Origin of the sequence: Tidjanibacter massiliensis, assembly GCF_900104605.1 — a bacterium.
Classification (GTDB): Bacteria; Bacteroidota; Bacteroidia; order Bacteroidales; family Rikenellaceae; genus Tidjanibacter; species Tidjanibacter inops.
Genome location: NZ_LT629960.1, coordinates 288358 through 346028, shown reverse-complemented (window position 1 = coordinate 346028; position 57671 = coordinate 288358). Strand labels below are relative to the sequence as shown.

The window sequence follows — 57671 nt, the reverse complement described above, 5'->3', positions numbered from 1 at the left end:
GGAAGGCGATGCACGCCGGAACGTGTCCCTTGAAGATGAACCATCCGTCGGCCTGCTGGGCCACGATTTCGGAGAGCTGCATGGTGCCGGAAAAGACCACGATGACCATCAGCGACAACCCGGCCGATATTTCGTAACTGATAAGCTGTGCCCCGCTGCGCATGGCGCCTATCATCGAATACTTGCTGTTGCTCGACCATCCGGCCAGCAGGATGCCTACCACGCCGAGCGACGAGACAGCGAGCAGGTAGAATACGCCCACGTTGAAGTCGATGGCCTGCAACCCTTTGGCGAAAGGCAGCGCCCCGAACGTGCATATCGAACCGATAATCACGAAGAACGATGCCATCCGGAAAAGCACCTTGTCGGACTTGTCGATGTGCACCAGCTCCTTGAGCAGTATCTTTATCATGTCCGCCACGGACTGGAAGATGCCCCACTTGCCCACGCGGTTGGGGCCGAGGCGGCACTGGAAGAATCCGCATATCTTCCGTTCGGCATAAATCAGGAAGAGCGCTATCAGAGCGTAGGCGACGAGTACCGCCACTCCTATCAGCACGAACTCCACCAGCAGCGCCCAACCGTCGCTCATGCAGCCGTGCAGCGAAGTGTCAATCCATTGCGTCAGTTTTTCAAAACTCCACATAATCCATTCCTCATTCATTAATATCCACTTACCGGTCGATGCACGGTATCACGTAATCGAACGAACCGCCGAGCATGATGAGGTCGGCCACCTTGCCTCCCGGCGCCACATCCTTCAGCGCTCCCACCAGCACCATCGACGGCGAACGGAACTTGACGCGATAGGGCGTCTTATCGCCGCGGCTGGTGATGTGCACGCCGAACTGCCCGCGGGCATTCTCCACCCGCTGGAAGTAATCCCCCTGCGGAAGTTTGATGACGCCCTTCACCTTCTCGGCATACGGCCCCTCCGGAATGTTGTCTATGAGCTGTTCAATGATGCGCAGCGACTGTTCTATCTCGTGCAGACGGATGATGTAGCGGTCGAAGGTCATGCCGCCCGTGCGAAGCAGCTCTTCGAATTCCACTTTTCCGTAAGCGGCATAAGGTTCCGCCCGGCGCAGGTCGTTGGCCCAGCCCGACGCCCGGCCCGACGGTCCCGTGACCCCCAGCGCGATAGCCCGCTCGCGCGAAAGATAGCCGGTACCGGCCATACGCCCCGTGGCTATCGGATTGCCGGTATAGAGCATGTGATGCTCCCGCAGCATCTTGCGCATGTAGGGAATGAACTCCTTCACCCGCTTCCGGAAGTTGGGATGCAGGTCGCACGCCACGCCACCGATGACGTTGTAGTTCGCCATGAGCCTTCCCCCGGCCGTCTCCTCGAAGATGTCCATAATCTTCTCGCGATCGCGCAAACCGTACATGAAAGCCGTCACCGCTCCCATATCCATGCACATGGACCCCCAACCCAGCAGGTGGGAGGCGATGCGCGTCAGTTCGTCGAAAATGGTGCGGATGACCACCGCCCGCTCCGGAACGTCCATTTGCAGCGCCTTTTCGCAGCAGAGGCAGAAGGCATGCCGGTTCATCGTACCGGACAGGTAATCGAGCCGGTCGGTCAGGTGCAGTATCTGCGGATAGGTATACCCCTCGCACAGTTTCTCCACCCCGCGGTGGATGTATCCGAAATGGGGGTCCACCGACCGGACGATTTCGCCGTCGAGCGCCACGCGCAGGTGCAGCACACCGTGCATGGCAGGGTGCTGCGGTCCGAAGTTGATGACGTAATCGTCCTCGCCGTACAACGGCCGGAGCACCGTGCGCTCGTTGCCGTCGGGCCCGACCTCCACCGAAGGTACGGTATCCATGTCGGCCAGGGATTCGTTCTCCAGCGGTACGGGATTGGCTTCGGGCGAAGCGTCGTAATCCTTGCGCAGCGGATAGCCGTTCCAGCTCTCGCGCAGGAAGAGACGGCGCATGTCGCCGTTGCCCGCGAAGCGGATACCGAAATAGTCATGCACTTCGCGTTCGTACATCAGGGCGACTTCCCATACGTCCCCCACCGAAGGAATCACCGGCCGTTCCCGGTCCGCCACGACAGTTTTGAGTACCACCACATCGGCCGTATCCTCGCTGCGAGCCACATAGTCGATTATGCCGAGCGCGTCGCCGTAATCCATGCCGACCATATCCACGAGGAAATCGTAACCGCACTCCTTCAGGAAAGCAGCCGCTTCCGGCAGCCGTTCGGACGGAACGTTGAACGCTTCGCGTCCGTCGGCCTCGGTCACCGCCTCTTCGGCGAGCCAACCGAATCTATTTCTCATTTTTTCCCTTATCATACACGGCTTCGTTCTCTTCGGGTGTGACATGTTCCTTCACCGCAGGCTGCTGCGGCAGTTTGAAAAAGTTCTGTACCTTGATTTTGCGTTCGAGCTGCATCATCCCGTACAGGATGGCGTCCGGTCGCGGAGGACATCCCGGCACGTAGACATCGACCGGTATCACCTCGTCCACCCCCTTGACCACATGATAGGAGTTGCGGAACGGTCCGCCGCAAATGGCGCAGCTTCCCACGGCAACGACGTATTTCGGTTCAGCCATCTGGTCGTACAGACGTTTCAGCACGGGGGCCATCTTGTGCACGATGGTACCGAACACGAAGATGACATCGGCCTGACGGGGGCTGTTGCGGTACACCTCCCAGCCGAAGCGGGCAAAATCGGTATGGGCGCCGCCCACACACATGAACTCAATGCCGCAGCAGCTCGTGGCGAAGGTCAGCGGCCATACCGAATGCGACCGACCCCAGTTAATCATGTCGCTCAGCCGGGTCACGACCACCGGAGCGCCGCCCTTGCGGAGCTCCTCGACATACTGTTCGAGGTACTCGTTATCCTTGAAATCTTCGTAGCGCATATTCTTGATATGCGTCCTTTTGCTCATTTCCATTTCAACGCTCCTTTCTTCCACGCATAGGCCAGACCGAGGGCGAGGATAATGAAGAAGAACAGCACGCTCTCCAGCCCTTCGGGGCCGAGGTCCCTCATCACCGTAGCCCACGGAAACAACAACACCGTTTCGACATCGAACACGAGGTAAAGTATCGCAAACAGGTAATACCCCACACGGAACTGCATCCACGACGTACCGCGGGTAGGAATACCGCACTCATACACCTCTCCCTTCAGCGGGTTCGTCGAACGGGGCGCGAGCCACAGGGCTATCAACAGGGCCGCTCCCACCAACACGACGGCGGTTATCAGGACAACAAGGAATAATGCTGAATTGCTCATTTCATGAATGATTTTATGTATTTTCGACAACTGCGGCACGACCCGCCCGGAAACGAAGCCGAGGGAATGCCGCACCCCTCTCCACCGACCGTGGAAAGCTGCAGAGCTCGGCGTCCGCCACGACAGACGGACTATACAGACGTCAAAGGTTGAGCCGCCTGAGTTCGCTGAGAGAACCGCCCGAACGGACACTGCCGTTAAACACGGACTCATAAAAACGCAGTTCGCCGACAACGGCACTCTCCGCGGCCGGCTGGAAACTGATGAATTTATGGAAATCCTTGATGTTCAGCACAGAATAAGCACACGAGAAACCGTTGGACAGACCGAAACTCCCCTGTTCGCACGCAGTGTCTCCCCCGTCGCAGTCGACCGTCAGCACGAGACCGGGATGCTCCGCCGTCTCACTGCCGAACGCAATCGGACTCCGCGACGCGAAACAGTACGCGAACGCATTGAAGAGTATCGCCGTCAACAATACGATGAATTGCTTCCATTTCATTTCCCGAGCGATTTCGGGGGCAAAAATAGTACAAAAACCAATACGCAGTTCACCCCGGAAAAATAAATAACCGGTGCCATAGCCCTCTGCAACGGCACTTTCCGTCACGGAAAGGTCAGCCGAGCAGGTATTTCTCGACCAGTGCAGCACAGGTACGCACATATTCCGTACAGGGTTTTTTCCTGAATCCTTCGGGCAGGCCGGGTTCGAGTCCCAACAACTGACCGCACCGGATGGAACCGTGTTCTGCCCTGAACGCTTCCGCCATCATCTTCACGGTATCGTAATTGGCATTCCGGGCCTCCTTGCCTTCCGATACCGCACCGTTATGAAGACCGGCCAGCATGGACATGCCGCTCACCGTACCGCAAACATGGCGCATGCCCGCCAGCCCTCCGCCGAACGGCGACGACAGTTTCATGGCCATCCCCTCGTCGAGCCCGAAACGATCGGCATAAGTAACGAACACCGCCTGCGCACAGTTACACCCCTTTTTGAAACGTTCCACCGCTTGCTCCACCCTGCTTTCCATATCTTAATTCACTCTATGATTAAATCCGCCGGCACCGCCTCCGCGAAAGCCATGAGGTCTGCCGGGGCGATGACAATCTGTACCCCCCGGACACCGGCACTGATATATATCCGCTCCCGCCGCCCGGCACCCGCATCGATGAATGTGGGGTAACGTCTCTTCATCCCTATGGGTGAACACCCGCCGCGGACATACCCCGTCAGCGGCAGCAGCTCCTTTACCGGAACGAGGTCGGCCTTCTTGTTGCCCGATGCCCTGGCCGCCTTCTTCAGGTCTACCTCGGCATCGCCGGGTACGACGCATACGAAAATACCCGTCCGGTCGCCGCGCAGCACGAGCGTCTTGTACAGCGCCCCCGCATCCACACCGAGCGATTCGGCTACGTGTATCGCGGAGAGGTCGTTCTCATCCACCGGATAGGTATTCAGTTCATACGCTATCCCCGCCCTGTCGAGCAGCCTGGCCGCATTGGTCTTGTTCTCTCTCTTCATCCGGGACGACCGTTTGACGCCGCAAAGTTATGAAAACGCCCCTTCACATACAAGGTACCGGGGCCGTTACTCCCGCTTCTTCCCACAGGCGAAAGCGGAAAGTCCCCGCAGCATGCGGCTCCGTGGCACATGTTTTGCACCCTTTCCGCAGACCGGAAAATTCCCGGCAACGGAATAACAACTTAAAAGAAAGGATGATTATGGCACTATTACACAAAATCGGCCAAAGCGATTCGGAAAGCGTGTACGACGCTTATGCACAGAAGCCCTCGGAAGGCACCATCGCCAAATACAAAATGCCCGACGATTCCCACGACCCGGAGGTCATTACCGACCTTATTCTGGACGAACTGCTGCTTGACGGCAATGCCAAACAGAACCTCTCCACATTCTGCCAGACCTATGCAGACCCCTATATCCGCAAGATAATGGACGCCTGCATCGACAAGAACATGATAGACAAGGACGAATATCCCCAGACGGCGGAAATCGAGCGGCGCTGCGTACAGATACTCGCCGACCTCTGGAACTCGCCCGAGAGCAAGACGACCATCGGATGTTCGACCATCGGTTCGAGCGAAGCCGCCATGCTCGGCGGCCTGGCCATGAAATGGAGATGGCGCGAAAAACGGCAGAAAGAGGGAAAACCAACCGACAAACCGAACCTCATCACGGGTCCCGTACAGGTATGCTGGGAGAAGTTCGCCCGCTACTTCGATGTAGAACTGCGCGAGATACCGATGGAACACGACCGCCTGCTCATGACCCCGGAAGAGGTGATAAAGCGTATCGACGAAAATACCATCGGTGTCGTGCCGACTTTCGGCGTGACCTTCACCCTACAGTACGAGCCGGTCAAGGAGATAAGCGACGCGCTGGACGACTACCAGAAGCGGACGGGGCTCGATATCCCCATCCATGTGGACGGTGCCAGCGGCGGTTTCATCGCCCCCTTCATCCAGCAGGATATCGTATGGGATTTCCGCCTGCCGCGCGTAAAATCCATCAATGCTTCGGGCCACAAGTTCGGTCTCTCGCCGCTGGGTGTGGGCTGGGTGGTATGGCGCGAAGAAAGCGACCTACCGAAAGACTTGATTTTCAACGTCAACTACCTCGGCGGAGAGATGCCTACCTTCGCCCTCAACTTCTCGCGGCCCGGCGGACAAATCATCGCACAGTACTACAACTTCCTGCGCAACGGCCGCAAGGGATACGAACGCATCCACAAGGCCTGTCAGGAACACGGCATGTTCATTGCCGGAGAGATTGAAAAAATGGGTATCTTCGACATCCTTTACGACGGTTCGACCGGTATTCCGGGCGCCGCATGGATGCTCAAGAAAGGAACCGACCTCGGCTTCAATATCTTCGACCTTTCGGACAGGATGCGTGTGCGCGGATGGCAGATAGCCTCCTATACGCTCCCGGTAAACTGCCAGGACATGGCCATACAGCGTGTGCTCATCCGCCACGGCTTCAGCCACGACATGGCCCAACTGCTGATAGACGACCTGCAGCGCAGTATCGAATACCTCCGCAAGAATCCCATGACGCACAGCCTCGACGAAAAGACGGCCGGCGGATACCACCATTAAAATAATCGGATATGGCCAAGACAAATACCAAGAAGCCCACGGCCGGCAGCAGTACCGGCCTGGGCAAACCGGGTAGCATGAGTACATGGCAACTCGCGCTGATGACGGCCGCGGCCGTCATCAGCCTGCGGGGACTGCCTATGATGGCACAGGAAGAACTGACCATGTTTTTCTATATTCTCTTCGCCACCGTACTGTTCCTCATCCCCGCCTCGCTGGTCAGTGCCGAGCTGGGAGGGGCATTCGCGGCCAAGGGCGGCGGCGTCTATACATGGGTCAAGGAGGCCTACAACAAAAAGGCGGGCTTTCTCGCCATCTTCCTGCAATGGATACAGAACGTGGCGTGGTACCCGATTGTACTCGGATTCGCCGCAGCGGCTATCGCCTACACGATAGGAAAGCCGGAACTCGCCGATAACGGCAAGTTCGTCGGTATCTTCTCGATAGCGGTCTACTGGCTGGCTACCCTGCTGACCTTCAAGGGAAGCTCCATCGTATCGAAAATAACCAGCCGGGGGTTCCTCATCGGCACCGTCCTGCCGGGCATCGTGATAATCGTGATGGCACTGGTATGGATAATCGGCGGCAACCCCATCGCATTCAAGGAGCTTCCCGCATCCGTGCCGGAAATCGCCTCCGTGACCGCAGGGCATCCCCACCCGCGTTTCTTCCCCCATATGACCGGCCTCAGCGACCTGGCCTTCCTCGCAGGCATCGTGCTTCTGTTCGCCGGCGTCGAGGTACATGCCGTACACGCCAACGAACTCCGCAACCCGCAGAAGCAGTACCCGAAGGCCATGTTCATCGCCGCAATCATGTCGTTCCTGATATTCACGCTCGGAGCGCTCGCCATGGCGGTGATAACTCCCTACAAGGACATCAGCCTGCAGTCGGGACTCATGGAGAGTTTCCGTTACGTATTCGACCACTACCACATCGGCTGGATGACCAACGTCGTCTCGCTGCTCGTCGCATTCGGAGCGCTCGCCGGCGTCCTCTCTTGGATAGCGGGGCCGAGCCGCGGACTGCTCTGGACGGCACGTGACGGAGAACTCCCCCAATCGCTCACGAAGACCAACAAGAACGGTGTCCAGAAAAACATCCTCCTTATACAGGGTGGTATAGTGACCCTGCTGTCGCTGTTCTACATCTTCATCAAGAACGTGAATGTCGCATGGTTCCTGCTCAGCGCACTGACCGTAGGGCTCTACCTCATCATGTACATGCTGATGTACGCCTCCGCAATCAAACTGCGCAGGACGCAGCCCGACCTTCCGCGGGCCTACAAGGTTCCGGGCGGCAACGCCGGGATGTGGCTGATAGCCGGCATCGGATTCCTCGCGGTGCTGTTCTCGTTCGTACTCACCTTCTTCCCGCCGTCGCAGCTTCCGGTCGGCAGTCCGGCCACTTACACGGCGCTCGTGGCGGGCGGAACGATACTGTTCGTAGCCATCCCGCTCATCGTCAGCAGCGTCATGGCGAAAAAAAGAACCGCTGCGAGTGCAGGGACGAAAGGCTCCGGAACGGGCAAGTAATCCCTCTCCAATTCGACAAGAAGGCACGGACTTTTCACAGCTCCGTGCCTTTTTTCTCTTACAATCAAACCGTCCGCCGCCTTTCGGAGAAGGCGGCGGACGGTCGTTTCCGGACACACCGAAACGGACGGCCGAACGCGACCGTACCGACAGACAATCGTTAAAGATAACGACAAAAATCCACAATTACAACACATCCAAAACTTGTTTGTTCAATTTATATTCCATAATTTTATTTACACAATGAACGTGTATGCTCGGAGCCGAAACACGACTGCTGCACATTCCGTAACATGCGGCAGAAAACCTGCCCATCCGGAGATTCAGAACTGTATCGGCCTATCGTTCCATTCCGGATGCAGCGGCTGTTCCGGCGGATACATATCCGCCGGACAGTATTTTAAGGCAGTACGGCAAAGCCCTGAATACGGAAACGGGACCGTTCACCATCCGTCTACCGTTACAGGAGAAGCCCGGAGAAAGACATTCATACGGAAAGGTAGGAGCGGCATGCGGGAATGACGCCAAAAAAAACTAATTTTGCATGCAACGGAATTCCTCCGGAATGCATCATGCATATATCCGGATGAAGACGACTTTCCCGGCTTTACGATAATTTTACCAAAGCGAACCGCTAACGATGGACAGATTTCTCCGCATCCTCTTCACAACCTGCATGCTACTACTGCCGGCAGCCGGAGTGTCCATGCCGGCGGATGGAATACGCGGCGGGAATGCCGAGACAGGAAAAGCATGTGCATTGCAGTCCGTTACACCGTCAGACGAGCCCTCCTCCGGCGAAGAACAGGAGCGCCGGAAAGTAGGCCTCGTACTCAGCGGAGGAGGGGCCAAAGGCGTCGCGCACATCGGCGTCATCAAAGTGCTGGAAGAGGCGGGAATCCCCATCGACTACATCGCGGGGACAAGCATGGGTGCCATCATCGGCGGCCTCTATTCGATAGGCTGGTCCACGCAGGAGCTCGATTCGCTGGTCAGGAACCAGGATTGGATGGCACTGTTGAGCGACAAGATACCCCGACGCGACAAACTGCTCTCGGAGAAGGAGATAACCGACATGTACATCCTCTCCGTCCCGCTCTCGCTGGACAAGAAGTTCTCCATACCCTCCGGCGTGCTGGCCGGACAGAGCGTCCTCAACCTGCTCAACGAGATGACGCTCGGCTATCACGACGACGACCTCGATTTCGATTCGCTGCCCATCCCCTTCGCATGCGTGGCCTACGACATGGTGAAAGGCGAGGAGCAGGTCTACCGCCACGGCAACCTGCCGCTGGCCATCCGGGCGAGCATGTCCATTCCGGGGGCGTTCGCACCGGTCATACGCGACAGTATGGTGCTGGTGGACGGCGGTATATACAATAATTTTCCGGTAGACGTCGCCCGCGACATGGGAGCCGACATCATCATAGGCGTAGACCTCGCTGCAGGCCCTCACGACATGGAGGGACTCACCTCCATGATGGGACTCATCGACCAGATAACCACCTTCCTCGGCCGGGACGAATACACGAAGAACCTGCAGGACGTAGATCTTTACCTCAAACCCGACATCAAACCGTACAATTCGGGCAGTTTCAACCCCGAAGCAGTAGACAGTCTGCTGGTACGCGGCGAGCGGTGCGCACGGCAGAACTGGGATAAAATCGTGGCCCTGCAGGACAGCATCTACACCGGCAACACCTACATGATACGCAAGGAGCGCATCCTCGCCAGCGACACCGATTCCGTCCGGATAGGCAACATCGAATTCGTGGGGCTGACACGCAACGAGGAGACGTTCCTCCGCCCCTCTTTCGGCATTGACGAACAGACGGTGATAACGAAGGGGCATCTCAACGACGCCATCACGAAACTCAGAGGGTCGGGAGCCTTCTCCTATGTCACCTATACGCTCGAAAGCAGACCCCCCTATACGCTCACCGTCTCCGTGGACGAGAAACAGGAGGCGATGATAAACGTAGGCTTCCGGTTCGACACGGAGGAGATGGCGAGCATCCTTCTCAACACCACCCTTACCCTGCGCGGACTGCAGGGGCCACGGCTCGGTCTGACTGTCAGACTCAACGAAAATCCCTACATCAAGCTCGATTTCCGCTCCAGCAATATCCTGATGGGCCGGCTCAGCCTGTCGTACATGTACAAAAGCAACAACTACCGGCTCTACCGCAACGGCAGGGGCATCAACAACATCACCTTCGGCCAAAACCGCGTCGAACTCTTCTTCTCACCCGCCAACCCCATCGTCTTCAATCCCAAGGTAGGAGTCAGCTACGAACATTTCAACTACAACTCGTTCCTTTTCGCCTCGGACGACGACCGCATCGCCGTGAAACCCGAAGGGTTCGTCAATTATTACCTGACGGGCAACCTCGAAACGCTGAACGACCACTACTTTCCCACGCGGGGCGTATCGGTCTACGCAAAAGCGGCTCTCCATACCGACAACGGCTACGGTTACAACAAAGGAACGCCGTTCGCATCCGTATCGTACAGTTTCCGCTGGGCGCTGTCGGCCACCGACCGTCTGACGTTCATCCCCTCGCTGTACGGGCGCACGCTCATCGGCAACGAAGTGGCCTACTCCTACTACAACTACATAGGCGGAGAGGTGGCCGGCCGCTACATGGAACAGCAGATTCCCTTCGTCGGCATCAACCACATGGAAACGGCCAACCGGTCGGTACTCACGGTGAACCTCGAAGCCCGCATGCGGCTCTTCGCACGCCATTATATATCCCTGAAAGGGGCATACGGCATACAGAACGAGAACTTTTTCAAGATGTTCACCGAAAGCCGCAACCTGTTCGGAATAGGGCTGAAATACGCCTATAACTCACCCATCGGCCCCATCTCGATTCTCTTCGACGTCTCCAACATCGACAAATCGCTCGGCGTCTATTTCAGTCTGGGGAAAACCTTCTGACGGCAGCCGTCTGCGGCCGCTAACCCGGATAAAAGACCTTCATTTGCGGGTACAAGATATATGTCGTACCTTTGGGCTCCGTGGGTAAAGAGAGGATAAAATACATAGCGGCGCTGCTGCTGTCGCTGACGGTGTGGTATCAATGCTGTACCACCCTCTTCAGCCATACCCATACGATAGGCAGTTACCGCATCACCCACTCGCATCCCTACACGGGCACTTCCGACAATCCGTGCCATTCGCACACGGCGGCCCAATTTCTGACCATCGCCCTGCTGTCGGCTTTCACGGCACTCGCCGCCATGCTGGCCGGAGCGGCGGCCGCCGCTCCGGAAACGGGCAGGCTACTACGCCACCTCCTTCCCTGCGGCACCACGGCCCCGCATACTCGGGCGGTATCGCTCCGAGGCCCTCCGGTATCGGCCTGACTTCCGAACCTTTCCTCATCAAGATTCTCCGTTCCGCATGGCCCCATGCAGAGCGGACTACCGATACCATATATAAACGAAACACATAATTCATGAAAAAGATATTTCCCGGACTGCTTCTCTCCCTCCTCTTTCCGGCCATGCTCGCCGCGGAAAACACCGAAGAAAGTCCCCGCAAACCGCTCAGCGACGCCAATATTACAGGACACGTACAGGACGCCGCCACCGGCGAACACCTTCCCTATATCACCGTCGTCGTCAAAGGCACCACCATCGGGACGGCAACCGACGGAACGGGACACTATTTCCTGAAGAATCTGCCCGCAGGCGAATTTGTCCTCGAAGCATCGATGCTCGGCTACGGGACGGTAGAGAAGAGGGTTACGACCACGAGCGGCAAGACCATCGAGGTCAACTTCGTACTAACGGAGGACTCCGAACGCATGGATGAAATCGTGGTCACGGCCAACCGGAACGAAACCAACAAAAAAGAGAGCTCCACCATCGTGAACATCACATCGGGCAAGCTCTTCTCGGCCGTCGGTTCCTCGACACTCTCCGAATCCATGAACTTCACGCCGGGCCTCCGCATAGAGAACAACTGCGGCAACTGCGCCGTCACGCAGCTCCGCATCAACGGACTCGAAGGCCACTATTCACAGATACTGCTCGACAGCCGCCCGATATTCAGTTCGCTGGCCACGGTCTACGGCCTCGACCAGCTTCCCGTCTCCATGATAGAGCGGGTGGAGGTGGTACGCGGGGGCGGCTCGGCCCTCTACGGAGCCAACGCCATCGGCGGCGTCGTAAACATCATCACCAAGGAGCCCCTCTACAACACCCTGAACGTCTCCAACATCACGAATGTCTTCGGCAACGGCAAACTCGACATCAACACTTCCATCGGAGGCGCATTCGTCTCCGACGACCACAAAGCCGGCATGTATATCTTCGGCATGGTGAAGGAACGCTCGCCTTACGACCATAACGGCGACAACTTTTCGGACGTTCCCGGCATCAAGTCGGAAACGGTAGGCTTCCGGGGTTATTACCGCACCGGCCTCCGCTCCAAACTCACAGCCGAATACCACCACATCCACGAGTTCAGACGAGGAGGCGAAATGGTCGGAGAGGACGGCCAGGAGATGTTCGACCGGCCTCCGCACGAGGCGGTCATCGCCGAACAGCTCAACAATACGATAGACGGCGGAGGCCTGCGATTCGACATCTTCTCGCCCGACACGCGCCACAAAGGGGCCCTCTATACCTCCGCCCAGAATATCGCCCGCCAGACCTATTTCGGAACAGAGAGGCAGCTCGACTCCTACGGAGCCACCCACGACCGGACGTTCGTCGCGGGCGGACAGTACACCTACGACATGGACCGCCTGCTCTTCATGCCCGCCCAACTGACCGCAGGTGTGGAGTACAACTACAACCACCTCACCGACCGGTACCTCGGTCTGGGCAGGGAGATGGACCAGGTGACGCACATCGTCGGAGGCTTCCTCCAGAACGAGTGGCGCACGGAGAAGTTCAGCCTGCTCATCGGCGGACGGCTCGACAAACACAACCTGATGGACAAGGCGGTATTCAGTCCGCGGGCCAACATCCGGTACAGTCCTACCGAATCGGTAGGGCTGCGTGCCAGCTATTCGAGCGGCTTCCGCGCACCGCAGGCCTACGACGAAGACCTGCACGTGGATGCCGTGGGAGGCGCCCTCAAACTGATTGTCCTCGCACCGGGCCTGAAACCGGAGTATTCCAACAGTTTCAGCCTGTCGGCCGACCTCTACCACAACTTCGGACGGGTACAGACCAACCTGCTCATCGAGGGATTCTATACCAAACTCGACGACGTCTTCACCCTCGTCCAGATAGGCGAGGATGCGGACGGCAACTTCATCATGGAGCGCCGCAACGCTTCGGGAGCTACCGTCAAGGGATTCAATTTCGAGGGCAAGATAGGGATACCCAATCTGTTCGAACTCCAATTGGGATACACCCTGCAGAGCAGCCTGTACGACCGGCCCTTCGAGTGGGCCGAAAACTCCGACCTGCCCGCACAGCGCAAAATGTTCCGTACCCCGGACAGCTACGGTTACTTCACCTCCACCTGGAACATCGCCCCCCGGTTCCGCGCTTCGCTGTTCGGAACCTATACGGGCACCATGCTCGTCCAACACACGTTCTACAACGCCCAAACCGACAGCATGCAGGATGCGGAGACGCTGACGCCCGATTTTTTCGACATGGGCCTCAAACTCGCCTACACTTTCCGGCTCTCGACGAGCGTGAACCTCGAACTGAGTGCGGGCGTCAAAAACATCTTCAACAGCTACCAGAAAGACCTCGACTTTGGGCCGCTGAAAGATGCAGGCTACGTCTACGGCCCCGCGCTGCCTCGCATGTTCTTCGCAGGACTCAAACTGACCATGTAAAAAAGATAAGGAAAGACTGTACGAATGAAACGGACATCCGGCATCATCCTCTCCCTTCTGCTCTTCCTCTCCCTGTCCCTGCCGGCACAGGAGAGGGACCGGACCGAATTGGAACAGGCACTCCGCACCCTCGTCGAAAGGAAGCGGGCGGAGACGGGCATCGCCGTCATCCTGAACGGAACGGATACCGTCACGGTAAACGACGCCGGGCGGTATCCCATGATGAGCGTCTTCAAATTCCACCAGGCACTCGCAGTGGCAGACTTCCTCGACCGGAACGGCCTGCCGCTCTCCACGCCCCTGCCGATTCGGGAAAGCGACCTGCTGCCCGACACCTATAGTCCGCTACGGGATGCATACCCGCAGGGCGGCATCGAGATGAGTATCGGGGAGCTGCTCGTCTACACGCTGCAACTGAGCGACAACAACGCCTGCGACCTCCTTTTCAGATACATCGGCGGTCCGACTGCCGCCGACCGGTATATTCGTACACTGGGAATCGAGGGATTCGCCGTTGAAGCGACGGAAGAGGAGATGCACCGCGACCTGACAGCCTGTTACCGAAACTGGAGCCATCCGCTCGATGCGGCACGGCTGCTGGAGATGCTGATTACCCGCCCCCTGTTCCGGGACGCCTCCCTGCAGGAGTTCATCATCCGAACCATGACGGGATGCAATACGGGACCGGAACGGCTGCCGAAACCGCTGGCCGCCACGGGAGCGGTTATCGGCCACAAGACCGGCAGCGGCGACCGGAACAGCACCGGAGCCCTCATCGGAACGAATGACATCGGATTCGTACAGTTGCCCGACGGCCGGCACTACACGATTGCGGTATTCGTCAAGGATTCGCAGGAGAGTCTGCAGGAGACCGAACGGATAATCGCAGAGGCATCCGACATCGTCTATCGATACATGGAACGGCAGGAATAATCTCACGTCCGCACTGCCGCTCTTTTCACGCACGGGAGGCAACGGTCTCCGGACAGCATAAGTATCACGCCGACCGGTACCGCTTCAACAACCGCTGCCGGAGTCCCTCCGGCAGCCATCGGAAACCAGTCTATTCCCGGATGCCCGTACCACAACGAACCGGGGCGGCGCACATGCGCCGCCCCGGTCATTCGGCCGATACCGGAGCTTACATGACTATCGCACCGAGCAGACTGCGGAGCAGGAAGACGGCTGCCACCGTAAGGATGGAGTAGAGTTCGGGGAAAGCGGCGAGGATAAGCGTATTACCCATCACGTTGTGCCCGTTACCGATGGCCGCTATACCGTTGGCGCATATCTGTCCCTGACGTACGGAGCTCAGCAGACAGACCAGGCCGACCAGCAGCCCCATACCCAGGATGGCGGCGGCCTGCAACACGGTGATACCCGGTGTCAGGTAGTTTTTCACGAGGAAGAAGCAAACGAAACCGTACAGACCCTGCGTACCGGGAAGCGCGGTAAGTATCATGTAACTGCCGAACGCCCCCTTGTTCTTCTTCATCGCCCCGATGGCGGCGTTCGCCGGATAGGAAACGCCGAAAGAACTTCCGATACCCGACAAGGCCACCATGAGCGCTATGCCGATGTAAGCAACATAAATTGGTTCCATAATGTTTTTGTTTTTAGTTTGATAATTATTTCGTTACAATTATTTTTCTGCTTTTCTGAGCGGAGAGAACTCCCGCTGCGTACTTTCAAAACCGGCGTTCTTGTAGAACTCCACGAAGGTCAGACGCATCGGATGTACGAAAGCACCGAGCGCTGACATGAAGAGATTGATGCTGTGACCGAAGAGCAGGATGATGATGGCCACTATCTGGCTCACGACCACGGGCATGTCGGCCGTAAGACCGAATGCGAGGTCATTGAAGACCAGTGCGAGCGTACCGCCCGACAGGCAGAGTGCGAAGAGCCGGATATAACTCAGCACATCGCCCAGCAAGCCCGTGACGTTGTTGTAGGTATTCCAGAGTCCGCTGCCGAAATTGACCAGCGGGTTCTTCTCCGGATTGTGGAGAAACAGCATCAGCACCGCACCGACGCCCATCACGATATAATAGACCGGGGAAGGCAATACGATTCCCACTCCCGGCAGAAACATCATGCCGAGCCCGCCGACGAGTATCATGAGCCATCCGAGCGTTCCGAGCGAATATTTGAATCCGAAGCGGCGCGACACATTGACGATGTTGAGCACCAGCGCGAAAATTATCTGCACGAGACCGAGCCCCAGCGACAGCGTAAAGAGCATGTCCGTATCGAAAAACTTCTCGCGTATGCCGGCGAACATCTTCACACCGGCAAGCTGTACCCCGAAAAACGAACCGGCCAGAAACCCGAAAAGCACCGAAGCGAGACCGCAAAGCAGCGTCAGGTTGGCTATCTGTTTCATGGCAGTCGTCTTTTTCCTGCGCAGGAAGAACGAAGCCAGCACGAGAATCAGTCCGTAACCGGCATCGCCGAGGCAGAACCCGAAAAATATCATATAGAAAGGTCCGAAAAAAGCGGTCAGGTCCATCGTTCCGTATTTCGGAAGCGCATAGAACTGTCCGATGACCTCGAACGGATTGACGAACCGGTTGTTTTTCAGAACGACGGGAGTATCGTCCTGCGGCGTAGGCTTCTCCTTGAAATAGACGACATCCGGATATCCCTCCAGCAGCTCGTCCACCCGCGCCGAAGTCTCCTGCGTGGCCCAGCCCTCCATGATAACGAGCCGGTTCTCCACTTCGCGGCGGCCGCTGCCCGCCGCACGACTGAAATCGAGCCGTTCACGGAGCCGTTCGCCATGTGCCTCGATGGCATCGCGCGAAGCATACGCACGGGCCATTACCGCCCGCAGCTCATCCATCTGCGCCTCCATGGCCGCTATCTCCCGGCGTTTTCCGGCAGCGGTCGTTTCCGGTGCCTTCTGTTCCTGTGCATCGAACGGAATCTCTCCGCCGTCGGGTGCGACGACCACGAAATAAGTGCGTCCCTCCCGTTCGGCTACCGGTTCCACGATAATCGCATCGCCGGCCGCCCGCCGCACAGCCGCAAATTCGCTGTCATAAACAGAGAAAAAGCGCAGCACCACTCCATCCTCCGCAAGTTTTTTCACCGCTTCCGGCGAAAAGTCGCCCCAAACGGCCAACTCGTCCGCCTCCCTGCGTGCCTTCTCCAGCCGCCCCTTCAACTCCTCGATGGCAGCCGAAGCCTGCAGGTATTGCCTGAAAGCCTCCTCCCCGTCGCTGAAAGGCTCGCCCGGCTCAAATCCCTCCTCTTTGGCGAGTTCGGCGAAACAGCTCTTCGCCGCACGGTGCTGTTCGAGTTCGGCCAGCATTGCCCGCTCCTCGCCGTTCGCTTCCCAGCCCGTGGTCGTTATATCGACCAGACCGAGCTCCTGCAGCGCCGCGAGAAACTCCTTTTGCCTCTCATGATAGAGCACAAAAGTATATTTGCTCATCTTCACTATCATACGGCTTCCGGTTCCTGTTGTTCGTGTTTGCTCTTCACTATCTTCTGTGCGCTCTTGGAGAGGTTCTCCTCATCCTCCAGAAAGCGCCTTATCTTGAGAATGGCGGCTTCATAACCCGGTATCTGCACCTTTTCGTACAGGTTTACCTTCTGGGTGGTCTTCTTGCGGGCATGGTCGAGCACCTCCATACGGCGCATATAGACCTCGGACTCGATACCCGCCTGCGCAACCTCCTTGAGCAGGGCGATGCCGTCGGCATACCACACCGGACTGCTGAACAGGTCGTAATCCTTCTCCTCGAAATCGACCGCGCCGAGAACCGGCACATTCACGCCGGCTATCTTCGACATGCGCAGATCCACCCCCTTCACCGTCAGCAGACCGGGGTCGAATTCGCCCCAGAGCGCCGACATGTATTCATACCGGCCGAGCAGCGCCTCCATGCGCTCCTGCGCACCGGCAGCCGCATCGCGCGCCTTCTTCACCTCCAGCCGCAGCGCCGACTCCTTGCTTTTAATGGTCGGAAGGGCACGCTGGCGCATCTGGAGCTTCTTGCGCATCTCGCCGAGCGACGTCTTGTTATATTGAAATTTAATTGCCATAGTTCTTCTCTTTTTCCCATTGCGTACGGCGCCAGCGTTCCACGGCGCCCAGCAGCAACGTACTTCCGCCCAGCAGACATACCGCAGCGGCACACCACATCCACACCGAAGCGTCCCAAAGCGTACCATTCACCCCTTTGACAAGAACGACCACCGCCAGCAGCTTGATACCCTGCCACAAACCGTATCTCCACGGCGGCATCGCCGTCTCCGCCGGCCGTACCGCATACCGACGCTCCCTGAGGTCGATACCGCCGACAAGCAGGGTACCGCCCCCTGCAACGAACACCCCTATCAGCAGGAGCAGCACGAGGTCGTGTCTATCGTATTCGGACAGCAACATGACCGTCACGACAATGAGTACCCAATATGCCGTACTCACCATCAAACCGTACAACCAACTGTCTCCGCTTCTTTTCATATATCCGATTCCGTAACCGGTTCCTAACGGCCGTCTCGCGCCTGTTTCTCTTCTCCACCCTGTCGGTTACGCTCCTTCCGCCTTTCGAGGATGCCGAAAATCAGCGTTCCCGCCGCAAGCGTCACCACCCAAACCGCTATCGCAGGCATCCATTGCCCCTTTTCGGGAAATCCTCCTGCGACCAGCATCGGCACATGCACAAGCACCAGCATGACGACACTCGTCAACAAACCGTACAACCAGCAATTCATGCGCCCCGCCATATTCCGTTCAGGCTGTCCGGGGCCAATACTTCTCGGTCAGCGCCTCCTTGATGGCGACCTCGCTCTTGGTAAAATATTTCGCGAAGAGCCGCCATGCCGTATCGAGCATCTCGGTAATTTCGATATTGACGTCGATGGCCAGCAGCTTTTCGGAATACTCCTTGGCGAACTTCAGCGTCCGTTCGTCGTAATCGGAGAGGTCGAAGCCGTTCTCCAGCTTGGTCTTGGCGTTGGCCGCATCGGAATAGAGCCGCACCGCGGCATTCATCACCTGCGGATGGTCCTCGCGGGTCTTCTTCCCTATCACAAGCTGTTTCAGACGTGAAAGGCTTCGGAAAGGGTCTACGATAACCTTGCCCGTATCGCTGTCCTTACGCAGGAAGAGCTGTCCCTCGGTGATATACCCCGTATTGTCGGGCACGGCATTGGTAATGTCGCCGCCCGAAAGGGTGGTCACGGCAATGATGGTTATCGAACCGCCGTTGGGAAGCTGCACGGCCTTCTCGTATATCTTCGCCAGGTCGGAATAGAGCGACCCCGGCATGGAGTCCTTCGAGGGTATCTGGTCCATACGGTTCGACACGATGGCCAGCGCATCGGCATACAGCGTCATGTCCGTCAACAGCACGAGTACCTTTTCGCCCTTGTCCACGGCGAAATATTCGGCCGCAGTGAGCGCCATATCGGGCACCAGAAGCCGTTCCACAGGCGGGTTCTCGGTCGTGTTCACGAAACATACGATGCGGTCGAGCACCCCGGCATTCTCGAACAGATTCTTGAAATAGAGATAGTCGTCGTTGGTCATGCCCATACCGCCGAGGATGATTTTATCGGCCTGCGCACGCAGCGCCACATCGGCCATCACCTGGTTGTAGGGCTGGTCGGGGTCGGCGAAAAAAGGTATCTTCTGCCCGGAAACTATCGTATTGTTCAGGTCGATACCGGCGATACCGGTGGCGATGAGTTCCGAGGGCTGGATACGTTTGAAGGGGTTCACCGTCGGGCCGCCTATCTCCCGTGCCTCGCCCTCCACCGGCATGCCGCCGTCGAGCGGATTTCCGTAGGCATCGAAGAATCGGCCCGCCAGTTCGTCGCTCACCTTCAGCACCGGCGGCTCGCCGTGGAAAACCACCTCCGCATCGGTGGCGATACCCTCCGTTCCCTGAAATACCTGCAGCGTGATGTCGTCGCCCGAAATGCGCACCACCTGAGCCAGCTTACCGCCGACGGTGGCCAGCTCGTCATTGCCGACGCCCTGCGCCCTGACCGTCACGGTGGCTTTGGTAATGTTGTCTATCTTGGTGTATATTTTCTGAAATGCTTTCGTTGTCATGACAGTGACGGATTTATTTGTTTGACTCCTTCGCGGCGACCATCTCGTCGATTCGCGCACGGTATTCGGCGAACTTGTCGCTCTCCCATTCGGAATAGTTGAGCTGTTTGAAAAGGTTGATGAGCGATTTGTAGAACTCGACGCAGCTCTGGAAATCGTCGAAACCGAATTTGCGGTCGCAGATGTCGAGTACGAGATTGTACATGTACCGCTGTCTGTCGAGCGGCGTATTGGCATCCACCGCATCGAAAGCATCCTGCTGCAATATCACGAAATCTATCAGCTCGCTCTTCCAGAAGCGGTCGTGGTACTCCACCGGCACACCGTCGTCGCCGAGAATGTCAATCTGCTCGGAGGCCTCCTTGCCGCGCTGGACGATGGTCTTGCCTCTGTTCACGAGGTCCACCCATCCCGGTTCCACCCGTTCATCGAGGTATTCGATTATCTCCGGATATTCGAGGTATTTGGAGTAGCTGTCCAGCGGGTCGATGGCCGGATAGCGCTTGCTGTCGGCACGCTGCTGCGAAAGGGCGTAAAAACAGCGGGCCGCCTTTTGGGTGGCCTCCGTCACCGGCTCCTTCAGGTTACCGCCCGCCGGCGACACCGTACCGAGGAAAGTCACCGAACCCGTCGCACCGTTGCGCAGGTGCACCAGTCCGGCACGGGCGTAAAAATTGGATATGACGGCCGAGAGGTCCATCGGAAAGGCGTCCTGTCCCGGAAGCTCTTCCAGACGGTTGCTCATCTCGCGCAGCGCCTGCGCCCAGCGCGAGGTGGAGTCGGCGAGAATCAGCACCTTCAGCCCCATGGCCCGGTAATACTCCCCGATGGTCATTCCCGTATAGACGGACGCCTCGCGCGAGGCGACGGGCATGTTGGAGGTGTTGCAGATGATAGTCGTCCGCTCCATCAGCTTGTGTCCCGTATGGGGGTCGTCCAGATGGGGGAACTCCGCGAAGATTTCCACCACCTCGTTGGCGCGCTCCCCGCAGGCAATCATGATGATGATGTCGGCCTCGGCCTGCTTGGCGATAGCGTGCTGCAACACCGTCTTGCCCGCACCGAAAGGCCCGGGAATGAATCCCGTACCGCCGTCGGCTATCGGATTGAAAGTATCTATCGGCCGGACACCGGTTTCGAGTATGCGCGAAGGACGCGGCTTGGACACATACGCCTTGATGGGACGCTTCACCGGCCACTTCTGCACCATCGTCACCGGATGTTCCCCGCCCTGCGCATCTTCGAGCACGGCCACAGTATGGTTGATATTATACTCTCCTGCTCCGGCCACGCTACGGACGGTATAGCTACCCTCGAACGCGAAAGGCACCATTATCTTGTGCATTATCCACTGCTCCTTCACCTCGCCGAGCCAGTCGCCTGCCTCTACCCGGTCGCCCGGTTTGGCCAGCGGACGGAACTCCCAGAGTGTCTCCTCGTTCAGCGGCGAGGTACGCTGCCCGCGCCGGATGAACAGACCGTCCATATCGGCCAGGTCGTTCTGCAGACCGTCGTAATTCTTCGAGAGGATGCCCGGTCCGAGCGTGGCTTCGAGCATGTGCCCCTCGAACTCCACCTCGGCCCCCATCCGCAGGCCGCGGGTACTGTCGAACACCTGTATATAGGCATCGTCGCCGACGACCTTGATGACTTCGGCCATCATTCTCACCTCGCCGAGCTTCACGGTGGCTATCTCGTTCTGTGCCACCGGTCCCTCCGTCTTCACGATAACGATGTTGGAAATGATGCCGGTTACTTTACCTTTCGTTTTCATATCTGTCTCTTTGTTTTTGTCGGTTTACATGTCGGGCAGCGTTCCGGACGCCGTCAGACCCTCCACGAGTCTGCCGAGCATCTCCCGTCCGCGCTGCGGGTCGAGCGCCGCCCACCGGTGGATGATATTCACCTTGACCAGATAGCCGAGGATGAAATCCAAATCGAAATAGTTCGTCAGGGTGAGTTCGTCGGCCATTTCCCAACGGATGGCATCCATCCGGTTCTCCTTCTCCACCAGATTGCTGTCGTCGGCCACGGCAAGCATCACGCGGTCCACATAAGCGACTTCTCCCTTGATTCCGAAATCGGCTGCGGAGCTGCGTGCGAGCGCACTCTCTATATCGCCCGTACCCACGATGACCTCCGCCACGGGAATCCCGCGACGCCGTGCGGCGAATGCGGCCGCTATGTTACGCAGTGTCCGGTCGAACTCCGCCCACCTCCTCATGAACTTCGACGACGACCGGGCGCACGCGGCATAATAGGCAGCGAACAGATTCCGTTCGAGAGACTTCTCCATATCCACCTCCTCGCTGACGTCCGTACCTTCCCCCTCCTTGTCGGCCGCATTGAAAGCGGTTATCACCCGGCCGAGGAAGAGGGGAAGCCGCGACGGGGAGACGAGCTCCTCCTGCAGCTCCTCGCGCGAAAGATTGCCCAACGCCGAGAAGTGCTCCCTACCGGCCCGGAGGCTGACGATATTCTCTATATCGTAATACGTATAGAACAGCTCCACCGTCCTGCGGTCACGCGCAGAGAGCTCCTCCTTTATCTCCGCGATGATGGCCGGGGCATCGAAACCCTTCTTCTCTGCATCGAGCGAATACTCCCTGAGCCCTGCGATGAGACAATAGTAATCTTTCCGAAACATATCGACCTATTTTTCGGCGTACAGCATTTTCGCCACCCGCTCCTTCAGAAATTCAGACAGCAGCGCCTCGAAATCGGCTTCGGAAAAGCTGATATAATATCCGCCGTTTTTTTCGCCTATCCGGAATCCGCTGCGGACACTGTCGGAATAACCGACCTCCACCCCCTGCGCCAGCAGGCTCTTGGCCGCGGCTTCGAACTCCTTGCCGAACCGCTCCTGCCACTCGGCCGGAAGCAGCGCCGAGAGCGTCACCTTTCCCGCCGAATCGGCGCGCCAGCCCGCCGCGACGGCGAGCAGCATCTCCCGCACGAATGCGGGGTCCACTGCCGCCTCATGCACCGGTCCGGAGAGGGTTTTGGCGATTATCATCTCCGAAATGTGCTCCTTGAGCGCACCGACGGCCTGACGCCCGGCCAAGGTCACTTCCGTCATGGTATTTCTGCGAAGCTCCTCCGCCTTACGGCGGGCCTCCTCCACGACGGCGGCTGCCTTCTCCTCGGCCTCCCTTACGATAGCGTCGGCCTTCGCCTGCGCATCCGCTACGAGTCTCTCCGCATCGCTGCGCCCTTTGGCAAGCCCCTCCTCATAGAGCTTGTTGGTCAGTTCCTGAAGTTTGTTTTCCATGCTGTATATGTTTTATTATTCCTTGCACTGCACTCCTCATCCGCTACCGCGGATACCGGGGTAACGCCCGTCCTGCAAAAATAGTATCCGCCGGCGCACCCTTTCTGTCCTGTTCGGCCACGTTTTTGTCCGAAACATCACTCCTGATGGCCGGGACGAAGCAGGTCGGTCACCACTTTTACCGGGGTAAAGGTCGTCGCGGGAACCTCTACGAACAAGGTGTTCCAATCCGACATGGCACCGTTCCACAATCCAGGCAGCTCCATCGCCTTCAGCGGCTTTCCGTCCTTGGACTTTTCGGAGATGAATCCGGTCGAACGGTCCACATAGCGTGTCAGGTCGTATTTGCGCCCCCTTGGGCCGCGCACGCCGCACACGATATCCACCGGATTGAAATGGGTGGCGCCGCCCATGACCGCTTCCCTCCGTTCAGGCGCTATCTGCGACGACTCGGCTATCTGCAGCGATACGAGCCCGTCGGCACTGCGTGCAAAGAACGGGCCTCCGCCCGGTTCCCCCTCGTTGCGCACCATGCCGCACACCCGTACCGGCCGGTCGAGCACCCGGCACAGAAACGCGACCCGGTCGGCCGCCGCACGCGCCCCGAATCCTTCGGGCAGTTCCACATGCAGGATATCGCGCACGAAAGCCTCCGCCGCATCGACGCCTTCGGCGGCAGGCGTCTCCTCTTCCAGCATTCTCAGGTAGCCGTGAATCTTCTCCTGCACTTCGAGGAGCAGCCCGGCCAGCGCCTTCTTGTAAACCACCGTATCGCCCCGACGGGAATCGGTGGTCACATTGTCTATATTCTTGATGAAAACGAGGTCGGCATCCATCTCGTTCAGGTTCTCAATCAACGCTCCGTGACCGGCCGGACGGAACAGAAGCGAACCGTCGCCGTTCCGGAAAGGCGTATTGTCCGGATTCACGGCTATCGTATCGGTCGAGCTTTTCTGTACCGACACGGTGACATCGTACTCCACACCGAACCGCTCGCCGTACTTCGGAAGCGCGGCATCGAACACTCTGCCGAAATCGCCGGCATGTTCGGGCGATACGGTAAAATGCACCGCTACCCGGCCCCCGCACGCCGCATACTGCGCCCCCTCGGTCAGGTGTTCTTCCAAAGCCGTGCGCACTTCGGCGGGATAGCGGTGGAAAAGTATCAGCGCCTTGGGCATATTTCCGTACCCGAGTCCGCCGGGCCCTACGATACCGCGGACGACATCCTCCGGCGAAGCGCCGGGGGGCAGAAGCCGCCGCAAACGGTCGTAAAACGCGAATCGCTCCAGCGCACCGAGTACCTCGGCAGTCACCCGGTTCTCCTCCCCGGAGGAGAGATACCCGAACAGCTCCCGGAACATCCTCGTCGCCGCACCCGAGGCAGGCACGAACTTCACCACGCGGCATACGCCGCAGGCCCTGTCGTAACGACGCCCCAAAGCGGCCAGCCGGCTGTCATCGAGACGGAGAATACCGTCGCCCACGGAAGCGGGACGCACCACATCGAGGTACGGAAATCCCTCTCTAAAACCGACAAGCTGCGCTTCCACCGCTTCCGGATCGATACCGTGGGCCTTCACGCACTCCCAATCGCGTCTATCCAGCATATTCCATCTTGTTAAATCCAACAATCTTCAAAGATAACAATTATTTTGATTATCGTATAACGCAAGGGATTTAAAAATATGCGAAAAAACGAACAACCTTGTTCTCCGCCTCTTTCGGCAGTGCCTCCGGAGAGCCTCCTCGGAGCCGCCCAAATTACCGGAGACAGGGGACAAATCCGGAAATTTTGGGTAAATTTGCGCCGTTATGACAAGGGAAATCCTGCATGCCGACCTGTTGGGACGGAACAGTTTCGGCGTCGCCGCCACCGCCGACCGCATCGTGGAGTTCAGCGATGCAGCCTCGTTGCGCGACTACCTCGCTGCACACGAAGACATCCGGCAGGGAAAGCTCGGTGTTTTGGGCGGAGGCAACAACATCCTCTTTACGGAGGATTTTCACGGAACGCTGCTGCACCCCGCAGGCGAAGGTTTCTCGGTCACGGGCTCCTCGGGCAACAGCGTCTCGGTACGGGCAGAAGCGGGACTCGACTGGGAGAAGTTCGTGGAACGGTGCATCGGCCTCGGTCTGTGGGGGACGGAAAACCTGACGGCGATACCGGGAACGGTCGGCGCCGCTCCGGTACAGAACATCGGAGCCTACGGAGCCGAAGCGAAGGATATCGTCGAATCCGTCGAGACCCTCGACCTGGCCACGCTTAAGGAGGTCTCCATCGCAGGATGCCACTGCGGTTTCGGTTACCGCGACAGCATTTTCAAGGGGGTACTGAAAGGCCGGGCGGTCATTACGGCCGTCACTTTCCGGCTCTCGCGCACCCCGCGCCCCAACCTCGGCTACGACGCACTCGCACGCGAAGTGGAGGATGCTGGCGGGGCGACACTGGAGAACATACGGACGGCTGTCCGGCGGATACGCGGCGAGAAACTGCCCGACCCGGCCGTCACGGGCAACGCGGGCAGCTTCTTCAAGAACCCGGTAGTGGACGGCGAACTGGCCGAAAGAATAAAACGGGAATATCCCGACATGCCCTCCTATCCGGTGCCGGAGGGGGTGAAGATACCGGCCGGCTGGCTGATAGAAAAGACCGGCTGGAAAGGAGCCTCGCTGGGCCGGGCAGGCGTTTACGGCAAACAGGCGCTCATCCTCGTGAATCTGGGCGGAGCAACGGGCAACGAGGTCACGGCGCTGGCCCGACGGATAACCGACGACGTGGAGACCCGGTTCGGTATCCGAATAGCGACCGAAGTGAACATATGGTGACGGAAGCGGACGGAACGGAAACACAGCGTCCCCGCAACGACAGAAACGAAGCCGGCGGACGGAAGAGACGCCGCAATCATACGGAACTATGCTCGAAGAGAAATTTCAAAGGTATATCAGAGAACACGCGCTGGTGGAACCGGACGACAGGATACTGCTCACCGTCAGCGGAGGCGTGGATTCGATGGTCATGATGGACCTTTTCGTGTCGTCCGGCTACAAGGTCGGTGTTGCGCACTGCAACTTCCAGTTGCGCGGAGAGGAGTCGGACGAGGACGAAACGCTCGTACAGATGCGTGCCGCAGGGTACGGTCTCCCCTTTTTCAACCGCCGGTTCGACACGCAGGGCGAAATGGAAGCCACCGGAGAATCGGTACAGATAGCCGCCCGGAGGCTGCGCTATGAATGGTTCCGCGAACTGAGCGCCGAGCACGGCTACGACGCCATCGCCATCGCCCACCATGCCGACGACTCCATCGAAACGTTCTTCATCAACCTGATGCGGGGCACGGGGCTCAAGGGGCTCACCGGCATCCACAGGGTAAACGGGAAAATCATCCGCCCGCTGCTCTTCGCCTCCCGCCGGGAGATACTCGACTACGCCACGGCCCACGGCATCCCCTTCCGGGAGGACTCCTCGAACCGCTCGACGAAGTACATGCGCAACAAGATACGGCTCGGCATCGTCCCGATACTGCGCACCATCAATCCGAACTTCACCGAACTCATGGGGGCCAACATCAGCAGGCTGACCGATGCCCAGCTCTTCATTGACCGCTGCATCGAAACAATCATGCAGCAGGCGGTGACGCCTGCGGACGGAATCGTCACCATCGACCCCGCAGCGATAGACCCGCGGATGCCGCTCAACTACGTGATATATGAAATCATGAGTTCCGGATACGGTTTCAAGGGCGACGTCGTGGACGGACTGATGGAGGCGCTCCAGCGCGGAGCCACCGGCCGGCGGTTCTATTCGAAGGATTACGCCGCCTACATCGACCGGGGACGGATAATCGTCGTCCCGGTCGCCGGAGAAGACCCCTGCGAAACGGAGCTCACCGCCACGGCACACAAGGTCTACTGCGGCAACAGCGTGATACTCGCCCGCCACACCGACATCGACAATATCGAGAGCCTCCGCCAGCCCGAAAACGTCGCACTGCTGGATGCCGACCTGCTCCAGTGGCCGCTGAAGCTGCGCAGATGGCACGAAGGCGACGCGTTCGTCCCCTTCGGAATGAACGGCCGCAAGAAAGTCAGTGATTTTCTGATAAACGAGAAGGTATCGCTGCCGGAGAAGAACCGGCAGTTCGTACTCGTGAGCGGAGACGACATCGTCTGGGTTGTCGGCCGGCGTATCGACGACCGCTACCGGGTATCGGACAGGACCGAGAACATCCTTCTGCTGAGAAGGGAAATCATATAGGCCGACACAGCGGCGGAAAGGGAAACCATGGCGAAAGGGAGCGGAAAGACGACATTCAAAGATACCGTAACGGCCTACGAAAGGCTCCGGCGGGAGATTGCCGCCGGCAGGTACGCTCCGGTCTATCTGCTCATGGGCGAGGAGGGATACTTCATCGACCGCATCGCCGACCAACTGGCCGGCACGGTACTCACCGAGGCCGAACGGGACTTCAACCAAATCGTGGTCTACGGGAAAGATACCGACGAGGGAACCATCATCAACTACGCACGGCAAATGCCCATGATGGGCCACTACGAAGTGGTCATCGTCAAGGAGGCGCAGTCGCTCCGCAAACCCGAACAGCTCTCGCTCTACACGGCTGCCCCCTCGCCCTCCACCATCCTCGTCGTCTGCTACAAGGGCAAGAGCCTCGACAAGCGCACGCAGCTCTACAAGCACATCGTGCAAAAGGGCGAAGTACTCGAATCGGTACGTCCGCGCGACTACGAAATCACGGCCTGGCTGGGCGACTTCGTCCAATCGAAGGGGTGCACGATAGAGCCCAAGGCGCTGGGAATGCTTACCGACCATCTCGGCACGGACATCTCCCGCATCTCCAACGAACTTGCCAAGCTGCTTACCTTCCTGCCCGAAGGAACGAAACGAATCACCGCGCAGCACATCGAGGACAACATAGGTATCAGCAAGGATTTCAACAACTTCGAATTGACGAAAGCTATTTCGGAGAAGAACATGGCCCGCGCCATGCTCATTGCCGACCACTTCCGGCGCAACCCGAAGGACAATCCGCTGACGGTGACACTGAGCGCCCTGTTCACCCATTTCCAGCGCATCTTCATCGTCAATTACAAACGGTGGGAGATTCGTCACAAAAACGTTCCGGCCCCTTCGGACGCCGAACTGAGCGCCCTGCTGAAACTGCCCAACCCCTTCTTCCTCAATGAATACAAACAGGCGGCCAACCTCTACCCCAACCGTAAGGTATTCAATATCCTCGGCCTGCTACGCGAATACGACATGCGAAGCAAAGGCATCGGAGGCGGCCCGCAGGACGACGGCGAACTGCTGCGGGAACTGCTGCTCAAAATCTTCATGACATGACCCCGCCGCAGCACATCTACCTCAACGGTGTCCTGCTCGACGGAAGACAGGAAACGCTCTCCGCACAGAGACTCTTACAAGACAACTACGTCCATGCCGCGGTGAACACTTCCGCCCACAGTCCGCTCTATCTGGAGAAGCACCTCGCATACGCCGCCGAATCCTACCGTAAACTCTACGGCACCGTGCCGCAGTTCGATACAATGCAACTGCGCAAAGGAATAGCGGCCCTGCTGGATGCCGACCGCATGCCCCGGCTGGGCAACATCGTCCGCATCTACCTGCTGCCTTCGCAGCGGAGCGGCGATGCCGTGCCCGACCTGCTGGCAATGGCCGACCACTCCACCATATACCGCGGTTACGAGCTCATCAGCATCCGCCCCAAAGCGATACTAACCAACTACGAGATTCCCTTCTGCGGCCATCGTACCGCCGTATCGCTTACGACCTCACGCTACATGCAGGCGTTCGCGGAGCGTACCGGCTGCCATGTAGCCCTGCACTGCAACCGGGCCGAACGCCTCATATCATGCGGCGAATACCCGGTTTTCCTTGCCCGCGACGGCGCCCTCTTCACCCCGCCGGCAGAGACGTTTCCCGCCTGCACCGAACGCGACCTGATGTTCCGGGCCTGCTCCCTGGCGGGCATCCCCATCACGGAACGCAACATCGCCGCCTCGGAAATCCCCGGCGCCGACGAACTGATGGTCTTCAACCATACGGGGCTCCAAAGCCTCCTCTCGCTGGGAAATTACTACTTCTACAACCTGCTCGCCCTGCGCATCGAAAAGGTGCTCCGTACCGTTACGGAAGAGGGGCTGCAAGCCTGACGCCCGCTCCCGCCCCGACGCGTAGTTCCGGTCCCCGTCCGGATACCGGAATATCGCACACCGAAAAGAACGGCGCCCGGAAAAGACGGACCGGGGCACCGTCTCCGGTGCGGAACAAGAGACGCCGCCTCGACAGGCTTCTGCCGGAAACCGCATATATCCGGACGGGCACTCCGTCCGCACCAGAAACAGGGCCCGATACGTATCCGTACCGGGCCCGATATCTCCGTCCGCATTGCCTATCTGTAATAGCTGCCCCTGTAAACAGCGGTATTGCCGGCACCGTCCGTAACCCGGAGCTCCACCTCGTGCCGCCTGCCCGTACCGCACACCTCGTCATCGAAATAGTGGTAAAGCATCCCGTGCACCGTATCGTGTTCGAGCATCACCCACTCTCCGTCCACCGTCGCGGAATAGGAGGCGACGCCGGAAAAATCGTCGCTTATACGGAAACCGATGCGCCGCTCGCCGGACATATCGGTTCCCGACCTGAACGATGGCGTGACGGTCGGGTTTACCGTATCAGCCGCGGCACACCATATCCCGAAGAGGGAAGCACGCCCCGTCACGGCACCGTCGGCATATTTCGCCGGTGCGGCGGCAAGCCGCCCCTTATCGGTAAGACGTGCAATGACCACCCGTTCGCGCAGCTCTTCCGGCACGTCGGCCCGGAAAGAGAGTGTCACGGGAGCCTGCAAGGGTACCGACGCATCATGGACGGCATAGAAATCCGACAGGATATGCGTCCCTTTTCCCACCGTCACGGCAGGCCGGCCGGAGAGTTTCTCCTGCTCGTAGAACAGCGATTCGTAAAGTGCGCCGGCAGGAATGGTGACCTTGAGCCCGTCCGTCGTCCGGGAGTAGTGACGCCGGAAATCCACCGCCTCGGCATCGGTCGGGATACTGACCGTCGCAGCGGCGGCCGAGGGGTCATACGTCACGGGGAAAGTCAGTACGGCCGTATTGCCGCTGTCGTCCTCCACCTCGATACGGACCTCGTCGATGCCCGATGCGGGGTCTATCAGGCCGCGCCCCACGGCCCGAGGGTAGAAAGGCATCGCCCCCTCGTTCAGTACGGCCAGGCGGAATACGTCGTTGGAGGTGGTACCGTTCAGCACGTAATCCGACAGCACCTTGGCAAAATGGTTCTCCCCGAAAGTGAAGCCGTCCATCAGATATTCCAAACGCGTTTGGCCATCAACCGAAAGTACGATGCGGTAGGTAGCCATCGAGCCGCTTACATCGTTCTTCCTGTCCATCGTCTCCACGCAGAAATACCCCCGGCCGGGCAGTACCATGGGAGCCTCCAGCGTATAACGGGCACCGCTTCCTCCGATTGCGGCAGCCCTTCCCGCAAGCGTGTGCACCGGGACGCCCATGAGCGTATCCACCAGATAGTAGCTGACACCAAATATCCGGGGCGGCAGGTCATCTTTCACTCGGTAATATCCCCTTGCAATAGGGTTCACCGTCCGCTGCGAGGCCCCTTCGCGTATCTCGAAGTGGAGATGCGGGCCGAACGAGTTGCCCGAATTGCCCGACAGGCCGATGACTTCGCCCCGCTTTACGGGGAAACGACCCGCCTCGGGAAAAAGGTCGATGTCGTTGCGTTGCTGCCGGTAACGCTCACTGCGCACGTACGCCTCCACCTCCGGAGTAAATTTACTGAGATGGCCGTAGACCGAGATATTGCCGTCCGGATGCGCCACATAGACCACATTGCCGTAACCGTAAGGCTTCACGCCAATACGGTAAATCTGTCCGTCCTCGACGGCAAGCACCCGCTTCCCCTCGACGCCCCCGGTACGGAAATCAACGCCCGAATGGAAACGGGTGGAACGAAGCTTCCCGAAATTGGAAGAGCTTTGCAGTACCGGCATATCGAGCGGCTTTCCATAATCCTGTGCATGCGCCGTACCGCCCTGCAACGCCGCACAAACCAAACACACGCCCACCGACAGCCGCAGTCTCCGGCATCCGGTCCGAACCATCTCTTTCATACGCTCCCTCGTTTCGGCCGCCCCATTACGAAGCGCTCCCTGCTTATATCGTTTCAACATACGGTTTCCTTTATTCCGGAGTGCGCCTTTATCACCCGCAACACTCCCGACAGCCTGCCGGACAGACCGCGAACAGCTTCCGTCCCGACAACCGGCGGCACCTTCTGCCAGAAAGCAGCCACATCCGCCCCATTCGGAACAATATCTGTCACTCCTCCTCTTCCTCCGCTCCCGTCCGTGCGACGGCCCGCGAAGCCGCCTCTACCACAATATCGTAATCGTAACCGCGCGAGAGGCCGAAACGGACGAGTTTCCCCTTCACTTCATATGCCGTGCCCGACACGCTCCGAAGTTTCCGGTCGAGCAGCTCCTGCAGTCGGTCGGCCACGGCGCCGGTTTCGTACTCCCGCACAACGGCCTCTTCGACAAGGTCGGACGGTATTCCCTTGGCACGGAGTCCCGCCCGTATCTTGTGCACGCCCCATCCCGCCAGCGAGGACTTTTCGCGCACATAGGCAGCGGCGAAGCGACGGTCGTCGATGAATCCCGACTCGCACAGCCGATGCAGTATCCGTTCCCTATCGGCTTCGGGCACGTTCCACCGACGCATCAGCCGCAGCGCATCGCCGCTGGAACGCTCCGCCCGGGCAGCATAGCGCATCAACCCTGCCAGCGCCTCCTCCGCACTTTTGGCCCGCTTTCCGTGGGGCCCTGCCTCCTCTTCCTTCTCCTTCATCGTTCACTCCTTCACACACCGTACCATCCTCGGCTTGCCGTTCATATCGTACCGGCACTCCACCCCGACGAACCCCTGCCCCGACAACAGCTTGCAAACGCCGCAGGCATAATCTTCGTGCACCTCGAAAAAGAGCCGGCCTCCGGCATCCAGCAGCCGGGCGGCCTTATGTCCGATTTCCCGATAGAAAAGCAATGGGTCGGCGTCCTCCACGAACAGTGCCCCGGCGGGCTCGTACAACCGCACATTGTCACGCATGGAGGCATACTCCGAGCGGGGAATATAGGGCGGATTGGATACGACGACATCGTAACGGTGCCGCGGCAGCAGTCCGGCGAACGTATCGTACGGCGCCGTCGCATCGGCCTGTACGAAATGCACCGTTGCGCCGTTCACGGCCGCATTTTCCGCCGCAAAAACCAGCGCATCGGGCGAGATGTCCGCCGCATCGACCGTCGGGGCGACAAGCAAACGGGAAAGCGCGACAGCAATGGCCCCGCTGCCCGTCCCGATATCCAGCAGACACACTCCCGCAATACCGGCACAGTCGGCCGCAATCCACTGCACGAGCTCCTCAGTCTCCGGGCGAGGTATCAGCACCCCCTCCCCGACACGGAACGGCAGACCGTAAAATTCCGTCCGTCCGGTCACATACTGCAACGGGACATGCGCTGCAATCCGCCGACACGCCTCCTCCAGCACTCCTTCGTCAGCCACGGCCTCTGCGCCGGGGTCGGCCACGGCCTCCGCCCGCGAGAAGCCGCAGAAACATTCGGCCACCTCGAACGCAATGGCACGCGCCTCTCCTGCCGTATAGGCATCGGGCACGGCACGCCGTACTCTTTCCAACACTTCCCTGCGTTTCATTTCCCGTCAAAATTACGCAAACGGCACCTAAAATCCAACCGTCCGTCCCTGGCCGGAACCACGTTCCGCATCGAACCGTTTCCCGTCCGACAGATGCCGCTTGCCCATCCGCTTTTTATCACTACTTTTGCAGAAACACGAACGGCCATGCCCAGGCAACTCACACCGGAAGAGCAGCAAATCATCCGCCAGACCGAAAAGGAGGGGGCGGAACTCGCCGAACGGGAACACGACGGCAAGGGGGCGAACAGCGTCATGCGGCGCATCGCCGGCATCCTGGTTTTCGCCGCCGTCTTTCTCCTCTTCGCCTGCATCGCCTACTTCGTAGTCAGCAGCACTACCCACTGAAACGACAGCTCCCCTCAATCATCACATCACAGCGAAAACGGCACGCAAAGATTGCGTGCCGTTCCGTGCTTTCATCCGACGCCTCCGGTCACTCATACTGTCCGGAACGCAATGCCTGCACCTCCCGCGGCGTCAGGAAACGCCACTCGCCGCGCTTGAGACGCTGTTTCGTCAGTCCGGCGAAATAGACACGGTCGAGCTTCGTCACCTTATAGCCCAGATGCTCGAACATGCGCCGCACGATACGGTTGCGCCCGGAGTGTATCTCGATACCTATTTCCGTCTTCTTCGTCCCCACGTAGCTGACCGCATCGGCATGTATCTCTCCGTCGTCGAGCTCGAATCCCTGCACCAACGCATCCATGTCGGCATGCGTCAGCGGTTTATCCAACGAGACCTGATATACCTTTTTCTTCTCGAAAGAAGGGTGCATCAGTTTCTTGGCCATATCGCCGTCGTTGGTGATGAGCAGTACGCCGAGACTGTTCTTGTCCAGACGTCCCACCGGATATACCCTCTCCCGGCAGCCCTCTTTCAGCAGCTCCATCACCGTCTTGTCCGCATGGGGGTCCTCCACCGAAGTCACATATCCCTTGGGTTTGTTCATCACGATATATACCTTGCGTTCGTTGCGGATGACGTTCCCGTTGAAACGCACCTCATCCTGCTGCGACACCTTGGCTCCGAGTTCGGTCACGACCAGTCCGTTGACCGAAACCACACCCGACTGGATGAATTCGTCCGCTTCACGGCGCGAGCAGATACCCGACATGGCGATATAACGGTTGAGCCGTATCTTATCCTCGATAACCGGCGCCGGAAAAGTCGGATAGTTCTCCGAATTGTACTTGGGCACCCTGGGGCCCCGCTGACCGGCCGGACGACGCCTGTCGTTCGGCCGGCCGCCGGAAGCACCGCCGCCCTGAGTTCCGTAAGGTTTGCTGCCGTACCCTTTCCTGTCCCCCGTACCGCGTTCGCCGTAAGGACGCTTGCCGTCGCCATAACGCCGTTCGCCGCGTTCACCTTCGCCGTGACCGTACCGCGGGGCATAACGCTCCGGACGCCCCTCCTGCGAACGGTCGTTCCCGTAACGGCTGCCTCCCTCGAAACCGCCTTCCGGTCTGCGGTATCCGCCGCTCCGGCGCTCGCCCCCCTCCGTATCGCGGGAGGAGTCGTAACGGTTCCGGCCAACCGGCCGGTTGTACTCATCGAAATTGGGATTGTAGGATTTGCGCCTCGCTGCCCCTTCGCCGGACGGTCCCTGCGGACGGCCGTCGGACGGATAAGTCCGAGTGTCGTAACTGTTCCGGCGGTAACCGGAACGGTCAGAGCTACCACCTTCGCCTCGCTGCTCGTATGGCGCCCGCTCGCGCGGACGGTAGCCGCCCTCCGTTCTGTTGCGGTTGCGGTCATCACCGCTTTCCCCCCCGTAACGCCCCGAACCGGCATAACCACTGCCGCTCCGGTACTCCTGCGGACGCCGGTGCTCTCCGTCGTAACGGGCCCCCTCGGCGGGTTCGTGTCCCTCACGCCGGTAATCCACCTTTTCAACCGGCCTCGAAGTCGTTATCCGCGTCCGCTTGTCTTTTGCAAATGCCTTATAAGCAGGCTGTCCCTCCTGCGAGCCATCCGTATCTTCCCGATGAGGACGGCCGTCACTGTTTCCGAAATCTTTCATTATTTAAGTATTAATGCCATACGGACAACAAATGTAACGCATTTTTCATACATTTACACCTGTCATAAAATTTGTTCATCATAAAACGTCCATGAGATATAATTTCGACGACATCATCGACCGCCGGGGCAGCGGATGCGTCAAATACGACGACCTTTCGGCCTTCGGCAATGCAAATGTCATACCGCTGTGGATAGCCGATATGGATTTCGAAGCTCCGGAGTTCATCTGCCAGGCGATAGCGCGCCGCGCCGCACACCGGGTATTCGGCTACGGCATGCGTACCGATGCCTATTACGCTGCAATCACGAACTGGGTGGAACGCCGCAACGGTTGGCACATCGACCGCGAATGGATAGATTTCACGCCGGGTGTGGTTGCGGGGTTCGTCTTCGCCCTACGGGCCTTGTCGGCCGAGGGCGACGGTATCGTCATCATGCCTCCCGTCTATCCTCCGTTCGCCGCCCAGATAAAAGCCAACGGCCGGCGGGTAGTGGAAAACCCGCTCATTCCCGAAAAGGGATGCTACCGGATAGACTACGACGACCTAGACCGCAAACTGGCAGAGGCCACGGTACTGCTCTTCTGCAATCCACACAACCCCACCGGCCGCGTATTCACTGCGGAGGAGCTGCGCAGAGTAGCCGACCTGTGCCGGAAACACGATGTCGCGATAGTGAGCGACGAGATACACTCCGACCTGATATTCGCTCCCTGCCGCCACACCCACATCGCTTCGCTGTGCGCCGAAGGACAGCGGTGCATCACGCTCATCGCCCCTACAAAAACCTTCAATATCGCCGGGCTTTCGACCTCCGCGGCCATCACGCCCGACCCCGCCGCCCGGGAAGCGCTGCGGACGGAACTGGGCAGGTACCATGTCGACCAGGGCAACATCTTCGGCACGGCGGCGCTCATCGCCGCCTACAACGAAGGCGAAGAGTGGCTCGGCCAGATGCTCGACTACGTACACGGCAACATGGAATTCACCGTCCGGTTCCTCGCAGAACACCTTCCCGAAATCAGGACCGCCATTCCCGAAGGCACCTACCTCATGTGGCTCGACCTGCGGGGCCTGGGGCTGGGACACGAGGAACTGCTCCGTTTCATGGCCCGGGAAGCCGGTGTAGGACTCAATGACGGAGCAGCGTTCGGGGTACAGGGCCGCGGTTTCATGCGCATGAACATGGCGACCTCCCGTGCCCTTATCGAAACGGCACTCCTCCAGATAGAGGCAGCATGGCGGAGCAGGGAAAACCGGCACTGACGCGTGCGTCCTTCAACACACTGTGCGTGCTTAAAAGCATCCCGCCCCACACGAAGATACGGCGCGCCGCCTACGGTACACCGCATGAAACACCGGCTGCAGCAGACCGCCGGGACTCAAAATACGGCACACAAAAAAATTACAGGAATATTGCCTTCCCTCTTTGCAAATTCGGAAATACTCCTTATCTTTGTGGCGCTTTTAGGAAACTCCGGTTCCTGTAGGCAAATACGATGCTTCTTTAGCTCAGTTGGTAGAGCACGACACTCTTAATGTTGGGGTCCTGGGTTCGAGCCCCAGAGGGAGCACAAGCCACTTCCGTTGGAAGTGGCTTTTTCTATGGCATTCGCTCCTGTTCTTGTTCCTGTTTCCCTACCGGCTTCGGATGGAAAATCAGAATACCATCGACTGCATTCCAACCGACGCTTTCGCAAAGATTCAGTTCCACCGGAATCTTCGCATCCGAGATGCGCTCCCTACCCGATGCACAGTTTGCTAATACATACTGCTCCCCCCACACCTATTACAAGATATGAAAATGATTCCGTATCTTGTCAGCCCAAACCCGGAGATATCTTTACCCGGCCTGCAAACACGAACAGAAAACGCGGTTTCTCTACCCGGCCGAGCCGGTCGGTACGGATTACCCGCCAAACGCATGGCCAACTGTTTGAAGAAATAGATACCGTAAAAAACGGTCAGCATAACCGGGGATACGATACGAAAGGAGTTCATACCGAATGTCCGTCAAAAACGAATTACCCGAAACGAGGCGCTTGCGTCCGGATGTTACAAGGCCGAAAAACGGCTGCTATTCCACATCCGGCATACGGAAGACGGAGAAATGTACGCTGCCGTAGGTACGTACCTGCAGCAGGGCGGGATGCCCCTCGAACGACCGCTCCTTGGAGTGTTCGAATATCAGCAATCCTCCGGGGCACAGCAGCTTCCGTTCGAACACAAGTTCCACAACCTGTTCCGACCCTTCGAGGTCATACGGCGCATCGGAGAATATCACATCAAACCGTTTCGATGCGCTCTTCAGGTAAAGAAAAGCATTGGCTCTGACGGCATAGAGGTTCTCCATACCGAAAGCCGCAGCCGTCCGGCGGATAAAATTGTGATGCACCGCATTGACCTCCACCGAGGTGACACCCGCCGCACCGCGCGAGATGAATTCATAACTGATAGAACCCGTCCCCGAAAAGAGGTCGAGCACTTCGGTCCCCTCCAGGTCGATGAGATTGCCGAGTACATTGAACAGGTTCTCCTTCGCAAAATCCGTGGTAGGACGAGCCCTCAAATTACGCGGAGGCTTTATCACCCTGCCGCCGAATCTACCGCCTACGATTCTCATAGTACCGCATGAAAATGTGTTACACAAATGGCCGCCGCATGGGCACGTCGGATACCACTGCGCCGCCCGAAACCAAAAGGCGGAAACTTCAGATAGCCGCCACCCGGCCGAAATACCTTTTCAACGTATCCGTATAACGCACGGGCCGGTCGCCGTAAATATACAGGGAGATATTACGCTCCCCGGCGGCAAGTTCCGACAGATAATAGACCATATCGGCCGCACCGTGCAACGGATAGACCTCCGCAAGCGACAATTCGCCTGCCGTGCCGTACCGGGAGATGTAGACATTCTCCTGTGTCGGATAGACCACGAAACAGTCGCCCGAAGCCTCCGTCCGGCGGAAAGCCGCCATGCTCTCGTGAAGCGGGGAGTACCACGCCGCCCGATGACCGAGCCTGTCCGCCAACCACGATGCGACACCCGTATCGACCGGAAATAGGGCACAGACGCCCCCATACGCCTCCGTCCGGACAGCCTTCATGTCCGGTGAAAGATGCACCCCCATCCGGGCGAGCCACTCCGCCGGCACGGCATCACCGACCACCGCATCCGGCACGAAAACGGTATCGGCCGTATCGGCAAAAAGCCGCACCCTATCATATGTATCGATACCGCTCTTCTCCGCAAATGCGTCGAACGCCGCTGTCATCTGTTCGCGCCGGCTCCCCCCGGGGGCGAAATACGCCTCCATCGAGACCGTCCCCGCACCGTCGCCGTCCGAAGCATAAAAAGAAAGTCCACCCTGCCGGAGCCGAATGGACAATATCTTTTGCACCGGACGGGTACTATTCCCAGTTACCCGCATCGTTGGTCGCACTGGTCATCGAACCCACCTTGATACCCGGATAGTCGTTGAAGGTATTCTCCCTTTCGTCTATCAGGTTGATGAGCTCCTGTCGGTTGAGGTCGGCAAGGAATGCCTTGTAAGGAGCGCGGCACTCGAACACCTGTACCGTCACGCCCGATTCGGTCTTCAACTGACCGGCTTCGAGGATGAACTCCATGCCGTCGGTATAGGGAATGTACCGAATCATCTCCACCTTTTCGGGCGTCATCTGCTTCGAGCCGAAAATGGTATCTATGACAGCCACCTTGAAAGTCTCCCTGCTGACAAGCCCGCGGGCTACGGCCACCGAGTCGTCCGCCGAACCGAAAGCCTTCTCATAAACCATGGAGTCGTTCAGCACGAAATTGATGAGGCTGTCGAAATTGCCGGTATAGACCTGATTCACCTGTTTATAGGCCCTTTCGGCGGTACGGATATCCTTGATGCGGTCGATTACGGCCGCAGACCTCGTTTCCACCTCCTTCTGGAACTTGAGCGGAATCGTCAGCTGGCGATATACCACGAAAGCGAGGAACACTATCACAACAGCGAGCACAATCTGGATAACTTTTTTCATCTCTATATTTTTAATTTTTAAGTTTGTAACGCGTAAGGCAGTAAAAACAGGATTACAAGCTAATATTTCGCAATGTTAAACGAACATATCGCGTCTCAAATTTACGCGAATTTTGCATTTGCGCCAACACTTGGACAAAAAAAAATCATCGAGGCGCTGGCCTCATGGCTTTCCGATGCCGATACCGAACGCATCTTCATCCTCAACGGATATGCTGGAACGGGCAAGACGTCCATCATTGCGGCGTTCGTGGCGACACTTAAAAAGTTGAGGATAAAACCCGTAATGCTCGCCCCTACCGGACGGGCGGCGAAAGTCATGGCGCGCCATACGGGACTCGGCGCCTCCACGATACACAAGAAAATCTACCGGCAAAAAAGTTCAACAGACCCCGAACCGGGGTTCTCGCTCGACTTCAACCGCGAAAAGGACGCCTGTTTCATCGTCGACGAAGCCTCCATGCTCTCCGCCTCCGCCGATGCGGGCTCTCCCTTCGGAAGCGGCTCGCTGCTCGACGACCTCTTCCGATATGTCCGGCAGGGTACACGCTGCCGCATCCTCTTCGTGGGCGACGATGCCCAGCTGCCGCCGGTAGGACACGACCGCAGTCCGGCGCTCGACCCCGATTTCATGGCAGCATACGGTGCGGTGGAGTACGGCACGCTGGACGAAGTGATGCGCCAGAGCGACGATTCGGGCATCCTGTTCAACGCCACCATGGTGCGGTGCATGCTGGAGGCGGGCATCACGGAGCCTCCCCTCTTCGAGATGTCCTATCCCGACTTCCGGGCGATAGACGGCGGGGAGTTCCTCGAAAAGGTGGAGGAGTGCTATTCCCGCTACGGACGCGAAGAGACCATCGTCATCACCCGTTCCAACCGGCGGGCCAACCGTTTTAACGAAGGCATCCGGCGCCATGTGCTCTTCGCCGAGGAGGAGATAGAGTCGGGCGACATGCTGATGGTGGTGAAGAACAACTACTACTTTACGGAGCGGGAGGAGGAGCCGCATATGGATTTCATGGCCAACGGCGACACGGCCCGACTGGTCAAACTGCGGCGTTTCGAAGATTTCTACGGCTTCCGCTTTGCCGAGGCCCGGCTCAGCTTTCCCGACTACGACGACTACGAAATCGAGTGCAAAATCCTGCTCGACACCCTCGCCTCCGAAGCCCCCGCGCTGACGCACGAACAGGGCAATGCGCTCTTTTACGCCGTCAGCGAAGACTACGAACACATCAGGAGCAAAGCCAAACGCTACAAGGAAGTGCGCGAGAACCCACACTTCAATGCCGTACAGGTGAAGTTTGCCTATGCCGTCACGGCCCACAAGGCACAGGGCGGAGAGTGGAAGGCCGTCTTCATCGACCGGATGCTCTTCGGCGACGAACCCATGAGCCGCGACCTCATGCGCTGGCTCTACACCGCCCTTACCCGTGCGAGCGAGCAGGTCTACCTCGTGAATTTCGACGAGCGATTTTTCGGAAACGGATGACCGACGCTCCGCTGCCGTCGTACGGCAGTCCCGCCGGAACGACTCGCATCGTCCGAACGCAGCAGTCAACCTCTTCCGTTTCCGTCCGGCACACCGCAAACCGGGCCGCAGGCACTCGCAATATGTACCTGCGGCCCGGAAAGCCTGTCATGTTTCCCAGCCGGTATCAGGGCTGTGCGTGCAGGTCGAAAACTCCTTCGTACGAACCTGCAACCTTATAGCCGGCATCGCTGACGAAATCGAATACAATCGTATAGGATTCACCGCTGCGGGTTACGGTAGCCGTACCCGTACGGATACAAGCCTTGTCGGTATAGTCACTGTCCTCCAACCGTACATACCAGCTGCCGAACGGGAAATGGAACGCTCCCGATTCCTGGCCGTACTCGATATCGCCGGCCCTCGATTCCGATGTCTCTTCGGAATAGAGGGCAACCGTATAGATACCGTCCGGAATATAATATTCGTTGTCGTCATTGGCTGTTATCGGCTCGGTGTAGAGATAGAGATTCAGCCGGTCGCCCGTACCCTTGTACGGTTTTGCCGCATTCTGATATTCGATGCCGTCGCTCCAGAATCGAAGGTCCCAACGAGTTACCGGTTCGTTACGGTTTTCGTTGTTGGGATATACGACAGCATACCCGTTGGTTAACGTTCCGAAATCGACATCCTCTTCGAGCGTGCTGAGGAATTCGGGCTTGCCCTCCTGCGTCACGGGAATCTCGAACGGGCCGATACCCTCTGCATTCGTGGTGACCACCACTCGGGCGGTACGCGGGTCGGGCGACTCGTTCCGGTTCTCGTCGATGCGCATTTTAATAAGGTTCACATTATCGCTTTTATAGGTATCCGCCGTCAACCAGCCGGAAACGGTGCCTTCATCATAGACGGTCTTCACATTCCATTCGATGTTTACGGCCGTAACGTCTATCGAATAGCTGTCGCGTCCTGCGTAGTCAAATACGAACCCCTCTTCGGGCAGTTCTCCCCCTTCATAGGACATCGAGAAGGAGGGGGGCAGCACCTTAGCCTCCTGCGTCACGCGGATGGCCTTCGGACCTGCCGACTCCGCACTCGGCGTCAGGGTGACGTTCGCCGAACGTTCCGCCGTGTCGGGATTGTCCTGCACCGTGACGGTCAGCGTCGTCTCCCCTTCGGTACCTTCCGTCGCAGAGAGGGTTATCCACTCTTTGGCGGCGTCCTCCACCGCGGCGCTCCAGGTCATCCCCTCGCCCGAAGCGGTCACCTTCACGCTCTGGCCTGCGGCGCCCTCGGCCTCGAAAGTCAGCGCCGCCGGGTCCACCGTCAGCGAATAGACCTCCGGAGTCTCAGAACCGGCCTGCGTGACGGTTACGCTCTTGGCCTTCACGTCGTCGTTGTTCACGGGCTTGACGGCGATGGATGCGGTACGCTTCTCGGCCGTCGGATTCTTGGCTACCGAAACCAGCAGTTTTCCGGCCGTTCCATCGTCCACGGTAATCCAGTCGGCCGACGAGGGAACGGTATATTCCCACTCCACGCCGGTAGCGGTCACGGTAATCTCCTGCGGAGTCGTATCCTCCGCACCGAAGGCGAGCGACGAGGGGGATACTTCGAGCGATGCGGTGGTTGACTCACCGTCGGTCGGCGAGCAGGCTGCGGCAAGCAGGCAGGCCGCTGCAATGAACAATATTTTTTTCATGTCGTTTTTGTTTTTACATATTTACTAAGGCTACGGCCGTTCCGGTAAGGATGCCGTTGCCCTCGTCGTCATACATTATATTATTTCGCGAGGGGCGGTGCGATGTACCAACTGACATAGGTAGTGCCTCCTGCCGATGCTATGGGCATGGAACCGATGAGGTATTTGCCGTCGGGCGTTACATAATCGATGAAACCGGTATCGGAGATGATGATGCCATAGGTGTCATAGACCCAGTCGGCCATGCTGCCGAGGTCGGTACCCGTATTCAAGTCATATACATGACAGGAGGTGATACCCAGGCTGCCGATGCCGATGAAGGCGATGCCATCGTCGGTCACGTGCAGACCGGTAGACTCGCCGTAGTCACTGACGATAGTGGTCGTCTCGGTCTCGGTGTTGTAGAAAGCCGCTGTCTGGGAGGTAACGAAACTTATCCGGTCTTCGGACGGCTCTTCAGTACGGTACGAAGTGGCAATCCACTTGCCGTTGGGGCTGATTTTGGTATTATTGGCAGTGCAGATGCAGCCGTAGACCTTATGGGTTGTGTACTCGGTGCCGTCGCCCATCTGCATGGTGATTTCGGTGACTTCCCTGACGTCTTCGCCGACCCACTTCGGCTGTGCGGTATTTTCGCCATCATTTACCCAATAGAGCATGCCGAAATCGGAGTTCTCCCACGAGGTACCGTAGATGATTTCGCCGTTTGCGGAGATGCCGCGGGCCATACCGCCGTACCACGGCTCCTCATTGCGATAGTTCAGTTCGGGCCAGGGAAGTTCGTGCGGTACACCGTCTATCCACAGCAATGCTTTGCCGGGGGTAGGGTCCTCAAACACTTTACCGTTTATCGCATATCCCACCCAGTATTTACCGTCGGCCGAAATATTACTGATTGTCGGTTTGCCGGTAAAGCCTGCCGGGGACTCGGGATGGGTGATGTTGCCCTCCGTATCGATGACAATCATGCCGCCGTTGGAACCGTCATGGATGAAGAGCTGGCCCTGGTCGGAGATGCACATGTTGTCTGTCATGTAATAGACTGCTTCGGGGAAAGGGCCGAACTCATAGACTTCCCCCGTTTCGAGATCGGTGATGACGGGCGAATACTGCCAAGAGTCGTCCGGCGCGATAGAAGGAACGAATCCGCCCACGTATTTGCCGTTGGGCGACATGGCACCTCCCGACTGATAATTTAACATCTGGCGGTAACGGGCGAACGCGCTGTCCTTCGGAAGCTGGTTCACTGTTATCGTCTGCAAAGCCTGCCCCGCGGCGATAGTAACGGCGGTACTGCGTTCGGCACCGGTGTCGTTGTCATCGACGGTCAGGGTAAGAATCTTGCCGTCTTCACTCTTCTCCACTTTGACCCATGTGGCATCGGGAGTGGCTTCGTATGCAGCGGGCGAAGTCCTGACAGTGATTTCGAGCGGCTGGTTGCCCTCGCCGAGGAACGAGCAGGCCACCTGACTCAGATTGACGTAATGGAACGTCTCTTCCGTTTTGGCACATCCTTCTAATAAGGAGAGTGTCAGTATCGCCGCGGCGATACCCATAGTGAAAAGTTTTTTCATGGTGTCGGTAGTTTTTTGATTTCGTAAAGGGAAAAGCCTTTTGAAACTTCCATCCTTCATGGACAAATATAGAAATAAAAATATATAATAACTTATGCGTGTTAATAATATTGCATAAAAATTTTTAACACACACTCATATAACTAATTTAATATTTTATTAGATATATGCGTTAATTACCACAACAAATCACACGGTATTTTACATTTCATATGTAGGTAAAAAGCAAGCCGGCCTCTGCATGAGGCCGGCCGAAGCGGCTGCCGACCTATCGTTTACGGGAAAACGGTACCTGCGGAACGTTCTCCGATTCCCATGCTGGCAGCCTTCCTAAGCGCCCTTCGGACGGCCCGGCGACACTGGACCTCGGCGAAGGAATCGAACGCCACGTCGCCGTATGTTTCGCCGCTGCGTATGACCGTCATCACCCTCTGCCAATACAGGCCACGCCCTTGCCAGAAAAAATTCCGGCCCATGCAACAAAACGAAACTTCCGTGCATCTATAATTGAAAATAACCGAAACCGACACGACCTATGGGCAAAACGACTTTCATCACCCTGCTTGCAGGGCTGTTCCTGCTGCACGCACCCACGACGCAGGCGCAGGACCCGAAAAGTACCGCGGCACAAACTTCACGATAGAGACGGGAGGATTCGTCGGCGCCGACAAATTCCGGGTAAGAGGATTTCATCCGTTCTCCTTTACGGGCGGCTACACCTTCGACAGGCACTGGTTTCTCGGTCTCGGCATCCAAGCCTCCGTTTATTTAGATTTTCAACGATTTGACTTAGTCAATTGAGAAATAAACTTTTAGCGAATTATTTGAGAGATGGAGGTAACGATTTGGCAACCGTGCGAATTTCAGTGTTTTGCGTTGCTATGCTGTCAAATAACTCTCTTATCGTACACAAGCACAACTATATTTTGTATTCTCAAAAAAAGGAGACTCAAAATCTGATTCTAGTCTCCTTTTTAGATACTGTTTTAGCCTTAATCTTCTTATTTCATTACAGTTGTACTCAAATCAAGATTGAATTTTTGATATTCATTCTCTGATATTTGTCGCTTTGTGGTAAGTATAATTAAAGAATGTGGATGAAACTCTTTACGATAAACTGGATGTTTATGTGAATATGGATTTTCATAGAACCCACATCTTTTATAAAATCTTAAACGAGCTTCAGAAATCCTATCTGTAATAGGATCTATTTCTAAAAGGACGATTTTATCTGTTGATTTGATAAAATCGTTTAGTACAATACTGCCATATCCTTTCCCTCTAATCTTTGTATCAATAGCAAAGTGTTCGATATAAAGATAAGAGGGAAATTTCCAATAGGAAATGAATCCAATAAATTTGCCATTGTCTTCATATCCTATTAGATGATAGTTTGTATTATCAAAAGCTGTCTCTTGTTGCTTTTTTGTCCTTTGTTCAAAAATAGGGAAACTGGAAGAATAAAGGTCTTCAAATGTTTTGTAAAGCGGATGATTTAAATTGTCAATGTTGATACTTTTCATATTTTATATATTTTTATTATGAAGTAATTTCTTCTCCCGGCAATTTCCTTTGTATTTACCGTCTTCACATATTCCGGACAAAATACTCCTTTCTACCGACACGTATCACCCCTTATTGCCAACTCGACCTCGGTTTGAACTTTCCCATCGACATGGTCGATTATTGCCGTATGGAACCCTATACTGACCCGAAGCCTTTCACCTACGGAAACCCCACCTGGCTCTACTACCATCCGGAAGCAGGCGTGTCGTTCCGCCTGCGAAAACGCCGGGCCCTTCATCTCGGCCTCGGCGTCATGATAAACTACGGAGAATTCTCCAGGGACTATGGAATCAACGGCCGGCCCGTGCACGAATCCTCCGAGCTGACCGCCTCGCTCTCCTTCACCGCGGGCTTCACCTTCTAACCGCAACGGAGAAGCGCTCCGAGCACCTGCCCCGGCCGCCTCTCCCTGTCGGTGAGGCGGCGGCAGCCGGAAAATCCTCCGGACAGGACGACCGCCACCCGCCGGAACGGAAACCACAGCCCGAAAACAGGCCGTGCAGGAAGAGGTACGGCAACCGCTCCCGTCACTGTTCCTTCTCCTCTTCGCCGAGCGCTTCGGCCACCTCCTTTTCCGCCTTGCGGAGCCGCCCGCGGCAGAAGCGGATGAGTTCGCCTGCCCGGCGTACCTGCCCGGCCAGCGCATCGATATCGGGGTTGGCCTCGTTCATCTTCGCCAGAATCGCCTCGATTTCAGCCATTGCTTCGGCGTATGTCATTTCACTCTTTCCCATAATTATCGGTCACTTTTGCAGTCACTCTACCCTTGTATAACGTAATATCGAGATTCTCTCCCGGAACCGCATCGGCGGCGTCGGTCAGAGCCCGGCCGGCGGTACGCACCACCGCGAAGCCGCGGGCCAGGATGTTGCGCGGGTCGGCAGCCGAAACGAGCTGCCGTGCCTGAAGCAAACGGGCCTCCCCGCTCGCTACGGCCCGACAGGCACCCTCTTCCAGGCGTTCCCGGAGTTCATCGAGCCGAAGACCCTTCATCTGCAGCACTCTGCGTGCACCGGCAGCAAGGCCGTCGGTAAGGGTCCGCAAACGCCACTCCATCCGCAGACGGGCCCCCGATACCCGCTCGCGCAGCAGGGCGCCGCACATCTGCACATCCTTCCCCTCTCGGTCAAGGATTCGGCAGGCACAACTGCGTATCTCGTCACCGAGTCCCTCCAGACGGGCATCGAACCCTGCCGCACGGTCGGCCAGAAAGGCCGCCACCGCCGTCGGCGTCTTCAGCGAAAGGGCGGCGACCATATCCACGACGCTCTGGTCCTTGTCGTGTCCCAATCCGGCGATAACGGGCAGCGGGAACTGCGCAATATGGAAACTGAGCAGATAGGAGTTCAAAAAGCTCAAATCGCTCTGCGAACCACCTCCTCTGATTATTACCGCCGCATCGAACTCTTCCGCCCGGTCGGCCACCGCATCCAACGCCCCGATTATCGACGTCTCGGCCCCGTGTCCCTGCATGACGGCACCGAAAAGCGTCACATCGAAACGGTAAGGCGACGCACCGAGCTCCTTCATGAAGTCCTGATAACCGGCAGCCTGCGGGGAGGAGATGACCGCAATGCGCTGGGGTACTTCCGGAATACCGAGCTCACGATTCAGGTCGAACACACCATCCTCCCGGAGCTGGGCGATGGTCTGCATGCGCTGCCGGGCCAGGTCACCGAGCGTATAGAGCGGGTCGATATCCACTATTCGCAGCGACAGACCGTACAATTCGTGGTAGGTCACCGTCACATGGAGCAGCACCTTCATCCCGACAGCCAGCTCCTCCCCCGTCGCCCCGCGGAAATAAGAGGAGAGCATACCGTACTGTCCGGCCCAGATGACGGCCTGCACCTGCGCCTGCGGCACGCCGTTGCGGCCGCCCTTCTCCACCAACTGCAGGTAACAGTGCCCGGAACGGGCATTCACCTTCAGTTCGCCTATTTCGGCGGTTATCCACACCGGCGCGGCGAATCCGCGGCAAAGCGTCTCCCGGATACGCTCCTGCAACTGCGACAACGTCATATACGAATCGACCGCCATATCAACTATCCTTTCTTTTGATGTAATACCCATATCGCAGGCAGACGACACCCGACAACCTTCCAAACGGGCTCCGGTGCCGGTACCCTGCCCCGCACCCTCCTACCGGAGCAGGGGCAGGCTATGCAGCAGGTTCCGCAGCCGGATGGCCGTACGGGGCATCGGTTCGGCTACGGTCAGTCCGACCAGCTCCTTCTCTTTCGCGACAGCATCGACAACCCGGACGACCTGTTCCATCGACATGCCGCCGGGGTCGGTTCCCACCGCTGCGACGATTTCGGCCGGGTCGAGGACATCCAGGTCCAAATGCACGACCACTTTCGAGCAGCCACACAAATCCAGCCAACGGCGCACTGCATCGCTGTTGTCAGTTATCTCCTCTTTCGATACCTGGGCGATGCCGTACATCCGCTGACGCACCTTAATCTCATCCCGCTCCCAGTTCCGCAACCCCACATAGAGGATTTGCGAAGGGGAGAACCGGGCGGGCAGCAGGGAAGCAATCCGTTGCTCGCCGTCCCCCATGCAGGCCGCGACGGCCATCGCATGATAGCCCTGATAGACATCGCCGGGCCATGTGAGGTCGGGATGGGCATCAATCCACACCATCGCCACGTCGCCCCCGTACCGTGCCGCCAGATAGGTGAACGGTACCACGCTGACGGAACACTCCCCTCCCAGCGTAACAATCCGGTCGGGAGCCGCGGCCCGCAACATCGCCAGCGCCGCCTGCGTCTGGCGGAAGATGATATCGCGGTCGATAACGCCGTCCTGTACCGTGCGGGCTGTCATGGCGGTATCCACCGGAACGGTCAGCGTCTCCCCCTCGGCTGCCGGAGCGAGAAAATCCAGCAGCCGGGCCCCCAGATAGTATCCCCGCGCAGCATCGGCCGGGTCTTTCACTTCCGGCACCAGCCGGACAATATCGGCTCCCTGCCACTGCGGATAGATGAGCCGAACGGTTTTCATCTCTTTCCCCATACGTTTGCTCCACTTCTCTACGACCTGCCGAACCGAAAGAGTTCCGTCCGACACGGCCCGGTCTTTCTCTCTTTTCCCGGCAATTACCGCACCCACAGGGCATAATCGGCCTTGCGGGGCTGCGCCTCAGGTAAGGCTCCCGGCAGGGGATAACCGAGAATACAGTGTCCGATACCTTCATAATCACCTTCAATGCCCCACGCCTTCAACAGTGCCTTTCCCTCCGGCGAATCGAACACCTCCCTGGCCCGATGAATCCAACAGCTTCCCAATCCCACGGCATGAGCCGCATTCAACAGGTTGCCCATCACCAACGAACCGTCGTACAGGTAGGTGGGCCGGCTACGGTCCGCCAATACCACGAGCACTACCGGAGCACCGTAGAAGGGGTCGGAAGCACTCCCCATCACGGCCGCATTGAGCGCCGAAAGACGGTCGCGCACGGTCCTGTCCGTCACGACCACGATACGGGGCGACTGCATCCCCCTGCCCGTCGGGGCATAGGTACCTGCCTCGATTATCTGCCCGATTAACTCCTCCGCCGGCATCCGGTCGGGGTCGTATCCCCGGATGCTGCGGCGTGTTTTCAAACTGTCCAACACCACATTCATAACCGATTCCGTTTTTACTGTTTCCCATACCATTTCCGGCCGGCCGTTCCGACTGCGGCCCATCCTTTCAAAGATACGGATAAGCCGAGAGCAAAGGCAAACCGGAGTTTGCCTTTTGCCGAGGCGGAGTATCTAAGACGTAGTCAAAGGTACGAAATAATCGGGCCAAGCCCTCCGCCGGCCGCTCCGAAACCGCACATCTCCGAACGGCCGCGAGGGAACCCCGGTCGGGAGCTCCCTCGCTTACCGTGCGGTCCCGGCGCTAACCGAGGAATCCGAGCAGGATACCCGCAGCCACCGCACTGCCAATCACGCCGGCCACATTCGGCCCCATGGCGTGCATGAGCAGGTGATTGTTCTTGTCGTACTTCAACCCTATCTCCTGCGAAACGCGAGCCGCATCGGGCACTGCCGAAACGCCGGCATTGCCGATGAGCGGGTTGATTTTGTTTCCCTCCTTAAGGAACAGGTTGAGGAACTTGACGAACAGGACTCCGCCGAAAGTGGCGATGATGAACGAAGCCGCACCGATTGCGAAAACGAGCAGCGACTTCTCCGTCAGGAAAGTCGTGGCCTGTGTCGAAGCACCCACGGTCAATCCGATGAGTATCGTCACGATATCGATGAGCGGTCCCCCGGCCGTCGTGGCAAGGCGTTTGGTAACGCCGCTCTCCTTCAACAGGTTTCCCAGAAAGAGCATGCCGAGCAGGGGCAGACCGGAGGGAACGAGGAAACAGGTGAGCAGAAGACCGATTATCGGGAACATGATTTTCTCGCTCTTGGAGATGGGCCTGGGCGGCCGCATCCGGATAAGACGCTCCTTTTTGGTTGTGCACAACTTCATTATCCATGGCTGGAGTACCGGCACGAGGGCCATGTAAGAATAGGCCGCTATGGCGATGGAACCCATCATGTCCGGAGCGAGCCGGCTCGAAAGGAAGATGGCTGTGGGGCCGTCGGCACCGCCGATGATGCCTATCGCACCGGCCTCGGCCGCCGTAAATCCGAAAGCGAGCGACACGACGTATGCACCGAAGATACCGAGCTGCGCCGCTGCACCTATCGTCATCAGCTTCGGATTCGATATGAGGGCCGAAAAGTCGGTCATCGCTCCGATACCGAGAAAAATCAGCGGCGGATAGATGCCGTTCTTCACCCCGAAGTAGAGGTAATTGAGCACCGACCCTTCTTCGTAGACGCCAATCTGCATTCCGTCGTGGAACGGAATATTGCCGATAAGAATACCGAAACCGATGGGGACGAGCAGCATCGGCTCCATCTTGTGCTTGATACCGAGATAGAGGAAAAACAGGCCCACCGCAATCATGACGATATGCCCCAACGTTGCGTTGGCGAAACCCGTTATACTCCAGAACTCGCGCAGGTTCTGCCCGATGAAAGCCCCGAACCCGCTTTCCAGAAACATGGTCATAAGGCTATCCGATGGTTATTAATACATCCCCTTCCATCACGGAATCGCCTGCCCGCTTCACGATGCTCTTCACCACACCGCTCTTGTTGGCGTCGATGTTGTTCTCCATCTTCATGGCCTCGAGTATCATCACTGTCTGCCCTTCCTTTACGGTATCGCCCTCCTTTACCCGGAGTTCGAGCACCGTACCGGGCAGCGGGCTCCGTAACTGCGTTTCGCTGCCGCCGGCAGGCGGTGCGCTGGCAATCTTCACGGGAGCGGCCTGGGGCGTCGCCTGGTAGGTCGCCGGAGCCACCTGCACCGGTTTAACCGGCTTCGGACCGCCGAGGTCGTTCTCTATCTCCACTTTATAGGGGGTACCGTTCACCGACACGGCCGCAATACCGTCCTGGACGCTCTCCACGGCAACCTTGTACGCATTGCCGTTTATCTTGAATTTATACTCTTTCATATAGGTATGCTATCTGTTTTTTCTCTGGGGTAATTCGGTTATGCCGTGTATCTTGGAATTCCACGGCGAATACATCCTGTTCACATGGTTGATGGTGATGACCGTCGATTCGTGTACATGCAGGTCTTCCTGATAGAGCTTGAGCGCAAGTCCGATAGCCGCCATCTCCTCTCCGGTATAGCCGCCGTCCCGGGCCTGCTTTCCCACTACGGGTTCGCCGCCCTCCTTGACCGACTTCCGGTTGGCCCTCCTGACCATCACCATGCCGATTACCTTGAAAACCAGGAAAATGGCCACCAAGGCGAGAAACACCACGCTCATGGCCGTCAGCGACATGACCGCGCCCGTTTCGTCCCGCTGGCGGAAGACTTCGTGCCGCGGCACCTCCTCGTTCACTTCGTTGGTCGCCAACGGAGTGGTCTTCAGCATCGCCTGCGGCTGGTATTTCAACCGTGCGGCGACAGCATCGAGATAGGCATCGCCCCGCAGCGCACGCCGTTCGGCCCGGGTGAATTCGGGAAAAACCTTGGACTCTATCTCCTCGTGACCGAGGATGCCCCACGCTACATCCGGCACCGGCGTATAATTCTCCGGGAATTTGAATACGCTGATGATATCCTTACCGTTGGCATTGTAGAGTATCACCATGTCCACAGGCTCGTCGCCAAGCGTGAAATTGGTGTAGAAAGTTCCCTTCGTATCGGTACCTTCGCAGAAAAAGAGCCTGTACCCCAGCGGTTCGATACTCGTCGCAGGATTGTTGCGCGGGATATAGTACTTCTTGATGAGCTTGTTGCCATCCGCATCGTAACGGTCGGCATACCGGATTCCCAGATAACAGCCGCCCACATTGACACGTTCATAACCGGTATTGAAGAGCTCCACCCACGACTCCCGGACACCGTAATCGTCCACGATGTCGTTCTCGTTGAGCACGAGCACTTCGTTTATTCTCACATTAAGCACGCCCTGCGCCGACACTCCGAGGCCGCAAAGCGCCATAACGACCAACAGACAAAATTTCCTCATAAGCCTAAAGCGGTATGTTGGAGTGTTTCTTGGCCGGGTTCGTGAGACGTTTGGTCGCCAACGACTGCAATGCACGGATGATACGGAAACGCGTATTGCGCGGCTCTATCACGTCGTCTATATAGCCGTACTTGGCCGCATTGTAGGGGTTCGAGAACTTCTGGCGGTACTCCTCCTCCTTTTCGGCGATGAAGGCAGCCTTCTGCGCCGGGTCTTCGATTTTGGCGATTTCGCGGGCGAAAAGCACCTCGACGGCACCGCTGGCACCCATCACGGCTATCTCGGCACTCGGCCAGGCATAGTTGATGTCGCCGCGAATATGTTTGGAGGACATCACGATATAAGCCCCGCCATAGGACTTGCGCAGCGTAACGGTCACTTTGGGTACCGTCGCCTCGCAGTAGGCGAAGAGCAGCTTGGCCCCGTGCGTAATGACGCCGCCGTACTCCTGACCCGTACCCGGCAGGAAGCCCGGAACGTCCACCAGCGTCACGAGCGGTATGTTGAACGCATCACAGAAGCGTACGAAACGGGCCGCCTTGCGCGAAGCGTTGATATCGAGCACACCGGCCATGTACTTGGGCTGGTTGGCGATGATGCCCACACTCTGGCCGTTGAAGCGGGCGAAACAGGTGATGACATTCTTGGCGAACGACTCGTGTACCTCGAGAAAATCGCCGTTATCGACGATGGCGCGTATCACCTCGTACATGTCGTAAGGCTTGTTGGGACTGTCGGGAATTATCTCGTTGAGCGAATCTTCCAGCCGGCTGATGGAGTCGGTACAGGGCGCCAGGGGCGCATCCTCCATGTTGTTCTGCGGGATATAGGAGATGAGTTTGCGGATGAGTTCCATCGCCTCCTCTTCGGTCGAAGCGGCGAAATCGGCCACACCCGACTTGCTGGTGTGCACCGAAGCACCGCCGAGTTGCTCCTGCGTCACATCCTCGCCCGTCACGGTCTTCACTACGGCCGGACCGGTAAGGAACATGTAGCTCGTATCGCGTTTCATAATCGTGAAGTCGGTCAGCGCCGGCGAATAGACCGCCCCGCCGGCACACGGGCCGAGAATGACCGAAATCTGGGGTATGACGCCCGAAGCCATCACGTTGCGCTGAAATATCTCGGCATAGCCGGCCAGCGCGTTCACCCCCTCCTGGATGCGTGCACCACCCGAGTCGTTGAGACCGATACAGGGAGCTCCGGCCCGCATGGCCATGTCCATCACCTTGCATATCTTCTCGGACATCGTCTTGGACAACGAACCGCCCGATACGGTGAAATCCTGTGCGAAGATATAGACCAGCCGGCCGTCGATGGTCCCGTAACCGGTTACCACGCCGTCGCCGTACGTATGGCTCTTCTCCATGCCGAAGTCGTAACAACGATGCGTCACGAACATGTCGAACTCCTCGAAACTGCCCTCATCCAAAAGCATCTGTATCCTTTCGCGGGCCGTGTACTTTCCCTTCGCATGCTGCGCGTCTATCCTTTTCTGACCGCCACCCAGCCTTGCTTCCTCGCGCAACTCTATCAACTGCGCGACCTTGTTCTGATTATCGCTCATATGTTTTCCAACTAAATTATTATCGTTCGTTATCGCCTGCACCCGCAGGGCCCGGCAGAAAGCCGCCAAAGAACGGCGCCCTGCGACTGCGGGGCGCCGTCACATGCTGCGGTATTATTTCCCGTTCTTGTCCTCGCAGAGCTCCGTCAGGACACCCCCGGTAGACTTGGGATGCAGAAAGGCTATCGTCAGCCCCTCGGCCCCGCGGCGCGGCGTCTTGTCGATAAGGCGTACGCCTTTGCTTTCTGCCTCGGCAAGCGCCTCCTCAATGTTTTCCACCGCATACGCCACATGATGCACTCCCTCGCCCCGGTTGGCGATAAACTTGGCGATGGTGCTCTCCTCGCTCGTCGGTTCGAGCAGTTCTATCTTGGTCTGGCCGACTTTGAAAAATGCAGTCTTCACCTTTTGGTCGGCAACTTCCTCAATACTGTAACACTTGAAACCCAAAATGTTTTCCCAGAAAGGTATCGCCTCTTCCAGACTCTTCACGGCGATTCCGAGATGTTCGATATGAGAAATTTTCATCTCTTTGATATTTTTGGTTTAACTGAATTGACACGCTTGTCGGCGGTCGGAAAATCCCAAACGTTACAAAGATAATCTTTCTTTTCAGATGCCGGAAACAAACCCGCGATTTTTTCCCGCGCCACAGCAGCACGGCGTACCTCCGAACCATCCCTCCCCTGTGCGGCCTCCGGCCCGGCCGGTTCGTAAAAACGCACCGCCGCTCTACAACAGACTCCGGTAAACGGCCGTCAGGTTGGATGCAATGACCGGTTCGCGGAAATTGCGGGCATAGGCTGCACCGCGCGCGCGCATCCCGTCGGCCGCCGCCCGGTCGCCGAGCACGGTCTCCAGCGCATGGAGCATCTCGTCCGTACTCTCCGGCTCCACGTAGATGCAGGCATCGCCACCCGTTTCCGGAAACACCCCGCCACGGGTGGTAATGACGGGCACACGCGAATTCAGCGCCTCGAGAATGGGAATTCCGAACCCCTCGTAAAAAGAGGGATAGACGAACACGGAAGCCATCTGGTAAAGGGCCGGCAGGTCACTGAACGGCACGCTGTGGAGCATTCTCACACGGCTGCCAATGCCGTGCGCCGCGGCATACTCCATCACGCGGTCGGCATAACGGGTATGCCTGCCGCACGCCACAAGGTCGATGTCGAGCTTTCCGGCGACCATCGCCCGCACGGTCAGCATCAGATTCTTGCGCTCCTCTATCGTCCCCACGCTCAGGATATACCGTTCCGGCAAACCGTAGGCGGCACGCACTTCGCGCCGCTGTTTCTCCCCGACGGTCTTCTCGAATGCCGGGTCGCACCCTTGATACACCACCGCAATCTTCTCTTCCGGAACATGCCAATAGTTTACGAGGTCGCCCGCCGTCTGACGGCTGATGGCGATGATACGGTCGGCGTTGCGGCAGCTTCGGGAATACTTGCGCGTATAGAGCCACCGGTCCGCCGGCTTATAGAGTTCGGGATGGTGCACGAAAATGATGTCGTGCATCGTCACCACGCTCCGCGCACGGGTACGTCCGATGTCGGCCGGAAGTTCGTTGCTGAGGCCGTGGAAGATATCCACTCCGCTCAGACGGATGGCGCGGCCCATGGCGTAACTGCGCCAGAGCGAACCGGAAAGCGCCCGGATACCCTGCGGCGTCACGATTCCGGCATTGTCCAGCACCTCGAACCCGCAGCAGTTGCCCTCCCGCGGAGTAAACAAGGTATAGCGATTATCCGGAGCGTATTCGGCCAACAGCCTCACCGTACTCCTCGCATAGTTTCCCAAACCGCTTCCGTTAAAGAAAAGCCTCTTCGCATCGAACCCGACATTCATGACATTCCCCTGTTTGATGAAAGATTCCGTGCCCGTAAAGATAAAACAATCTATCGAAAAACCGCCATACAGCCTCCCTTTTTCCGCAACTGGCATCCTTCACGGCTACGCCGCCGGCCGGTCTCCGACCGCTGCCGCAGGGCAGCCCGTATACCCGTTTCTCACCGTGAACGACAGAGGGCAGCCGCCCCCTCCCGACAGCTTTCCGGCAGAAAGGCGCAGAAGTATGAAATAAAAATCGTAAATTCGCACGATAGAGACCCCCGGAACAGGGCCCGATATTTGCCCGCATACGGAGAGACGGCATTGTCCGCCGCAGAAGAAACGAAACACGGAAAAACGATGAAAAGATTACTGACGATGGCATTATTGGCCATTTTAGCCATACCGCTGCATGCACAGCGGCTCGTGATAGGCGAACGCGTACCGGACCTGAATATAACACAATGGCTCAACGGAGCTCCCGTCTCCGACGGGAAAGCGGTCATGGTCGAGTTCTACCACTCCTCCAATCCCAAGGGTGCGGAACGGCTCGCACAGCTCGACGAACTCGCCAAATCTTACGGCGACCGGCTGGCCATCATCGTAGTGACACGCGAGAAGGACGATGCCGTCATATCGTCCCTGCTCGGAGGCAACCCCTCCTACCGCGTGGGCTATGACGGCAATGGTTCGGTCTTCTCGGCTTTCTCGGCCCGTTATGTCCCCTACTCGGTCATTTACGACAAACGGGGACGCATCCTTTGGGTAGGCAATCCCTCGTCGCTCTCCGCGGCAGACGTCGCCGACATCATCCACTAAACCGCGACACGAAAAATGAAATTTTCCGAACACTGGGAACACCGCCACCGCGAAGAGAATGAAGGGAGCGCCCTGCACGTCACCGAAGGCGTGAACGGACAACCCTCCGTCAATCCCCATTTCCGGCGGAAAAAACGACCCGCGCTCACGACGGCCCAATATGTGGAAGGCATCCTCGCCGGCGATATCACGGTACTGTCGCAAGCCATCACCCTCGTCGAAAGCAACCTTCCCGAACACTACGAACAGGCACAGGAGATAATCGAACGCTGCCTGCCCCGTTCCGGAAATTCGGTGCGCATCGGCATCACAGGCGTACCGGGAGCGGGAAAATCCACCTTCATCGAAGCAATCGGAAACATGGTGACCTCGCTCGGCCACCGGTTGGCGGTACTCGCCATCGACCCGAGTTCGGAACGGAGTGGCGGCTCCATCCTCGGCGACAAGACACGTATGGAGAGCATCTCCTCCAATCCGGACGTCTTCATCCGCCCCTCTCCGTCGGCGGGTTCGCTGGGGGGGGTGGCACGCAAGACACGCGAGACGGTCATCCTCTGCGAAGCGGCCGGCTTCGACACGATATTCATCGAAACCGTCGGCGTAGGACAGAGCGAAACGGCCGTCCACTCCATGGTAGACCTCTTCATGCTGCTCCAGATTTCCGGAGCCGGCGACGAACTGCAGGGCATCAAACGCGGCATCATGGAGATGGCCGACCTGGTGGTCATCACCAAGGCGGACGGCGAAAACATCCGCAAGGCCGAATTGGCGAAAGCACAGATATCCAATGCGCTCCATCTGTTTCCGGAACCGGAGTCGGGATGCCGGCCGCAGGTATTCACCTGTTCGGCGGTGGACGGCAGCGGACTTTCCGAAATATGGAAAGAGGTCGGCGACTTCATCGCCTGCACGCGCCGCAACGGCTTCTTTACCTCCAACCGCCGCAGACAGAACAAATACTGGATGTACGAAACCATCAACGAGGCGCTGCGCAACAGCTTCTACCGCGACCCCGATATCGAAGCGGCCCTTCCGGACTTCGAACGCAAGGTACTCGGCGACCGGCTCAGTTCGTTCGTCGCCGCCCGCAAACTGCTCGACCGCTATTTCGGCGATATCCGCCGCGAAAAGTAATCTTTTTCCGCTCTAACATACACTTACGATAGCTCCGGCACACGTAACGTGTGCCGGAGCTATCGCATTGCAACACCCTCACCGTCCGTCATCCCTCTGCCTCCGTCGCTATTCGGCCGGTCCGTCCGACCTGGCCGAAACAGGAGGTGCAGGCCCATAGGGCCTGCACCTCCGAAATCCAATCCGCCGGGGAACCTCCGCCAGAACGACCGCCCCGGCCTCTGTGTCTACTCCGCACCGTTCGCCGCCGGTTCCTCTACCAGTCCCCGCGACACGAGCAGAGGCAGCCGACTGGGCTGACGTCCGCGGAAATTCTCATAGAGCACCATGCCGTCTTCCGTCCCCCCTTTGGAGAGTATCTCTTCACGGAACCGGGCAGCGACCTTCTTGTTGAACAGTTCACCCGTCTCCCGGAAGGCTTCATACGCATCCTTATCGAGCACTTCCGCCCAGAGGTAACCGTAATAGCCGGCCGAATAGCCTCCGTCGAAGATATGCGAGAAGTAGGGATAACGGTATCTCGGCTCTATCTGGGGTAT

At 57.9% G+C, this 57671-nt stretch carries 54 protein-coding genes and 1 tRNA gene (2 of these 55 only partly in view); 17 read left to right on the top strand and 38 right to left on the bottom strand.

All coding sequences use genetic code 11. The features are described 5' to 3' along the window. The 7 genes from nuoH to ybaK all read right to left on the bottom strand — a co-directional run. Positions 1-646, bottom strand: partial view of an NADH-quinone oxidoreductase subunit NuoH gene (nuoH, locus tag BQ5361_RS02430; RefSeq protein WP_022063375.1) — the 5' portion only. It extends 419 nt beyond the left edge of the window; 646 of the gene's 1065 nt are visible here — the first part of the coding sequence; the start codon lies at positions 644-646; the stop codon falls past the left edge of the window. A 28-nt stretch (positions 647-674) separates the two neighbouring features. Continuing rightward, positions 675-2294, bottom strand: coding sequence for an NADH-quinone oxidoreductase subunit D-related protein (locus tag BQ5361_RS02425; protein WP_035471723.1), 1620 nt, complete (start codon positions 2292-2294; stop codon positions 675-677). Next, positions 2284-2919, bottom strand: a complete 636-nt coding sequence (locus BQ5361_RS02420) for an NADH-quinone oxidoreductase subunit B (RefSeq protein ID WP_022063377.1) — start codon at positions 2917-2919, stop codon at positions 2284-2286. The genes BQ5361_RS02425 and BQ5361_RS02420 overlap by 11 nt, the downstream gene beginning before the upstream one ends. After that, the gene (locus BQ5361_RS02415; protein ID WP_022063378.1) at positions 2910-3263 is read right to left on the bottom strand and encodes an NADH-quinone oxidoreductase subunit A; all 354 of its coding nucleotides are present in this window, start codon (positions 3261-3263) and stop codon (positions 2910-2912) included. The genes BQ5361_RS02420 and BQ5361_RS02415 overlap by 10 nt, the downstream gene beginning before the upstream one ends. A gap of 142 nt (positions 3264-3405) precedes the next feature. After that, entirely contained in the window at positions 3406-3765 is a 360-nt protein-coding gene (locus tag BQ5361_RS02410; RefSeq protein ID WP_035471720.1) for a hypothetical protein, read from the bottom strand. 115 nt (positions 3766-3880) lie between these two features. Beyond that, positions 3881-4297 carry a C-GCAxxG-C-C family protein gene (locus tag BQ5361_RS02405; RefSeq protein WP_035471717.1) on the bottom strand — a complete coding sequence of 139 codons (417 nt, stop codon included), beginning with the start codon at positions 4295-4297 and terminating at the stop codon, positions 3881-3883. Positions 4298-4305: 8 nt separating this feature from the next. Then, a complete protein-coding gene (gene ybaK, locus BQ5361_RS02400; RefSeq protein ID WP_022063381.1) occupies positions 4306-4788 on the bottom strand; it encodes a Cys-tRNA(Pro) deacylase in 483 nt (160 codons plus the stop codon). Between the two features lie 200 nt (positions 4789-4988). Between ybaK and BQ5361_RS02395 the strand changes: the two genes are divergently transcribed. From BQ5361_RS02395 to bla, 6 genes are all read left to right on the top strand, one after another. Beyond that, the gene (locus BQ5361_RS02395) at positions 4989-6383 is read left to right on the top strand and encodes a glutamate decarboxylase (RefSeq protein ID WP_022063382.1); all 1395 of its coding nucleotides are present in this window, start codon (positions 4989-4991) and stop codon (positions 6381-6383) included. A gap of 77 nt (positions 6384-6460) precedes the next feature. Next, the gene (locus BQ5361_RS02390) at positions 6461-7918 is read left to right on the top strand and encodes an amino acid permease (protein WP_399270640.1); all 1458 of its coding nucleotides are present in this window, start codon (positions 6461-6463) and stop codon (positions 7916-7918) included. 640 nt (positions 7919-8558) lie between these two features. Then, complete coding sequence (locus BQ5361_RS02385) at positions 8559-10862, top strand: patatin-like phospholipase family protein (protein WP_022063385.1); 2304 nt, start codon at positions 8559-8561, stop codon at positions 10860-10862. Positions 10863-10942: 80 nt separating this feature from the next. Then, positions 10943-11290, top strand: a complete 348-nt coding sequence (locus BQ5361_RS02380; RefSeq protein ID WP_143047475.1) for a hypothetical protein — start codon at positions 10943-10945, stop codon at positions 11288-11290. Positions 11291-11382: 92 nt separating this feature from the next. After that, entirely contained in the window at positions 11383-13731 is a 2349-nt protein-coding gene (locus BQ5361_RS02375; protein ID WP_035471715.1) for a TonB-dependent receptor, read from the top strand. A 24-nt stretch (positions 13732-13755) separates the two neighbouring features. After that, positions 13756-14664 (top strand): class A beta-lactamase, subclass A2, encoded by a 909-nt coding sequence (gene bla / locus BQ5361_RS02370; RefSeq protein ID WP_035471713.1) that lies wholly within the window; start codon positions 13756-13758, stop codon positions 14662-14664. Between the two features lie 208 nt (positions 14665-14872). On the opposite strand, the gene BQ5361_RS02365 is transcribed toward bla, so the two are convergent. The 10 genes from BQ5361_RS02365 to BQ5361_RS02320 form a co-directional block, all read right to left on the bottom strand. Further along, positions 14873-15334: an ATP synthase subunit C gene (locus BQ5361_RS02365; RefSeq protein ID WP_022063389.1), complete on the bottom strand. Its 462-nt coding sequence runs from the start codon at positions 15332-15334 to the stop codon at positions 14873-14875. Between the two features lie 39 nt (positions 15335-15373). Next, complete coding sequence (locus tag BQ5361_RS02360) at positions 15374-17182, bottom strand: V-type ATP synthase subunit I (RefSeq protein ID WP_052130955.1); 1809 nt, start codon at positions 17180-17182, stop codon at positions 15374-15376. Beyond that, positions 17179-17784, bottom strand: coding sequence for a V-type ATP synthase subunit D (locus tag BQ5361_RS02355; RefSeq protein ID WP_022063391.1), 606 nt, complete (start codon positions 17782-17784; stop codon positions 17179-17181). Before BQ5361_RS02355 ends, BQ5361_RS02360 begins: the two co-directional genes overlap by 4 nt. Then, entirely contained in the window at positions 17774-18205 is a 432-nt protein-coding gene (locus BQ5361_RS02350; protein WP_143047474.1) for a hypothetical protein, read from the bottom strand. Before BQ5361_RS02350 ends, BQ5361_RS02355 begins: the two co-directional genes overlap by 11 nt. Before the next feature lie 23 nt (positions 18206-18228). Continuing rightward, the gene (locus BQ5361_RS02345; protein WP_143047473.1) at positions 18229-18456 is read right to left on the bottom strand and encodes a hypothetical protein; all 228 of its coding nucleotides are present in this window, start codon (positions 18454-18456) and stop codon (positions 18229-18231) included. 19 nt (positions 18457-18475) lie between these two features. Continuing rightward, a complete protein-coding gene (locus tag BQ5361_RS02340) occupies positions 18476-19801 on the bottom strand; it encodes a V-type ATP synthase subunit B (RefSeq protein ID WP_022063394.1) in 1326 nt (441 codons plus the stop codon). A 13-nt stretch (positions 19802-19814) separates the two neighbouring features. Next, the gene (locus BQ5361_RS02335; RefSeq protein WP_022063395.1) at positions 19815-21575 is read right to left on the bottom strand and encodes a V-type ATP synthase subunit A; all 1761 of its coding nucleotides are present in this window, start codon (positions 21573-21575) and stop codon (positions 19815-19817) included. Between the two features lie 24 nt (positions 21576-21599). Beyond that, positions 21600-22448 carry a DUF2764 family protein gene (locus BQ5361_RS02330; protein ID WP_052130954.1) on the bottom strand — a complete coding sequence of 283 codons (849 nt, stop codon included), beginning with the start codon at positions 22446-22448 and terminating at the stop codon, positions 21600-21602. A 6-nt stretch (positions 22449-22454) separates the two neighbouring features. Continuing rightward, positions 22455-23072 (bottom strand): hypothetical protein, encoded by a 618-nt coding sequence (locus BQ5361_RS02325; protein ID WP_022063397.1) that lies wholly within the window; start codon positions 23070-23072, stop codon positions 22455-22457. Between the two features lie 137 nt (positions 23073-23209). Then, the gene (locus BQ5361_RS02320) at positions 23210-24682 is read right to left on the bottom strand and encodes a DUF4301 family protein (protein WP_035471707.1); all 1473 of its coding nucleotides are present in this window, start codon (positions 24680-24682) and stop codon (positions 23210-23212) included. 205 nt (positions 24683-24887) lie between these two features. Between BQ5361_RS02320 and murB the strand changes: the two genes are divergently transcribed. From murB to BQ5361_RS02300, 4 genes are all read left to right on the top strand, one after another. Further along, positions 24888-25901, top strand: a complete 1014-nt coding sequence (gene murB, locus BQ5361_RS02315; protein WP_035471705.1) for a UDP-N-acetylmuramate dehydrogenase — start codon at positions 24888-24890, stop codon at positions 25899-25901. 88 nt (positions 25902-25989) lie between these two features. Then, positions 25990-27330, top strand: a complete 1341-nt coding sequence (gene tilS, locus BQ5361_RS02310) for a tRNA lysidine(34) synthetase TilS (RefSeq protein WP_035471702.1) — start codon at positions 25990-25992, stop codon at positions 27328-27330. A gap of 27 nt (positions 27331-27357) precedes the next feature. Continuing rightward, a complete protein-coding gene (holA, locus tag BQ5361_RS02305; protein ID WP_035471700.1) occupies positions 27358-28434 on the top strand; it encodes a DNA polymerase III subunit delta in 1077 nt (358 codons plus the stop codon). Continuing rightward, positions 28431-29264 (top strand): aminotransferase class IV, encoded by an 834-nt coding sequence (locus BQ5361_RS02300; RefSeq protein WP_035471698.1) that lies wholly within the window; start codon positions 28431-28433, stop codon positions 29262-29264. The genes holA and BQ5361_RS02300 overlap by 4 nt, the downstream gene beginning before the upstream one ends. Positions 29265-29503: 239 nt before the next feature. On the opposite strand, the gene BQ5361_RS02295 is transcribed toward BQ5361_RS02300, so the two are convergent. From BQ5361_RS02295 to prmC, 3 genes are all read right to left on the bottom strand, one after another. Then, the gene (locus BQ5361_RS02295) at positions 29504-31324 is read right to left on the bottom strand and encodes a M23 family metallopeptidase (protein ID WP_081976766.1); all 1821 of its coding nucleotides are present in this window, start codon (positions 31322-31324) and stop codon (positions 29504-29506) included. A gap of 148 nt (positions 31325-31472) precedes the next feature. After that, on the bottom strand, positions 31473-32000 hold the full coding sequence (locus BQ5361_RS02290) for a regulatory protein RecX (RefSeq protein ID WP_035471696.1): 528 nt from the start codon (positions 31998-32000) through the stop codon (positions 31473-31475). 3 nt (positions 32001-32003) lie between these two features. Beyond that, positions 32004-32867 (bottom strand): peptide chain release factor N(5)-glutamine methyltransferase, encoded by an 864-nt coding sequence (prmC, locus tag BQ5361_RS02285; protein ID WP_035471693.1) that lies wholly within the window; start codon positions 32865-32867, stop codon positions 32004-32006. A 147-nt stretch (positions 32868-33014) separates the two neighbouring features. Here prmC and BQ5361_RS02280 point away from each other — a divergent pair, with 147 nt between their 5' ends. Then, on the top strand, positions 33015-33215 hold the full coding sequence (locus BQ5361_RS02280) for a hypothetical protein (RefSeq protein WP_035471691.1): 201 nt from the start codon (positions 33015-33017) through the stop codon (positions 33213-33215). An 88-nt stretch (positions 33216-33303) separates the two neighbouring features. Here BQ5361_RS02280 and BQ5361_RS10270 read toward each other — a convergent pair whose 3' ends face one another. Continuing rightward, positions 33304-34893: a pseudouridine synthase gene (locus BQ5361_RS10270; RefSeq protein WP_074021959.1), complete on the bottom strand. Its 1590-nt coding sequence runs from the start codon at positions 34891-34893 to the stop codon at positions 33304-33306. A 91-nt stretch (positions 34894-34984) separates the two neighbouring features. Between BQ5361_RS10270 and BQ5361_RS02270 the strand changes: the two genes are divergently transcribed. Both BQ5361_RS02270 and BQ5361_RS02265 read left to right on the top strand, forming a co-directional pair. Further along, entirely contained in the window at positions 34985-36160 is a 1176-nt protein-coding gene (locus tag BQ5361_RS02270) for a MalY/PatB family protein (protein WP_035471689.1), read from the top strand. A gap of 235 nt (positions 36161-36395) precedes the next feature. After that, positions 36396-36468: transfer RNA gene (locus BQ5361_RS02265), tRNA-Lys, on the top strand. A gap of 503 nt (positions 36469-36971) precedes the next feature. Here BQ5361_RS02265 and BQ5361_RS02255 read toward each other — a convergent pair. The 3 genes from BQ5361_RS02255 to BQ5361_RS02245 form a co-directional block, all read right to left on the bottom strand. Then, entirely contained in the window at positions 36972-37517 is a 546-nt protein-coding gene (locus BQ5361_RS02255) for an RsmD family RNA methyltransferase (protein WP_035471687.1), read from the bottom strand. Between the two features lie 88 nt (positions 37518-37605). Continuing rightward, on the bottom strand, positions 37606-38295 hold the full coding sequence (locus BQ5361_RS02250; RefSeq protein ID WP_074021958.1) for a DUF3822 family protein: 690 nt from the start codon (positions 38293-38295) through the stop codon (positions 37606-37608). Positions 38296-38305: 10 nt separating this feature from the next. Continuing rightward, the gene (locus BQ5361_RS02245) at positions 38306-38923 is read right to left on the bottom strand and encodes a hypothetical protein (RefSeq protein ID WP_022063411.1); all 618 of its coding nucleotides are present in this window, start codon (positions 38921-38923) and stop codon (positions 38306-38308) included. Positions 38924-38995: 72 nt separating this feature from the next. Here BQ5361_RS02245 and BQ5361_RS02240 point away from each other — a divergent pair, with 72 nt between their 5' ends. Further along, positions 38996-40417 (top strand): ATP-dependent DNA helicase, encoded by a 1422-nt coding sequence (locus BQ5361_RS02240; protein WP_071424902.1) that lies wholly within the window; start codon positions 38996-38998, stop codon positions 40415-40417. 166 nt (positions 40418-40583) lie between these two features. Here the strand turns inward: BQ5361_RS02240 and BQ5361_RS02235 are convergent, their stop codons facing one another. The 3 genes from BQ5361_RS02235 to BQ5361_RS10265 all read right to left on the bottom strand — a co-directional run bounded on the left by BQ5361_RS02235 (position 40584) and on the right by BQ5361_RS10265 (position 45195). Continuing rightward, positions 40584-42098 carry a BACON domain-containing protein gene (locus BQ5361_RS02235; protein WP_035471680.1) on the bottom strand — a complete coding sequence of 505 codons (1515 nt, stop codon included), beginning with the start codon at positions 42096-42098 and terminating at the stop codon, positions 40584-40586. A gap of 80 nt (positions 42099-42178) precedes the next feature. Continuing rightward, complete coding sequence (locus BQ5361_RS02230; RefSeq protein ID WP_035471677.1) at positions 42179-43672, bottom strand: BACON domain-containing protein; 1494 nt, start codon at positions 43670-43672, stop codon at positions 42179-42181. A gap of 1001 nt (positions 43673-44673) precedes the next feature. Then, positions 44674-45195 (bottom strand): GNAT family N-acetyltransferase, encoded by a 522-nt coding sequence (locus BQ5361_RS10265; protein WP_074021957.1) that lies wholly within the window; start codon positions 45193-45195, stop codon positions 44674-44676. Between the two features lie 170 nt (positions 45196-45365). On the opposite strand from BQ5361_RS10265, the gene BQ5361_RS02215 reads away from it, so the two are divergent. Next, positions 45366-45602, top strand: a complete 237-nt coding sequence (locus BQ5361_RS02215) for a hypothetical protein (RefSeq protein ID WP_143047471.1) — start codon at positions 45366-45368, stop codon at positions 45600-45602. 163 nt (positions 45603-45765) lie between these two features. Here the strand turns inward: BQ5361_RS02215 and xseB are convergent, their stop codons facing one another. The 10 genes from xseB to BQ5361_RS02165 form a co-directional block, all read right to left on the bottom strand. Then, positions 45766-45972, bottom strand: a complete 207-nt coding sequence (gene xseB, locus BQ5361_RS02210) for an exodeoxyribonuclease VII small subunit (protein ID WP_035471667.1) — start codon at positions 45970-45972, stop codon at positions 45766-45768. Further along, complete coding sequence (gene xseA, locus BQ5361_RS02205; protein WP_035471665.1) at positions 45959-47278, bottom strand: exodeoxyribonuclease VII large subunit; 1320 nt, start codon at positions 47276-47278, stop codon at positions 45959-45961. The genes xseB and xseA overlap by 14 nt, the downstream gene beginning before the upstream one ends. Before the next feature lie 102 nt (positions 47279-47380). After that, on the bottom strand, positions 47381-48313 hold the full coding sequence (locus tag BQ5361_RS02200; protein ID WP_257587909.1) for an arginase family protein: 933 nt from the start codon (positions 48311-48313) through the stop codon (positions 47381-47383). 29 nt (positions 48314-48342) lie between these two features. Further along, entirely contained in the window at positions 48343-48870 is a 528-nt protein-coding gene (locus BQ5361_RS02195; RefSeq protein WP_022063417.1) for a nitroreductase, read from the bottom strand. Between the two features lie 262 nt (positions 48871-49132). Further along, positions 49133-50296: a sodium ion-translocating decarboxylase subunit beta gene (locus BQ5361_RS02190; RefSeq protein ID WP_035471888.1), complete on the bottom strand. Its 1164-nt coding sequence runs from the start codon at positions 50294-50296 to the stop codon at positions 49133-49135. 10 nt (positions 50297-50306) lie between these two features. Then, on the bottom strand, positions 50307-50753 hold the full coding sequence (locus BQ5361_RS02185) for a biotin/lipoyl-containing protein (RefSeq protein ID WP_022063419.1): 447 nt from the start codon (positions 50751-50753) through the stop codon (positions 50307-50309). Positions 50754-50762: 9 nt separating this feature from the next. Continuing rightward, complete coding sequence (locus tag BQ5361_RS02180; protein WP_081976764.1) at positions 50763-51782, bottom strand: OadG family transporter subunit; 1020 nt, start codon at positions 51780-51782, stop codon at positions 50763-50765. Positions 51783-51786: 4 nt separating this feature from the next. Further along, positions 51787-53349 carry an acyl-CoA carboxylase subunit beta gene (locus BQ5361_RS02175; protein WP_022063421.1) on the bottom strand — a complete coding sequence of 521 codons (1563 nt, stop codon included), beginning with the start codon at positions 53347-53349 and terminating at the stop codon, positions 51787-51789. A 114-nt stretch (positions 53350-53463) separates the two neighbouring features. After that, positions 53464-53877 carry a methylmalonyl-CoA epimerase gene (mce, locus tag BQ5361_RS02170; protein ID WP_022063422.1) on the bottom strand — a complete coding sequence of 138 codons (414 nt, stop codon included), beginning with the start codon at positions 53875-53877 and terminating at the stop codon, positions 53464-53466. 204 nt (positions 53878-54081) lie between these two features. Continuing rightward, positions 54082-55197, bottom strand: coding sequence for a glycosyltransferase family 4 protein (locus BQ5361_RS02165; protein WP_035471886.1), 1116 nt, complete (start codon positions 55195-55197; stop codon positions 54082-54084). A 342-nt stretch (positions 55198-55539) separates the two neighbouring features. On the opposite strand from BQ5361_RS02165, the gene BQ5361_RS02160 reads away from it, so the two are divergent. Together BQ5361_RS02160 and meaB are read left to right on the top strand one after the other, a co-directional pair. After that, a complete protein-coding gene (locus BQ5361_RS02160; protein WP_143047470.1) occupies positions 55540-55998 on the top strand; it encodes a TlpA family protein disulfide reductase in 459 nt (152 codons plus the stop codon). A gap of 15 nt (positions 55999-56013) precedes the next feature. Beyond that, positions 56014-57132 carry a methylmalonyl Co-A mutase-associated GTPase MeaB gene (gene meaB, locus BQ5361_RS02155; protein WP_035471656.1) on the top strand — a complete coding sequence of 373 codons (1119 nt, stop codon included), beginning with the start codon at positions 56014-56016 and terminating at the stop codon, positions 57130-57132. Between the two features lie 227 nt (positions 57133-57359). Here the strand turns inward: meaB and BQ5361_RS02150 are convergent, their stop codons facing one another. Beyond that, positions 57360-57671, bottom strand: the end of a protein-coding gene (locus BQ5361_RS02150) for a M3 family metallopeptidase (RefSeq protein WP_046445055.1). Its footprint extends 1830 nt past the window's final position; 312 of the gene's 2142 nt are visible here — the last part of the coding sequence; its start codon lies off the right edge, out of view — the gene reads right to left on this strand; its stop codon occupies positions 57360-57362.

Coding starts and splice junctions, on each gene's coding strand:
- BQ5361_RS02280 (WP_035471691.1), top strand. CDS start 33,015: ATGCCCAGGCAACTCACACCGGAAGAGCAGCAAATCATCCGCCAGACC.
- BQ5361_RS02215 (WP_143047471.1), top strand. CDS start 45,366: ATGGAACCCTATACTGACCCGAAGCCTTTCACCTACGGAAACCCCACC.
- BQ5361_RS02160 (WP_143047470.1), top strand. CDS start 55,540: ATGAAAAGATTACTGACGATGGCATTATTGGCCATTTTAGCCATACCG.
- xseA (WP_035471665.1), bottom strand. CDS start 47,278: ATGGCGGTCGATTCGTATATGACGTTGTCGCAGTTGCAGGAGCGTATC.
- BQ5361_RS02185 (WP_022063419.1), bottom strand. CDS start 50,753: ATGAAAGAGTATAAATTCAAGATAAACGGCAATGCGTACAAGGTTGCC.
- BQ5361_RS02175 (WP_022063421.1), bottom strand. CDS start 53,349: ATGAGCGATAATCAGAACAAGGTCGCGCAGTTGATAGAGTTGCGCGAG.
- BQ5361_RS02410 (WP_035471720.1), bottom strand. CDS start 3,765: ATGAAATGGAAGCAATTCATCGTATTGTTGACGGCGATACTCTTCAAT.
- BQ5361_RS02245 (WP_022063411.1), bottom strand. CDS start 38,923: ATGAAAAAAGTTATCCAGATTGTGCTCGCTGTTGTGATAGTGTTCCTC.
- BQ5361_RS02235 (WP_035471680.1), bottom strand. CDS start 42,098: ATGAAAAAAATATTGTTCATTGCAGCGGCCTGCCTGCTTGCCGCAGCC.
- tilS (WP_035471702.1), top strand. CDS start 25,990: ATGCTCGAAGAGAAATTTCAAAGGTATATCAGAGAACACGCGCTGGTG.
- murB (WP_035471705.1), top strand. CDS start 24,888: ATGACAAGGGAAATCCTGCATGCCGACCTGTTGGGACGGAACAGTTTC.
- bla (WP_035471713.1), top strand. CDS start 13,756: ATGAAACGGACATCCGGCATCATCCTCTCCCTTCTGCTCTTCCTCTCC.
- BQ5361_RS02360 (WP_052130955.1), bottom strand. CDS start 17,182: ATGATAGTGAAGATGAGCAAATATACTTTTGTGCTCTATCATGAGAGG.
- BQ5361_RS02375 (WP_035471715.1), top strand. CDS start 11,383: ATGAAAAAGATATTTCCCGGACTGCTTCTCTCCCTCCTCTTTCCGGCC.
- xseB (WP_035471667.1), bottom strand. CDS start 45,972: ATGGGAAAGAGTGAAATGACATACGCCGAAGCAATGGCTGAAATCGAG.
- BQ5361_RS02190 (WP_035471888.1), bottom strand. CDS start 50,296: ATGTTTCTGGAAAGCGGGTTCGGGGCTTTCATCGGGCAGAACCTGCGC.
- BQ5361_RS02300 (WP_035471698.1), top strand. CDS start 28,431: ATGACCCCGCCGCAGCACATCTACCTCAACGGTGTCCTGCTCGACGGA.
- BQ5361_RS02395 (WP_022063382.1), top strand. CDS start 4,989: ATGGCACTATTACACAAAATCGGCCAAAGCGATTCGGAAAGCGTGTAC.
- BQ5361_RS02365 (WP_022063389.1), bottom strand. CDS start 15,334: ATGGAACCAATTTATGTTGCTTACATCGGCATAGCGCTCATGGTGGCC.
- BQ5361_RS02295 (WP_081976766.1), bottom strand. CDS start 31,324: ATGTTGAAACGATATAAGCAGGGAGCGCTTCGTAATGGGGCGGCCGAA.
- BQ5361_RS02330 (WP_052130954.1), bottom strand. CDS start 22,448: ATGTTTCGGAAAGATTACTATTGTCTCATCGCAGGGCTCAGGGAGTAT.
- holA (WP_035471700.1), top strand. CDS start 27,358: ATGGCGAAAGGGAGCGGAAAGACGACATTCAAAGATACCGTAACGGCC.
- BQ5361_RS02325 (WP_022063397.1), bottom strand. CDS start 23,072: ATGGAAAACAAACTTCAGGAACTGACCAACAAGCTCTATGAGGAGGGG.
- BQ5361_RS10265 (WP_074021957.1), bottom strand. CDS start 45,195: ATGAAAAGTATCAACATTGACAATTTAAATCATCCGCTTTACAAAACA.
- BQ5361_RS02385 (WP_022063385.1), top strand. CDS start 8,559: ATGGACAGATTTCTCCGCATCCTCTTCACAACCTGCATGCTACTACTG.
- BQ5361_RS02390 (WP_399270640.1), top strand. CDS start 6,461: ATGAGTACATGGCAACTCGCGCTGATGACGGCCGCGGCCGTCATCAGC.
- BQ5361_RS02290 (WP_035471696.1), bottom strand. CDS start 32,000: ATGAAGGAGAAGGAAGAGGAGGCAGGGCCCCACGGAAAGCGGGCCAAA.
- BQ5361_RS02420 (WP_022063377.1), bottom strand. CDS start 2,919: ATGGAAATGAGCAAAAGGACGCATATCAAGAATATGCGCTACGAAGAT.
- BQ5361_RS02425 (WP_035471723.1), bottom strand. CDS start 2,294: ATGAGAAATAGATTCGGTTGGCTCGCCGAAGAGGCGGTGACCGAGGCC.
- ybaK (WP_022063381.1), bottom strand. CDS start 4,788: ATGAAGAGAGAGAACAAGACCAATGCGGCCAGGCTGCTCGACAGGGCG.
- BQ5361_RS02180 (WP_081976764.1), bottom strand. CDS start 51,782: ATGAGGAAATTTTGTCTGTTGGTCGTTATGGCGCTTTGCGGCCTCGGA.
- BQ5361_RS02240 (WP_071424902.1), top strand. CDS start 38,996: ATGTTAAACGAACATATCGCGTCTCAAATTTACGCGAATTTTGCATTT.
- prmC (WP_035471693.1), bottom strand. CDS start 32,867: ATGAAACGCAGGGAAGTGTTGGAAAGAGTACGGCGTGCCGTGCCCGAT.
- BQ5361_RS02350 (WP_143047474.1), bottom strand. CDS start 18,205: ATGAAAAGAAGCGGAGACAGTTGGTTGTACGGTTTGATGGTGAGTACG.
- BQ5361_RS02255 (WP_035471687.1), bottom strand. CDS start 37,517: ATGAGAATCGTAGGCGGTAGATTCGGCGGCAGGGTGATAAAGCCTCCG.
- BQ5361_RS02355 (WP_022063391.1), bottom strand. CDS start 17,784: ATGGCAATTAAATTTCAATATAACAAGACGTCGCTCGGCGAGATGCGC.
- BQ5361_RS02165 (WP_035471886.1), bottom strand. CDS start 55,197: ATGAATGTCGGGTTCGATGCGAAGAGGCTTTTCTTTAACGGAAGCGGT.
- BQ5361_RS02415 (WP_022063378.1), bottom strand. CDS start 3,263: ATGAGCAATTCAGCATTATTCCTTGTTGTCCTGATAACCGCCGTCGTG.
- BQ5361_RS02195 (WP_022063417.1), bottom strand. CDS start 48,870: ATGAATGTGGTGTTGGACAGTTTGAAAACACGCCGCAGCATCCGGGGA.
- BQ5361_RS02320 (WP_035471707.1), bottom strand. CDS start 24,682: ATGCTGGATAGACGCGATTGGGAGTGCGTGAAGGCCCACGGTATCGAT.
- BQ5361_RS10270 (WP_074021959.1), bottom strand. CDS start 34,893: ATGAAAGATTTCGGAAACAGTGACGGCCGTCCTCATCGGGAAGATACG.
- meaB (WP_035471656.1), top strand. CDS start 56,014: ATGAAATTTTCCGAACACTGGGAACACCGCCACCGCGAAGAGAATGAA.
- mce (WP_022063422.1), bottom strand. CDS start 53,877: ATGAAAATTTCTCATATCGAACATCTCGGAATCGCCGTGAAGAGTCTG.
- BQ5361_RS02230 (WP_035471677.1), bottom strand. CDS start 43,672: ATGAAAAAACTTTTCACTATGGGTATCGCCGCGGCGATACTGACACTC.
- BQ5361_RS02345 (WP_143047473.1), bottom strand. CDS start 18,456: ATGAATTGCTGGTTGTACGGTTTGTTGACGAGTGTCGTCATGCTGGTG.
- BQ5361_RS02335 (WP_022063395.1), bottom strand. CDS start 21,575: ATGAAAACGAAAGGTAAAGTAACCGGCATCATTTCCAACATCGTTATC.
- BQ5361_RS02340 (WP_022063394.1), bottom strand. CDS start 19,801: ATGACAACGAAAGCATTTCAGAAAATATACACCAAGATAGACAACATT.
- BQ5361_RS02270 (WP_035471689.1), top strand. CDS start 34,985: ATGAGATATAATTTCGACGACATCATCGACCGCCGGGGCAGCGGATGC.
- BQ5361_RS02405 (WP_035471717.1), bottom strand. CDS start 4,297: ATGGAAAGCAGGGTGGAGCAAGCGGTGGAACGTTTCAAAAAGGGGTGT.